Annotated in this window: 51 protein-coding genes and 3 pseudogenes (1 of these 54 running past the window's edge); 30 read left to right on the forward strand and 24 right to left on the reverse strand. The window is 57.1% G+C overall.

The window, feature by feature from the left end; genetic code table 11:
- The 5 genes and pseudogenes from B142_RS12585 to B142_RS0110360 all read right to left on the reverse strand — a co-directional run.
- Positions 1-177 (reverse strand): annotated as a pseudogene (locus B142_RS12585) (IS30 family transposase); the annotation flags it as partial.
- Between the two features lie 99 nt (positions 178-276).
- A complete protein-coding gene (locus B142_RS13770; RefSeq protein ID WP_161796699.1) occupies positions 277-468 on the reverse strand; it encodes a DDE-type integrase/transposase/recombinase in 192 nt (63 codons plus the stop codon).
- A gap of 164 nt (positions 469-632) precedes the next feature.
- Positions 633-875, reverse strand: a pseudogene (locus B142_RS14300) (IS3-like element IS3501 family transposase); the annotation flags it as partial.
- Positions 856-1,214: pseudogene (locus B142_RS14095) on the reverse strand (transposase). The pseudogenes B142_RS14095 and B142_RS14300, both read right to left, overlap by 20 nt.
- A gap of 301 nt (positions 1,215-1,515) precedes the next feature.
- Entirely contained in the window at positions 1,516-2,895 is a 1,380-nt protein-coding gene (locus B142_RS0110360; protein ID WP_018121479.1) for an MFS transporter, read from the reverse strand.
- Between the two features lie 111 nt (positions 2,896-3,006).
- Here B142_RS0110360 and glmM point away from each other — a divergent pair, with 111 nt between their 5' ends.
- The 4 genes from glmM to B142_RS12605 all read left to right on the forward strand — a co-directional run bounded on the left by glmM (position 3,007) and on the right by B142_RS12605 (position 6,858).
- Complete coding sequence (glmM, locus tag B142_RS0110365; protein ID WP_018121480.1) at positions 3,007-4,350, forward strand: phosphoglucosamine mutase; 1,344 nt, start codon at positions 3,007-3,009, stop codon at positions 4,348-4,350.
- Between the two features lie 203 nt (positions 4,351-4,553).
- Positions 4,554-4,865: a hypothetical protein gene (locus B142_RS12595; RefSeq protein WP_018121481.1), complete on the forward strand. Its 312-nt coding sequence runs from the start codon at positions 4,554-4,556 to the stop codon at positions 4,863-4,865.
- Positions 4,865-6,556 (forward strand): hypothetical protein, encoded by a 1,692-nt coding sequence (locus tag B142_RS13045; protein ID WP_018121482.1) that lies wholly within the window; start codon positions 4,865-4,867, stop codon positions 6,554-6,556. The genes B142_RS12595 and B142_RS13045 overlap by 1 nt, the downstream gene beginning before the upstream one ends.
- Positions 6,556-6,858, forward strand: coding sequence for a hypothetical protein (locus B142_RS12605; RefSeq protein ID WP_018121483.1), 303 nt, complete (start codon positions 6,556-6,558; stop codon positions 6,856-6,858). The genes B142_RS13045 and B142_RS12605 overlap by 1 nt, the downstream gene beginning before the upstream one ends.
- 47 nt (positions 6,859-6,905) lie before the next feature.
- Here B142_RS12605 and B142_RS0110385 read toward each other — a convergent pair whose 3' ends face one another.
- Positions 6,906-7,745 (reverse strand): dienelactone hydrolase family protein, encoded by an 840-nt coding sequence (locus B142_RS0110385; protein ID WP_039734291.1) that lies wholly within the window; start codon positions 7,743-7,745, stop codon positions 6,906-6,908.
- Between the two features lie 100 nt (positions 7,746-7,845).
- Here B142_RS0110385 and glmS point away from each other — a divergent pair, with 100 nt between their 5' ends.
- From glmS to B142_RS12610, 11 genes are all read left to right on the forward strand, one after another.
- On the forward strand, positions 7,846-9,717 hold the full coding sequence (gene glmS, locus B142_RS0110390) for a glutamine--fructose-6-phosphate transaminase (isomerizing) (RefSeq protein WP_026168070.1): 1,872 nt from the start codon (positions 7,846-7,848) through the stop codon (positions 9,715-9,717).
- Positions 9,718-9,810: 93 nt separating this feature from the next.
- Entirely contained in the window at positions 9,811-10,923 is a 1,113-nt protein-coding gene (alr, locus tag B142_RS0110395) for an alanine racemase (RefSeq protein WP_018121486.1), read from the forward strand.
- Positions 10,920-11,444, forward strand: coding sequence for a tRNA (adenosine(37)-N6)-threonylcarbamoyltransferase complex ATPase subunit type 1 TsaE (gene tsaE, locus B142_RS0110400; RefSeq protein WP_018121487.1), 525 nt, complete (start codon positions 10,920-10,922; stop codon positions 11,442-11,444). The genes alr and tsaE overlap by 4 nt, the downstream gene beginning before the upstream one ends.
- A 151-nt stretch (positions 11,445-11,595) precedes the next feature.
- On the forward strand, positions 11,596-12,066 hold the full coding sequence (locus B142_RS0110405) for a hypothetical protein (protein WP_018121488.1): 471 nt from the start codon (positions 11,596-11,598) through the stop codon (positions 12,064-12,066).
- A 2-nt stretch (positions 12,067-12,068) separates the two neighbouring features.
- Positions 12,069-12,881, forward strand: a complete 813-nt coding sequence (gene tsaB, locus B142_RS0110410) for a tRNA (adenosine(37)-N6)-threonylcarbamoyltransferase complex dimerization subunit type 1 TsaB (RefSeq protein ID WP_018121489.1) — start codon at positions 12,069-12,071, stop codon at positions 12,879-12,881.
- A gap of 35 nt (positions 12,882-12,916) precedes the next feature.
- On the forward strand, positions 12,917-13,408 hold the full coding sequence (gene rimI / locus B142_RS0110415) for a ribosomal protein S18-alanine N-acetyltransferase (protein WP_026168073.1): 492 nt from the start codon (positions 12,917-12,919) through the stop codon (positions 13,406-13,408).
- Positions 13,409-13,417: 9 nt separating this feature from the next.
- Entirely contained in the window at positions 13,418-14,518 is a 1,101-nt protein-coding gene (gene tsaD, locus B142_RS0110420) for a tRNA (adenosine(37)-N6)-threonylcarbamoyltransferase complex transferase subunit TsaD (protein ID WP_018121491.1), read from the forward strand.
- A 209-nt stretch (positions 14,519-14,727) separates the two neighbouring features.
- A complete protein-coding gene (gene groES / locus B142_RS0110425) occupies positions 14,728-15,027 on the forward strand; it encodes a co-chaperone GroES (RefSeq protein WP_126844147.1) in 300 nt (99 codons plus the stop codon).
- A 16-nt stretch (positions 15,028-15,043) separates the two neighbouring features.
- Entirely contained in the window at positions 15,044-16,666 is a 1,623-nt protein-coding gene (gene groL, locus B142_RS0110430; protein WP_018121493.1) for a chaperonin GroEL, read from the forward strand.
- Between the two features lie 374 nt (positions 16,667-17,040).
- Complete coding sequence (locus tag B142_RS0110435) at positions 17,041-17,619, forward strand: sigma-70 family RNA polymerase sigma factor (protein ID WP_018121494.1); 579 nt, start codon at positions 17,041-17,043, stop codon at positions 17,617-17,619.
- A 2-nt stretch (positions 17,620-17,621) separates the two neighbouring features.
- Complete coding sequence (locus tag B142_RS12610; RefSeq protein ID WP_126844041.1) at positions 17,622-18,629, forward strand: hypothetical protein; 1,008 nt, start codon at positions 17,622-17,624, stop codon at positions 18,627-18,629.
- Between the two features lie 115 nt (positions 18,630-18,744).
- Here B142_RS12610 and B142_RS0110450 read toward each other — a convergent pair whose 3' ends face one another.
- On the reverse strand, positions 18,745-19,155 hold the full coding sequence (locus B142_RS0110450) for a DUF5319 domain-containing protein (RefSeq protein ID WP_018121497.1): 411 nt from the start codon (positions 19,153-19,155) through the stop codon (positions 18,745-18,747).
- Between the two features lie 158 nt (positions 19,156-19,313).
- Here B142_RS0110450 and guaB point away from each other — a divergent pair, with 158 nt between their 5' ends.
- Together guaB and B142_RS0110460 are read left to right on the forward strand one after the other, a co-directional pair.
- Positions 19,314-20,831 carry an IMP dehydrogenase gene (guaB, locus tag B142_RS0110455; RefSeq protein WP_018121498.1) on the forward strand — a complete coding sequence of 506 codons (1,518 nt, stop codon included), beginning with the start codon at positions 19,314-19,316 and terminating at the stop codon, positions 20,829-20,831.
- A gap of 54 nt (positions 20,832-20,885) precedes the next feature.
- The gene (locus B142_RS0110460) at positions 20,886-22,046 is read left to right on the forward strand and encodes a GuaB3 family IMP dehydrogenase-related protein (RefSeq protein WP_018121499.1); all 1,161 of its coding nucleotides are present in this window, start codon (positions 20,886-20,888) and stop codon (positions 22,044-22,046) included.
- A 38-nt stretch (positions 22,047-22,084) separates the two neighbouring features.
- Here the strand turns inward: B142_RS0110460 and B142_RS0110465 are convergent, their stop codons facing one another.
- Entirely contained in the window at positions 22,085-23,014 is a 930-nt protein-coding gene (locus tag B142_RS0110465) for an EamA family transporter (RefSeq protein WP_018121500.1), read from the reverse strand.
- A 151-nt stretch (positions 23,015-23,165) separates the two neighbouring features.
- Here B142_RS0110465 and guaA point away from each other — a divergent pair, with 151 nt between their 5' ends.
- From guaA to B142_RS0110485, 3 genes are all read left to right on the forward strand, one after another.
- Complete coding sequence (gene guaA / locus B142_RS0110470) at positions 23,166-24,740, forward strand: glutamine-hydrolyzing GMP synthase (protein WP_018121501.1); 1,575 nt, start codon at positions 23,166-23,168, stop codon at positions 24,738-24,740.
- A gap of 682 nt (positions 24,741-25,422) precedes the next feature.
- Positions 25,423-26,250, forward strand: coding sequence for a hypothetical protein (locus B142_RS13690; protein ID WP_018121503.1), 828 nt, complete (start codon positions 25,423-25,425; stop codon positions 26,248-26,250).
- A complete protein-coding gene (locus tag B142_RS0110485) occupies positions 26,251-27,939 on the forward strand; it encodes a DNA polymerase Y family protein (RefSeq protein ID WP_018121504.1) in 1,689 nt (562 codons plus the stop codon). It abuts the gene before it with no gap.
- Between the two features lie 12 nt (positions 27,940-27,951).
- Here the strand turns inward: B142_RS0110485 and B142_RS13050 are convergent, their stop codons facing one another.
- A complete protein-coding gene (locus B142_RS13050; protein WP_126855231.1) occupies positions 27,952-28,827 on the reverse strand; it encodes an AMIN-like domain-containing (lipo)protein in 876 nt (291 codons plus the stop codon).
- Between the two features lie 254 nt (positions 28,828-29,081).
- Here B142_RS13050 and B142_RS0110495 point away from each other — a divergent pair, with 254 nt between their 5' ends.
- Positions 29,082-29,972, forward strand: coding sequence for a sucrase ferredoxin (locus tag B142_RS0110495; RefSeq protein WP_018121506.1), 891 nt, complete (start codon positions 29,082-29,084; stop codon positions 29,970-29,972).
- Positions 29,973-30,019: 47 nt separating this feature from the next.
- On the opposite strand, the gene B142_RS0110500 is transcribed toward B142_RS0110495, so the two are convergent.
- Positions 30,020-31,066 carry an ArsO family NAD(P)H-dependent flavin-containing monooxygenase gene (locus B142_RS0110500; protein WP_018121507.1) on the reverse strand — a complete coding sequence of 349 codons (1,047 nt, stop codon included), beginning with the start codon at positions 31,064-31,066 and terminating at the stop codon, positions 30,020-30,022.
- Positions 31,067-31,126: 60 nt separating this feature from the next.
- Positions 31,127-31,474: an ArsR/SmtB family transcription factor gene (locus B142_RS13350; protein ID WP_081604988.1), complete on the reverse strand. Its 348-nt coding sequence runs from the start codon at positions 31,472-31,474 to the stop codon at positions 31,127-31,129.
- A gap of 103 nt (positions 31,475-31,577) precedes the next feature.
- On the opposite strand from B142_RS13350, the gene arsB reads away from it, so the two are divergent.
- Positions 31,578-32,675, forward strand: a complete 1,098-nt coding sequence (gene arsB, locus B142_RS0110505; RefSeq protein ID WP_018121508.1) for an ACR3 family arsenite efflux transporter — start codon at positions 31,578-31,580, stop codon at positions 32,673-32,675.
- 150 nt (positions 32,676-32,825) lie between these two features.
- Here arsB and B142_RS0110510 read toward each other — a convergent pair whose 3' ends face one another.
- The 3 genes from B142_RS0110510 to B142_RS0110520 all read right to left on the reverse strand — a co-directional run bounded on the left by B142_RS0110510 (position 32,826) and on the right by B142_RS0110520 (position 35,635).
- Positions 32,826-33,500 (reverse strand): methionine ABC transporter permease, encoded by a 675-nt coding sequence (locus tag B142_RS0110510; RefSeq protein WP_018121509.1) that lies wholly within the window; start codon positions 33,498-33,500, stop codon positions 32,826-32,828.
- Complete coding sequence (locus B142_RS0110515; protein WP_018121510.1) at positions 33,497-34,573, reverse strand: methionine ABC transporter ATP-binding protein; 1,077 nt, start codon at positions 34,571-34,573, stop codon at positions 33,497-33,499. Before B142_RS0110515 ends, B142_RS0110510 begins: the two co-directional genes overlap by 4 nt.
- Positions 34,574-34,747: 174 nt before the next feature.
- Positions 34,748-35,635, reverse strand: coding sequence for a MetQ/NlpA family ABC transporter substrate-binding protein (locus B142_RS0110520; protein WP_018121511.1), 888 nt, complete (start codon positions 35,633-35,635; stop codon positions 34,748-34,750).
- A gap of 227 nt (positions 35,636-35,862) precedes the next feature.
- On the opposite strand from B142_RS0110520, the gene B142_RS0110525 reads away from it, so the two are divergent.
- Positions 35,863-39,033, forward strand: coding sequence for an error-prone DNA polymerase (locus tag B142_RS0110525; protein WP_018121512.1), 3,171 nt, complete (start codon positions 35,863-35,865; stop codon positions 39,031-39,033).
- 51 nt (positions 39,034-39,084) lie between these two features.
- Here the strand turns inward: B142_RS0110525 and B142_RS0110530 are convergent, their stop codons facing one another.
- From B142_RS0110530 to B142_RS0110555, 6 genes are all read right to left on the reverse strand, one after another.
- Positions 39,085-40,119, reverse strand: a complete 1,035-nt coding sequence (locus B142_RS0110530) for an ABC transporter substrate-binding protein (protein ID WP_018121513.1) — start codon at positions 40,117-40,119, stop codon at positions 39,085-39,087.
- A 43-nt stretch (positions 40,120-40,162) separates the two neighbouring features.
- Positions 40,163-41,599, reverse strand: coding sequence for an aldehyde dehydrogenase (gene aldA, locus B142_RS0110535; RefSeq protein ID WP_018121514.1), 1,437 nt, complete (start codon positions 41,597-41,599; stop codon positions 40,163-40,165).
- Between the two features lie 47 nt (positions 41,600-41,646).
- Positions 41,647-42,531, reverse strand: coding sequence for a dihydrodipicolinate synthase family protein (locus B142_RS13890; RefSeq protein ID WP_018121515.1), 885 nt, complete (start codon positions 42,529-42,531; stop codon positions 41,647-41,649).
- The gene (locus B142_RS13895) at positions 42,532-43,347 is read right to left on the reverse strand and encodes an amidohydrolase family protein (protein WP_018121516.1); all 816 of its coding nucleotides are present in this window, start codon (positions 43,345-43,347) and stop codon (positions 42,532-42,534) included.
- Positions 43,348-43,416: 69 nt separating this feature from the next.
- Positions 43,417-44,202, reverse strand: coding sequence for an SDR family oxidoreductase (locus tag B142_RS0110550; RefSeq protein ID WP_018121517.1), 786 nt, complete (start codon positions 44,200-44,202; stop codon positions 43,417-43,419).
- Between the two features lie 105 nt (positions 44,203-44,307).
- Entirely contained in the window at positions 44,308-45,081 is a 774-nt protein-coding gene (locus B142_RS0110555) for an IclR family transcriptional regulator (protein WP_018121518.1), read from the reverse strand.
- Between the two features lie 351 nt (positions 45,082-45,432).
- Between B142_RS0110555 and B142_RS0110560 the strand changes: the two genes are divergently transcribed.
- The 4 genes from B142_RS0110560 to B142_RS12630 are packed head-to-tail and all read left to right on the forward strand — an operon-like array spanning position 45,433 to position 49,222.
- The gene (locus B142_RS0110560) at positions 45,433-46,647 is read left to right on the forward strand and encodes an enolase C-terminal domain-like protein (protein WP_018121519.1); all 1,215 of its coding nucleotides are present in this window, start codon (positions 45,433-45,435) and stop codon (positions 46,645-46,647) included.
- Between the two features lie 56 nt (positions 46,648-46,703).
- Complete coding sequence (gene fucP, locus B142_RS0110565; protein ID WP_018121520.1) at positions 46,704-48,086, forward strand: L-fucose:H+ symporter permease; 1,383 nt, start codon at positions 46,704-46,706, stop codon at positions 48,084-48,086.
- A gap of 3 nt (positions 48,087-48,089) precedes the next feature.
- Positions 48,090-48,515 carry an RbsD/FucU family protein gene (locus B142_RS0110570; protein WP_018121521.1) on the forward strand — a complete coding sequence of 142 codons (426 nt, stop codon included), beginning with the start codon at positions 48,090-48,092 and terminating at the stop codon, positions 48,513-48,515.
- A gap of 23 nt (positions 48,516-48,538) precedes the next feature.
- The gene (locus tag B142_RS12630) at positions 48,539-49,222 is read left to right on the forward strand and encodes an SOS response-associated peptidase family protein (protein ID WP_147579221.1); all 684 of its coding nucleotides are present in this window, start codon (positions 48,539-48,541) and stop codon (positions 49,220-49,222) included.
- A 28-nt stretch (positions 49,223-49,250) separates the two neighbouring features.
- Here the strand turns inward: B142_RS12630 and B142_RS0110580 are convergent, their stop codons facing one another.
- The 4 genes from B142_RS0110580 to B142_RS0110595 form a co-directional block, all read right to left on the reverse strand.
- Entirely contained in the window at positions 49,251-50,516 is a 1,266-nt protein-coding gene (locus B142_RS0110580) for a M20 family metallo-hydrolase (RefSeq protein ID WP_018121523.1), read from the reverse strand.
- Entirely contained in the window at positions 50,516-51,556 is a 1,041-nt protein-coding gene (hisC, locus tag B142_RS0110585) for a histidinol-phosphate transaminase (RefSeq protein WP_018121524.1), read from the reverse strand. Before hisC ends, B142_RS0110580 begins: the two co-directional genes overlap by 1 nt.
- Positions 51,557-51,655: 99 nt before the next feature.
- Positions 51,656-52,975, reverse strand: a complete 1,320-nt coding sequence (locus tag B142_RS0110590; RefSeq protein ID WP_018121525.1) for an aromatic amino acid transport family protein — start codon at positions 52,973-52,975, stop codon at positions 51,656-51,658.
- A 79-nt stretch (positions 52,976-53,054) separates the two neighbouring features.
- On the reverse strand, positions 53,055-54,824 hold the full coding sequence (locus B142_RS0110595) for a thiamine pyrophosphate-dependent enzyme (RefSeq protein ID WP_018121526.1): 1,770 nt from the start codon (positions 54,822-54,824) through the stop codon (positions 53,055-53,057).
- A gap of 116 nt (positions 54,825-54,940) precedes the next feature.
- On the opposite strand from B142_RS0110595, the gene B142_RS12635 reads away from it, so the two are divergent.
- The 3 genes from B142_RS12635 to B142_RS12640 form a co-directional block, all read left to right on the forward strand.
- Positions 54,941-56,155 carry a glycerophosphodiester phosphodiesterase family protein gene (locus B142_RS12635; RefSeq protein WP_081604989.1) on the forward strand — a complete coding sequence of 405 codons (1,215 nt, stop codon included), beginning with the start codon at positions 54,941-54,943 and terminating at the stop codon, positions 56,153-56,155.
- Positions 56,156-56,242: 87 nt separating this feature from the next.
- Entirely contained in the window at positions 56,243-57,298 is a 1,056-nt protein-coding gene (locus B142_RS0110605) for a trimeric intracellular cation channel family protein (protein ID WP_018121528.1), read from the forward strand.
- A 157-nt stretch (positions 57,299-57,455) separates the two neighbouring features.
- Positions 57,456-57,671 carry the 5' portion of a VOC family protein gene (locus B142_RS12640; protein ID WP_018121529.1) on the forward strand. The gene runs 147 nt beyond the window's last position, so the window shows 216 of its 363 coding nt (coding positions 1-216); it begins with the start codon at positions 57,456-57,458; its stop codon lies beyond the right edge, outside the window.

The raw sequence follows: 57,671 nt of genomic DNA on the forward strand, positions 1-57,671 counted from the left end.
TCCCACCGGTACGGACACCCCCACCTGAAGGGCGGCCTGCGCAGTGGTGATTCCCGTCGCGATCAGACCCCAGAACTGGCGTTGCACTGCCCGTGACGGAACCGGCCTACCCGGGGAACGCATCGCAGGCCGCAACGCCCGATCCGCACGCCACTGACGCCGCACCCCCACCGGCATATCACTGGTCTTCTTACTCCAGTCCTTGGTAGCCACCTTCTCATACCTCCATGCTCAGGGTGTTGCGACAACCAATTGAATCCACCTTGTGAGCCGTGGTCACAATGGTGAATCAAGCCCGTTGTTTCCTTGGCGCACACGATTGCCTGGTTCAACGCCTGCAGCGGCAAGGCTTGAAGTGCGCATCGAATCCGACAGTGCCCATCCGGCGATCCTCCGGGAGAACACATCCGTGACGAAAGCGGTGTACACAAAGCCTTTCCGGGTTCGCACGTAGGTAATATCAGCCACCCACAGCCGATTAGGGCCAGGGCCTTAAACTCACGATTGACCAAGTCAGGGCGAAGATCCGGGCCCTTGGGTTTGCGCGTTGTGATTGGTGCCTCACCTTTGCCCTTGCCGGACAGACCTGCACTGCGCATCAGCCGGGCTGTTTGCTCGCGTCCAATGTCAATGCCCTGGTGTTGCAGCACGCGCCACTTCTTCCGCACCCCGTAGACGCTGTAGCTTTCGGAATGAACCTCGCGGAAATGCTCTACAAGGGCAGCGTCGCGAAGAGCGCGGGAGCTTAAGCCCCTGGCCTTGGATTGGCGGTATCCACGCGAGCTAAGAAAACCGCCTTCGCGATGCGTGTTTAACGTCTGGCAGATGAACTCGATTGAGAAACGATTCCGATGCTCATCGATGAAGCGGATCATAACCGAGGTTTTGGGTCGAGTTCGGATGCGAAAAAGCCGATGCAGCCTTGAGCAATTCGTTGGTGTCTCGTAGCTCCTGATTTTCACGGCGCAGCTTGGCAACTTCAGCGACTAAGTCTTCTGGCTGGTGTTCGCGAGTAAGACCATCACGGCGAGCCTGCTGCGTCCATTGCCTAGCTGTGTGCCACGAAACGCCCAGTTTGGGTGCCACGAACTTGCACGCTTCCTGCATCGAAATATTCTCCGCCAGGATGCGATCTTCTACCACGCGGACGACTCGGTCCTTCGCTTCCTGGTCAAATTTTTTGGGCATGTTCGAAGATTTTCCCATTTACCCAAACGGAACAAAACCTGGGACACTTCAGTTTGTCGCGCCGTAGCCAATTGTAAAAGTCACTAGTCCCGCGAAACCAAGGCCTATTGCGGGCGCCATATGTCCTTGGAGGAGGTAAAACGCTGAAATCAGGTAAAAAATCGTAGCTAGGCAAAATGAACATACGCCTATTTTTGATGGTCTTTTTACCGATGGGTGCTTCGGGTTGTGTCTCCCTGCAGAATACGCGGCACTACCAGACAGTATTGCTGCACTCGCTACGACTAACAGGGGGAACCACATTTTATCCAACATTCTTTAATTTAATCACCGCAGCTGCGTACCTTTTTGCTCCGGGAGCTGGAATGCAGCAACGGCAGCGATCGCGAAGCTCACCCCGAACACCGCGAATAATAAGCCTTGCCCGCCGAGATTCAAAACAACCGGCACCAACAACGGAGCTAGGATCGATGCCAGGCGGCCGAACCCAGCAGCGGCACCAGTTCCTGTACCGCGCAGCGCCGTCGGGTAGAGTTCCGGCCCAATCGCGTACAGCGCGCCCCAGGCACCCAAGTTAAAGAAACTGAGCAAGCATCCAGCGATAATGATCGTCGCTTCGGTAGAGCTGAAACCATACAACCCAGCTGCTGCTGCAGAACCCGCTAAAAACGTCGCCAAGGTTGCCCGTCGGCCCCAGCGCTCAATCAACCACGCCGCTACCGCATATCCGGGAAGTTGTGCCAGGGTGATAATCAGCGTGAATCCGAAAGATTTCACCAGGCTAAAGCCTTGCTCATGAAGCAGTGACGGAATCCAAATAAAGGCGCCGTAATACGACAAGTTGATGCAGAACCAGATGATCCATAGGTTACGGGTACGCGATCGCAAAGATGGCGACCAAATGGATTTTCCACCCCGCACCCCGGCTGTTTCTTGCACCTCGTCGGTACGCTTGGGCAAGCGTTTGGCTTGCCATTTCAGCCGTGGTGAATCTTCAAATTCCTGCACTACTTTTTCGGCCTCGCGTGTTTTCCCGCGGCTTTCCAAGTAGCGCACGGATTCTGGCAGCGCCATGCGGATTGCCAGACCATAGATGGCTGGGATGCATCCTAACGCCAGTGCCCAACGCCACCCGTTGTCGCCAGAAGCCACCACAAATGTGCCGATCACCGCGGCAAGAATCCAGCCCACGGCCCAGAAAGCTTCCAGGATCACCACCATGCGCCCGCGGATAGAACGCGGTGCGAATTCGGCCACGTATGTCGAGGCCACAGGCAGTTCCGCACCCAGACCGACTCCGACGATAAAACGCAAAACGATCAACACCGCCAGCGAACCAGCCAGGGCAGACGCGCCCGTCGCCAAGCCATAAATCAATAGCGTGGCGGCAAAGACTTGCCGTCGGCCAAATTTATCCGCCAGCAATCCGCCGAGCGTAGCGCCAATGGCCATCCCCACAAACCCGATGGAGCCTAACCACGATGCTTGCCCAGGCGATAGCCCCCACTGGGCGACGAGGGCGGCCATCACAAACGAGATCAGACCAACATCCATGGCATCGAGTGCCCAACCGATACCGGTGCCCCCGAGCAATTTTCCGTGCGCGCGCGTCAAAGGCAGTTGATCAAGCCGTTGGCTTCGGGTGAGCTGCTGTGTGCCTGCCGCGGCCTGGTCAGGTCTCCCGGCGGAGCTGGAGGAGGAATTCATGGCTTATAGGCTACTCCAGCAGTACGCCCGTACTGCACAGGGATCCTGGCTGGATGCGCGCATACTGAACAACTGAACAAACGCATTAGGGAAGGGTGCATAATTGAAGGCATGACTCGTCTATTTGGAACCGATGGTGTCCGTGGCCATGCCAATGAGGTGCTCACAGCTCCGCTGGCTCTTCGTTTGGGTGCAGCAGCTGCGGAAGTACTGACTTCACAACGCGACCGGCAAGGGCGCCGTCCGACCGCCATCATTGGCCGTGACCCCCGGGTTTCCGGAGAAATGCTCGCTGCGGCGATGGCGGCAGGCATGGCTTCCCGTGGTGTGGATGTGTTGCGCGTCGGCGTGCTGCCCACACCGGCAGTGGCGTTTCTTACCGACGACTACGGCGCGGATATGGGCGTGATGATTTCTGCTTCGCACAACCCGATGCCGGATAATGGCATCAAATTTTTCTCCTCTGGTGGGCGTAAGCTGCCGGATCACGTGGAAGACGAAATTGAAGCCCGCATGAATGTGCTGGAAGAATCAGGCCCAACCGGTTCTGCCATCGGGCGTGTGGTGGAAGAATCCCCAGATGCGCATGAACGCTACCTGAAGCATTTGCAGGAAGTCTGTTCGACGGATCTTACCGGCCTGCACGTCGTCGTCGACTGCGCGAATGGTGCTGCGTCGAAGATTGCCCCGGAAGCCTATGCGGCGGCAGGTGCTCGCGTTGATGCGATCTATAACGCTCCCAATGCCTACAACATCAACGATGACTGCGGATCCACACACATTGAGAAGGCACAAGCAGCCGTGCGGGAATACGGGGCGGACCTCGCTTTGTCGCACGACGGGGATGCCGACCGCTGCCTGGCCGTTGATGCAGAAGGCAACGTCGTCGACGGTGACCAGATCATGGCAATTTTGGCCGTCGGCATGAAAAACGATTCTGATCTGCGCCACAACACGCTGGTGGCTACGGTCATGTCGAACCTTGGCCTGAGCCTGGCTATGCAAGAACAAGACATTGAGATGATTCAAACCAAAGTAGGCGACCGTTACGTCGTGGAAGCGCTGCATGACGGCGGCTTCAGCTTGGGCGGAGAGCAATCCGGCCATATCGTGCTGCCAGAACACTGCACCACAGGTGATGGCACGCTGACTGGTTTATTGCTGATGTCGCAGATGGCGAAAACCGGCAAGTCTTTACAAGAACTTGCCGGGGTTATGACCGTGCTTCCACAGGTGTTGATCAGTGTTCCGGTCTCGGATAAATCCGTGATCATGGACAACGACGACGTGCGCGCGGCTATTGCCAAGGCTGAAGAGGATTTGGGCAATGGTGGGCGCGTGCTGTTGCGGCCTTCTGGCACCGAGGAATTATTCCGCGTGATGGTAGAAGCCGAACAAGAAGAAACTGCGCGGAAGGTCGCTGGTCAACTGGCCGCTGTGGTTTCTGCTGTCTAGATTCATTCTCGAACTTCTCTACAGATTCCCGGTACGGCGGATAATTTTCGCCTTAATTTTGTCTTATCGGGAACCGCACCCCTCGATCCATAGTCCAATACGGGCGAGAGAAAACGTGTGACGATTCTTCTCGTTTCCAGGAGCCGAAAACTCATGAAGATTGGCTCTGAATACGCAGTGGAGAAAAGGAGGTGCGGTTTTTCATGTCCGATGTCGATTTTGATTATGCGGCATTGCGCGAGGGATTCCGCCACGTAGTGCAAGCTGATGATGCGCACCAGCATGCGCATGCTGCCGACCGGCCGGTGTATCCAGCCCACGCTGCTGGGCAGGGGTTTAGCCATTACGGCGCGCGCATTGCCGCAGCACTAGAAGCAGTGCATTCCCAGGGCAGTGCACGGATCCAGCGACGTCAACAGACTGCACAATCGGGGATTACAGAATGCGATAATTTCTGCGTCCGTGATGATCACAATGCGGCGTCGTTCGGCGCGCAGCAGGTTGGGCGGGTTTGATGAGTATCGCAATCAACCGCTTATTAAATGATTTTCAGCAGTGCTTGGCCGAACTCGCTGTTGTCTCCGGTGGCAGTTACCTGCCGCCAGCGGGAGTCATCGAGACCATGCGGGAAGCCGCTGGCCGTGTGGACGGGTTGGATTCTGCGCAGCTTATTGCGCAATCTTCGGCGGCTTCTGGTGCGCGACGCGATAAGGGCGATGGCTTCGGCTTTGTCCTGGATATCTTGTCGTCTGGTCCTGGGATGCAGCTTGCCGGCGGTGGGATGGAAGCAGTGCTGCGCCGTTTCCAGCGTGATCATGAAGAAGATCAAGTGGCGGGCCAAGAATTTGCTGATGGTGCCCAAGCTTGCGGTCGTGCCGTGGATGATATTCGTGATAGCTCGGAGATTGGTCTCAGCGAGATTTTGGGTTCGGCGATCCCGATCGTGCAGTTGGTAACACGGTTGGTGCGTGTGCACCCGATTATGCGGTTTACTGGCATGGTGGGCACGCTGGCGAGCATGGTGATTGAACCGGCGGTGTCGAACTTCATGCGCACGGTTGGTGATCGTGACGACGCCATTTGTGGCTGTTATGAAGAATTTTTGCGTCGGTGCGAGCAACTCTGTGACAAAGAATTGGTGGATCCACCAGAGCACGTACCCGATGCTTCAGGCGATGGACAAGGTGGCGGGGACAAACCGGTTGAGTGTCCACCGGGTGTGGAAAAGCCGGTGGGTGGGCCGCTGCCTGCGAATGAGTCCGCTCACCCACAGCCACCGTCACAGCCTCAGTCTCAGCCACAGTCGCAAACACAAGCCAAGTTTGGAGAAGCTAGTTCGCAGACTACACCGGTGGCAGAAAAGCCAAATTTCACTAAGCCAGGGGCAGAAAAGCTGGTGGCGGAACCGTGTCCGCCAGGTGAAATAAACGAACCTGGGACACCACAAAAAGCTATGCCCGAACCACCATCGCCTGAAACGTCGTTGCCAGAACCAGAGCTTCCGGATATGACACCGCGAACGCAGATGGCGAGCTCGGTGCAGCTTGGTTGCGATGTAGCTAAATCGTGCGTGGGTCAAATCGCGCGGGCGGGCCTAGGCATGGCAATGGTGGGTGCGCAGTTGGTGCAGGAGACTGCAGCTGAGTGTTGGGAGCAGTTGAATTGTCAACCTCCACAACCTGAGCCAGTACCGCAGCCAGCACCGCAGCCTGCAGAGCCAGAATGTCCACCAGAGCAGCAACCGGCACCGGAACCGGAGCCAGATTGCCCACCAGAAGAAAAGTCGGTGCCAGAGCAGCAACCAGCACCGGAACCTGAACCAGATTGTCCACCGGAGGAAAAGACGGTCCCAGAGCCAGTGGAAAAACCGGCTCCCGAACCAGAACCTGAGCCAGCCCCGGAACCAGAGCCTGCACCAGTTCCAGAGGACGAGGTCATTGAAAAACCCATGCCGGAACATTCCGTGGATAAAAAGCAGTTCCACTCTGGCCCGGCACAGGTAGCACCGGAGCCGCAGCCAGAGTCTGCACCAGAACCGATGCAAGCAGCTCAGCCGGAAGCTCCGCAGCCGGAACCAGCACCTGCTCAGCCCGAGCAACCGGCTAGTCCTGAGCATGATGGTGGAGAAAACACGACTCATGAGGCCGAGACAGGGGCAGAGGCAGAGAAAGCTTCCGGAAATACACACAGGATGGGACAGTGGTAATGGAATTTGAAGAGTTCGCAGAAAAATTCCGGGAGCGCACAGCGAAGCGCCTGCTGGAATTCGAAAGCAAGTTAGAAAAAGCCCAGCAGGAATTAGAAAAACAAGCAGAGCAGCAAGCTCAAAAGCAGACAGGCCAGCGCGCTTCAGAATCAAGTCAGCAAGCCGCAGAACCACAGCAGCAGCGTGGTGCATCGGCGCGACCGGCTCATGCCCGGAGCGCCGGGGTGAGTCAATTACGAGATATTTCTCGGGCTAGTCGGCCGCGGCAAGTAAAGTCGGTGTTACGCCGTGGCCCAGATTAAAAGGCCCAGATTAAAAGCCCCGGATTAAAAGCGAGTGTGCAGTCGCCCTAGACGAATTTGCCCAGCAGGCCGGAGGGTTTTTGCTGTTCTTCCAATTCGTTGCCGGTCGCACTGCTAAAACCTTTACCCTCGGCTTCTGGATCAGAAAAATCAGCGTAGTGCTTGTCACCGTTGAGCTGGTGCAGCAAGAAACCAGTGACCAGGCCACGTGCAGTTTCAACAGCAGAAGCTTTACCCACGCCGATGCCAAGGAAGAACTTCCGCACAGTGTCTTCGCTAAACGTCGCTTGCTTCCCGTTATCAACTGCGCGGTAGCACACTGGCCCTTTCCAGTTCTGCGCCATCTGTGGTGGGTTACCGGCAGAGAAAATATCGGCATCCTCTGGGCCGATGATCAGGCCTGGTTTGTCTATATGTTTTGCCGCATCCTGCGAAGAAGGCGAAGTCTGTGCAGGGTAGAGTGCGGCGACGCACTGCACTTTTTCATTTTCCAAGGCGGCAAGCACGGCGGCACCACCACCCATGCCATGGCCGATGACACCCAATTTGTTTGGGCTGACGGTGATATTGCCTTGCCCCAGTTTCACGCCAGCGGCAATCTGCAACGAAGTCTCTAGGTCGGAAGCGAAGTCGCGGTGGTCTGGCCACAGCCCCATTTCGGTTTCAGGTGCGACCACCACGATGCCCCAGCTAGCCAAGTGCCGCAGGGTATGGCGGTAGTGCTTCAACGAAATTCGCCAGTCATGCCCAAAAGCAACGGCAGGCAGAGAGTTGCCTTCGGCCGGGGCATATACCTTGCCGGGCAAGCCGGCATAATCTAAATCACCGACCAGCACACGGTGCGGGCCGCGCTTGGACACGTTTGCTAGCTGCTTTTTAAGACTCACACAGAACAGCCTAATGTATAGCGTCCTGTATAGCGACGACGACTAAGACGACTAAGAGGCGCCCCATCACGATTTTTCTGCGTAATGTAGTATCCAGCTCATGTGTGGAATCGTTGGATATGTGGGACACCCCGGCGCTGACCGTGACTTTTATGCTCTAGACGTGGTGATGGAAGGCCTATCCCGCCTGGAATACCGCGGCTATGATTCTGCTGGTGTCGCGGTCTATGCTGATGACCAAATCGCGTGGCGCAAAAAAGCCGGCAAGGTTGCTTCGCTGAAGGAAGAATTGAACAAACGCCCACTGCCGGACTCTGTCCTGGGCATTGGCCACACCCGCTGGGCTACCCATGGTGGGCCGAGTGATGTCAACGCCCACCCGCACGTGGTCGGTAATGGCAAAGTCGCCGTCGTACACAACGGCATCGTGGAAAACTTTGCAGAGATCAAGCGCGAACTGAAAGATAAGGGCTACAACTTCGTTTCCGATACGGATACTGAGGTCGCAGGGACCCTGCTTGCCGACGTTTTCGCTACCGAATCGAACGGTGACTTGGCAGAGGCTATGCGCCGTACCGCCAGCCGTTTCGAGGGCGCTTTTACCCTGTTGGCAATCCATGCTGATCAGCCGGACCGCATCGTGGCTGCCCGTCGCGATTCGCCACTGTTGATCGGTCGTGGGGAAGGCGAGAATTTCCTGGGCTCGGATGTCTCCGGCTTCATTGATTACTCCAAAGATGCCGTGATCATTGACAATGACCAGGTCGTGACCGTCACCGCTGATGACATCGAGATCACTGATTATGACGGCAACGTCGTCGAGCCGCGCGAATTCAAGGTCGAATGGGATGCAGAATCCGCAGAAAAGGGCGGCTATGCCTCATTCATGGACAAAGAAATCCATGACCAGCCTGCCGCAGTCCGCGATACCCTGATGGGGCGTTTCGACGAAAATGGTCAGCTTAAGTTGGACGAGGTCCGGATTGATGAATCGATCCTGAAATCCGTCGACAAGATCATCGTCATTGCCTGCGGTACCGCCGCCTATGCAGGCCACGTTGCGCGTTATGCCATCGAGCACTGGTGCCGTATCCCTACCGAGGTGGAACTGGCCCATGAATTCCGCTACCGCGACCCGATTGTCAACGAAAAGACGCTGGTAGTGGCGTTGTCGCAGTCGGGAGAAACCATGGACACGCTCATGGCGGTGCGCCACGCGCGCCAACAGGGTGCCAAGGTCATCGCGATCTCGAATACCCGTGGTTCTTCGATCCCGCGGGAATCCGATGCCGCGCTCTACACCCACGCTGGCCCGGAAATCGCGGTGGCTTCCACCAAGGCCTTCCTGGCAAAGATCGCCGCGACCTACCTGTTTGGCCTGTACCTGGCGCAGCTGCGCGGCAATATGTTCTCCGACGAGGTGCACGCCGTGCTCAACGAGCTGCGTCAGATGCCGGAGAAGATTCAGCAGGTTATCGACAGCGAAGATGATGTCAAGGCCATTGCGAACAAGATGCACGACGCTCGCACCGTGCTGTTCTTGGGCCGTCACGTCGGATTCCCCGTGGCGCTCGAGGGCGCGCTGAAGCTGAAAGAGATCGCCTACTTGCACTCGGAAGGCTTTGCTGCCGGTGAGCTCAAGCATGGCCCGATCGCTTTGGTAGAAGAAGGCCAGCCGGTGTTTGTCATCGTGCCATCGCCACGCGGCCGCGACGTGCTGCACTCCAAGGTGGTCTCGAATATCCAGGAAATCCGTGCTCGTGGTGCGGTAACCATCGTGATCGCCGAAGAAGGCGATACTGCAGTTGAGGATTACGCCAACCACATCATCCGCATTCCGCAGTCGCCGACCCTGATGCAGCCGCTGCTGGCGACGGTACCGCTGCAGATTTTCGCCTGCGCGGTCGCCGAGGCCAAGGGCTACGATGTTGACCAGCCGCGGAACCTGGCAAAATCCGTCACCGTGGAGTAAATCTGGGCCGCAGTATTCTGGGCCGCATCACCCGGAGCTAAATTACCCGGAGCCAACTAACCCGCCGTCGTCGAAAAGAGCAAGGCAGAACGCATGAATATGCTGCGCACTCGCATCGATTTGGATGCCATTGCCCACAATGTCCGTGTGCTGAAGCGTGCGGCGGGGCAAGCGCAGCTGATGTGCGTCGTCAAGGCTGATGCTTATGGGCATGGTGTGGAGCGCGTGGTCCCGGTGATGGAAAAAGCTGGTGCCGATCTTTTTGGTGTGGCCACGATTGCTGAGGCCAGGCGGTTGCGCGAGCTCGGAACCGAATTGCCGATCATGGCGTGGTTGTGGGATGCAGCCAGCCCGGATGCAGCAGTCCAGGTGGCAGAAGCTCTTGCCGACGATATCCAGTTGGTGGCGTCGTCGTTGTCACATTTACGGTTGCTTGCCGACGCCAACATCCCGGCGACGATCACGCTGAAGGTAGAAACCGGGATGCACCGCAACGGCATTGAGCCAGTGGATTGGCACCAGGCTTTTGCGCTTGCAAAAACTGCGCCTCATTTGACGGTGCGCGGGTTGATGTCGCACCTGGCGTGCGCGGACGAGCCGGACAATCCCGCGAATGCCGCGCAGCTGGAGCAGTTCCGTGATGCGATTGCGCAGGCACGTGCGGCCGGGCTGGAGGTCCCGGTCAACCATATTGCTAATTCGGCGGCTACTTTGGAATTCCCTGACGCACATTGTCAGCAGGTGCGCCCGGGTATTGCCTGTTATGGTTTGGAGCCTGCCGACGGCTACGAGCATGATCTGCGCCCGGCGATGACGTGGGCAGCAAACGTGCTGAACGTGAAGCCGATCAGCATGGGGGAAGCAACGTCGTATGGGCTGACCTGGAGTGCAGAACAGGACAGCTACCTGGCGGTGGTGCCGTGCGGCTACGCTGATGGTTTGCCGCGTAGTGTGCAGGGGAACCTAGAGGTGGGAATTTCTGGCAAGCGTTACCGGCAGGTCGGCCGTGTGTGTATGGACCAGATTCTGGTAGATCTCGGCGAGAATCCATGGGGTGTGCAACCGGGCGACGAGGCCGTGTTGTTTGGCGAGCGCGGCATGTCTGCCACGGAGCTGGCGATTGCCACCGGCACTATTAATTATGAGATCGTGACTCGTCCGGGCGGGCGCACCGTGCGGGAGTATGAAGGGGGAGTGCAGTTGTGAGCGATTCCGCAACACCGGAATTTTCCCAGGCAGGCAACATATTCGAGCAGCCGGGCTCGATAGAACTCGCCACCGCCGATGCCACCCGTGAGTTTGGGGCGCAACTTGGTGCCACGCTTGCTGCCGGTGACGTGGTGATTTTGTCCGGCGGGCTCGGCGCTGGAAAAACCACGCTGACCCAAGGCATTGCGAAGGGGATGGATGTGCGCGGCCGGGTGACCAGCCCGACGTTTACGATCGCGCGTGTGCACCGGGCGCGCCGTGCCGATGCCCCCGATTTGGTGCATGTTGATGCTTATCGATTGCTCGGTGAGTCTGCAGCCGACCCTTGGGGTGAGCTGGATGCACTCGATCTTGATACTGATTTGGAGACCTCCGTCGTCGTCGCGGAATGGGGTGCAGGCTTGGTGGAAGCGCTGACGCGGCGTTATTTGTTGGTGGAGTTGGACCGGGAAACTCTCGCGGCACAGGATCCGGAATCGGAAACCCGCATTATCACCTGGCGCTGGGCTGAGCATTAACGACCGCCTGAACACTGACGACCGGCAGAACACTGCCGCTGGAACATAGCCGGAAAACCTCGTTCGTGAAGTGTGACGGCCACGCGCTATCCTTGAAGCAGACTGCACGCCAGACTCCCATGTCTGTCTTTTATTTTTTGAAGGAGCTTGTATGCCGAAAAACGGCGGAGCCATCATCGGTACCATCGTCGCGCTGTTTTGCCTAGTCTTGGCCACAATGGTCGGGGCAGCTGCGATTGCACAGGACGATTCCGCGCCGAAGGAGTCTTTTGCTGGCACGTTGCACAAGGTGGACCAGCAGGGCCTGTCGACGACTGGTATTTCGCCAGCTGATCTCTTCGGCGAGGAATGGGTTGCCGGTACTTTCGTGTGCCCAGGTGTCACGGAGCAGGAATTACTCGCTAGTGGCTTGAACCCAGCGGATTTCAACCTGGTCAATGAGGAGATCGACAAGCACGATAACTACCTGCTGTTGGCGAAAGAGACTGGCGAATACCACGTGGAGAAGATGTCCATCCACAACGTCAATCTCTGCACCATTCCGTTGCAGGGCCCATTCCAGACGCAAGCCATCATCCACTTGGAACAAGATGAAGAAGGCACCTGGAACTTCATTGGTTAATTATGTCTGCTAGTTTCCCCAGCCCGGTTCTCACTATTGATACCTCGACGCCCACGCTGGTGACGGGTGTAGTACACACGCTTGCCGACGGCACGGTTGCCGCTACCGAGAACACCGTGGAGAACACGCGTGCGCACAACGAGCTGCTCATGCCGACGGTCTTTGAGTTGCTGGAATCTACTGGTACCAAGCTCAGTGAGCTCGCCGCGGTGGTTGTCGGCTGCGGCCCGGGGCCGTTCAGCGGTTTGCGTGTGGGCATGGCTACGGCTTCTGGCCTGGGGCATGCTTTGGGTATTCCGGTCTATGGGGTGTGCTCGCATGACGCGATTGCTTGGCGTGCACTGCATTTCATGGACACGCTGGACACTACAGATGCGCTGAATTCCACGGACACGCTGGACACTACAGATGCGCTGAATTCCACGGACACGCTGGATGCCGCTGGTGCTACGACGGGAGAGCCTTCCGGCAACGTCTTGGTTGCTACTGACGCGCGTCGTCGGGAGACATATTGGGCCACCTACTCTGGCAACCGCCGTGTGGCAGGCCCGGATGTCGGCCCAGCGGAAACCTTGCAGCCGGATGTGGACCGGGTGGTTGCTCACCCGGCAATCGCCCAGCGTCTGCCGGAGAAATTGCAAAAGCTAGCAGCAGGCGAAGCCACTCCGGCGGTTCCCAGTGCACGTGGTCTCGTGGCAGTTGCGGATTTTGCGGCGGTACCACAACCACTCACTCCGCTGTATTTGCGCCGTCCGGATGCGAAAGAACCAGCCGCCAAGCCGGTGTCTGCGGCGTTGCGGTGGGCAGAAAACTGATGGCTTCTGTAACCAACCCGCTGGATATAGACCAGCTGCACTTGCGTGAACTTGGTGCTGCCGACGCGCATCGGTGTGCGCAATTAGAAACCGAGTTATTTGCGGATGAAGGACCGTGGTCCGAAGCAGAATTCCGCGCGGAATTTGCCGCTGCGCATACGTTTTATCTCGGGGTAGAAGCAGTGGGTAGCCCAGAGCCGGGCAAACCTGCAGCGCGCGTGTTGGTCGGTTACGCCGGGTTGGCGCAGCTAGGCCCGAAGAATGATCCGGAATTTGAAATTCATACCATTGGTGTCGATCCACGCGCGCAACGTCGTGGTGTGGCTCGGATGCTCATGGATAATTTTTGTTACGTTGCTGACCGCACCGGGGCGCCAATTTTTCTTGAAGTACGCACCGATAACGAACCTGCCATTGCGATGTATCGCGCCTATGGATTCGAGAATCTCGGGCTCCGGAAAAATTACTACCTGGGTGGCGGTGATGCCTATACGATGCGTCGGCCAGCCTTGGATACCACTCATTAAGGACGCACAATGATCATTGCTGGAATCGAATCTTCGTGTGATGAGACCGGAGTTGGCATCGTCCGCCTGCACACCGAGGAATTTGCTGCGGGTGCGGAGGCCAACAGTAACAGCGGTGCCGACGGGCAAACACACAACACCCAACCCCGGATCGAGGTGCTGGCCAATGTGGTGGCAAGTTCCATGGAGCAGCATGCGCGTTTCGGTGGCGTGGTGCCAGAGATCGCCTCGCGCGCGCACCTAGAGGCGCTGCCACAGGTGATGCAGCAAGCATTGGACGAGGCCGGAATCGACAAGCCCGATGCCGTCGCTGCCACGATAGGCCCTGGGCTGGCGGGCGCGTTGTTGGTTGGTGTCGCAGGTGCTAAAGCCTATGCCGCTGGCTGGGACGTGCCGTTTTATGGCGTGAACCACCTGGCTGGTCATGTTGCGGTAGCGAATCTAGAAGGCGAACCACTTCCGCACGCCGTGGCCTTGCTGGTATCTGGCGGTCATACCTCGTTGCTGGAGGTCGATGATGCGAACCAGCAGTACCGGGAATTGGGTGCGACGCTGGACGACGCCGCCGGTGAGGCGTATGACAAGGTTTCGCGGTTGCTTGGCTTGGGCTATCCCGGCGGGCCGTTGATCGACAAACTGGCTCGGAAAGGGAAGGTCACGGTCGATTTCCCCCGTGGGTTGTCCCGTGCAGAAGACTTGCGCGGCGAGCACCGCTATGACTTTTCGTTTTCCGGCGTTAAGACCTCCGTCGCGCGCTTTGTCGAAAAAGCAGAGCGTAACGGCGAATCGATTAATGCGGAAGATTTATGTGCCTCGTTTCAAGAAGCCGTCTGTGATGTGCTGACGAAAAAGGCGGTCATGGCGTGTAAAGACACCGGAGCTTCCACGTTGTTGCTGGGCGGCGGCGTGGTTGCAAATTCCCGGTTGCGCGAGTTGGCGCAACGGCGTTGTGATTCTGCGGGCATCACCCTGCGTATTCCGCGGTTTGAATATTGCACGGATAACGGTTTGATGATCGCTGCTGCGGCAGCCCAGCAGATTGCGCACGGTGCAAAGCCTGCAAGCTGGGATATAGCGACGGATCCGGCTCTGGAATTGGGTGCAGACTAGCCGTCGGCAAGCGAGCGGTAAGTTGCTAACGCTACGCTCAAGATAGTTGTCACTTAGCACCCGGGTAGGTAGAGTGCTAATAGGTTGTTTGACCCACAGTTGTTCACCCGCGACGACGGCTGTGCTGGACATCCACAACCGGCACATAACAGCTTCGCGTGCTGGTCACATAGATGATCGCACGCATTGGACCTGATTTCACGAAAGGAATCATCGTGGCAAACATCAAACCGCTCGAAGACAAAGTTCTGGTGCAGATCAAAGAAGCAGAAACCACCACGGCATCCGGCCTGGTTATTCCGGATTCTGCTAAGGAAAAGCCACAGGAAGCCACCGTCATCGCTGTTGGCCCAGGCCGCACCGACGACAAAGGTGAGCGCGTGAAGCCAGATGTCAACGAGGGTGACACCGTCATCTTCTCCAAGTTCGGCGGCACTGAGTTGAAGTACGACGGCCAGGAATACCTGCTGCTTTCGGCTCGTGACCTGCTGGCAGTCATCGAAAAGTAAGGGGGAGTAAGCCGCTATGGCAAAACTCATTGCTTTTGATCAACAGGCGCGTGAGCACCTGCAAGCAGGCGTCGACACGCTCGCCGATACCGTTAAGGTCACCCTCGGCCCGCGTGGCCGCAATGTCGTGCTGGATAAGGCTTTCGGCGGGCCACTGGTTACCAACGACGGTGTGACCATCGCCCGCGATATTGATCTGTCTGAGCCTTTCGAGAACCTCGGTGCGCAGCTGGTGAAATCCGTTGCGGTAAAAACCAACGACGTTGCAGGTGACGGCACCACCACCGCCACGCTGCTGGCACAGGCCCTGATCTTTGAGGGCCTGCGCAATGTGGCATCTGGTGCGAACCCAGTAGAGCTCAACCGCGGTATCGCTGCGGCTGCAGAAAAGACCGTGGAAGAGCTGAAGGCGCGCGCCACCCAGGTTAACTCCAGTGCTGAAATTGCCCAGGTTGCAACAGTGTCCTCGCGTGACAGCGAAGTTGGCGACATGGTCGCTGGTGCGATGGATAAGGTCGGCAAAGACGGCGTTGTCACCGTGGAAGAATCGCAGTCCATGGAATCGTCTGTTGAGGTCACCGAAGGTGTGGCGTTCGATAAGGGATTCTTGTCGCCGTATTTCGTGACGGATCAGGAAACTCAGCAGGCCGTCTTGGATGATCCATACGTGCTGCTGGTGCGCAACAAGATTTCTTCCTTGCCGGATTTCTTGCCGTTGCTGGAAAAGATCGCTGAGGCTGGCAAGCCGGTGCTGATCGTCGCCGAAGATGTCGAGGGCGAAGCCCTGCAGGCGCTGGTGGTCAACGCTATCCGCAAGACGCTGAAGGTCGCTGCCGTCAAGGCACCGTATTTTGGTGATCGTCGCAAAGCGTTCATGGATGACTTGGCAGTGGTCACCGATGCTACCGTGATTGACCCAGAAATCGGTGTTAACCTGCATGAGGCTGGCCTGGAAGTGCTGGGTTCGGCTCGTCGCGTCACCGTCGAGAAGGACGAGACCGTGCTTGTCGACGGCGCCGGTTCCGATGCTGCTTTGGAGGAGCGTCGCGAGAAGATCCGCCGTGAGATCGAATCCACCGATTCCACCTGGGACAAGGAAAAGGCCGAAGAGCGCCTGGCAAAACTGTCCGGTGGCGTGGCTGTCATCCGTATTGGCGCTGCTACCGAGACCGAGGTTAACGAGCGTAAGCTACGCGTCGAAGACGCAATCAACGCTGCCCGCGCTGCGGTTGAGGAAGGCGTGATCGCCGGCGGCGGTTCCGCGCTGGTGCAGATCGCCGAGACGTTGAAGTCTTATGCAGAACAGTTCGAGGGCGAAGCCCGCGTGGGTGTCGAATCGGTTGCGCGTGCTCTGACCAAGCCAGCGTTCTGGATTGCCCACAATGCTGGTGAGGATGGCGCCGTGGTTGTTTCCCGCATCGCGGAGATGGCCAATGGTGAAGGCTTCAATGCCGCCAACCTGGAATACGGCAACTTGATCGACAACGGTATTATCGACCCGGTCAAGGTCGCGCACTCCGCTGTGGTTAACGCCTCCTCGGTTGCCCGCATGGTGCTGACCACCGAGGCTTCGGTCGTCGACAAGCCTGCGGAATCTGACGATTCCGAGGGCGGCCACGGCCATCACCATCATCACTAAGGCGCCGCGAATCGGCCTGCTAATAACACAGCGTTCTGTGTGATGGCCGGGTAAAGGCCGGTCGTGCCGTGGCCCCTAAACAGTGCGAATGCTAAATAGCGTGAGCGCTGTTGGGTGCGTATGACGAGAAAGCCGCCGGGAGTACTAGAAAATTATCTGGTGCTTCCGGCGGTTATGTTATCTCCGCGCACTGGCCACGATTTTTTGGGGCGAACAAGTTAGCGAATTTTCCGGTCTGAATTCAACACGTGTGCTGGTGCGGTTATAAGATAGATCGGAAGAAAAACAGCAAGAAACGGCAAGAAATAGATCACGTCGACTACAGCCACTGCCGGTGTGGCGCGAATGTGACGTCAGCGTGATGCCAATGAAAGATGTGGGACGTGAGCGATTCTGATGAAGAACTCGCGCGGTTGGTTCCCCAGGCAATAGACGGGGATCGCCGCGCCATGCAGCATGTCATGCGGATTATCCACCCGCAGGTGCTGCGCTATTGTCGCGCCCGCATTGGCGGTGGGAAAACCCCAACTGCCGACGACGTTGCCCAAGAAGTCTGCCTTGCGGTGGCGAATTCGATGGACAAATTTGTCGACCGTGGTCGGCCGTTCATGGCTTTTGTCTACGGTATTGCTTTCAATAAAGTTGCCGACGCACACCGTTTTATGGGTAAGGACCGTTTACATCCGGCGGAGGAGATGCCGGAAGAGCCGGATCTGAATCCCAGCCCGGAAGATGCTGCATTAGAATCCGATGGTTGTAACACAGTTCGCGCGATGCTCGATACTTTAAATGACAAAGCTCGGGACATCATTATCATGCGTGTATTTGTGGGTATGACGGCCGAGGAAACAGCGCAAGCACTGGGAAGCACTCCTGGTGCGGTGCGGGTGGCGCAGCACCGTGCGCTTGCTCAACTTCGCAAGCGTGTGGATGAAGAGAATTCAAGGGAGTGAACGTGAACCGACGCGACTGGGAGAAGGACGATTTCTTCCTGGATCAGTTGTCGCAAGGGATTGATCCTTCGCAGGGGCAGGATCCCCTCGCGGCCGCATTATTAGGTTTGCGTACCGAAATTGAATCCGAGATTTCTGCGGCCCCTGAGCTTGCCGACGCCGACCACAACGTCGTGCCACTGCACTCTGGCGGCGGCCGTTCTCGGCATCGCCTATCGCGCGCTGATGCGCGTCGTTCGCGTCGTGCCTCCCGAACAAACGGCCACGGTTCCGGCGGTGGGCTGGGCAGTGGTTCCGGCGCTGGCCGACGATTCGGCTGGGGAAGTGCACTGGTGGGGGCGGCAGCAGCCACCGCGTTGTTTGCCGTCGGCAGTGTGAGCGTTTATCACGCCACTCCGAATTCGCCGCTGTGGGGCGTGCACCAATCGTTGTTTGATGATGAAGAAGCAGCCCGCGTGGAGCTCGCCAGCACTTTGGAGCAGCTGGAGGATAGCGCTCACCGGGGTGATGAGGATGCTACTCGTCAGTTGATTGCCGAGGCTCGCACGTTGCTGGATAATCTGCGTGAGCGCAAGGAAGCTAAGCAGAATAAAGGCGCTGCGGAGGGCGCAACCGGGAAAGACGGTTCCGCGAATACTGAGGGTAAAACCACCAAGCCGAAGGCTACGGTGACTCGTGTGCGCCCGCAGCCGGAGGGCGAGTCTGAACCGCACACGGTGACAGAAACCAAAGAAGTCACCGTGACAAAGACCGTTGAACCTTCGCAACAAAACCCGCAACCTGCACCGGGCGGGAACCAGGAGCCACGCCCACGGCCATCAGCTGGTGAACAAGCCCCGCAGGCGCCACAGCCACAGCCGCAATCCCCTGGGCAGCCGCAGCCGGAATCGCAGCAGTCACAGCAGCAGGGGCAAGGGGCACATAGCCAGGGCCCGAATGACCAAGGGCAGGGTGGGCAGGAATCGCGCCCTGGAAACGACAACACCGCCCCGGCTGGTCCAGAAAGCTAGACCAACGGTGGGGCGGCGGAAGCCGAATGCCCAGGCTGAAAGTCGAGACCGAAGAACTCAGGCTGCGTGATGCGTGCTGGCTCATGCGCAAAATAGCGCGCACCAGTCCAGCGCACTAGTTCAGGTGTTTGCGGTTCAAGCCGTCGTAAAAGCCAACCGCGTATTCCCACGGGGTGTAGCGGTCAGTATTTGGCTGCGCGGACGGCTCATGCACAGGCGCTAGTTCACCGTCGAGGGTGGAACGCATATTCGCGGCCATGATGTCCCAGTCATAGTAGTGCTGTTCTTCGCAGTCTTCGCAGATGAAAAATATGCCATCGATGCCGAATTGCGGCAGGATTTTTGCCATGCCGCGTACCATGCGTAGGTCCTGTTCCAGCATGATGCGTTCTTCGTCGGAAAGCTCCGGCATGGGCTCGTCAGCGTCGAGGAACGACGCCGGATCGTTCGGATCATCGGCGAAGGGGTCGCGGGGCATATTCGAGTCAAAGTCCACATAGCACAGACTATTGTCAAAACCACTCATATTCAATTCCCCCGGCTAGCCCTTTCGCTGATAAAGCAACTACGATGTGAATACAGAGATGTGACTACAGAGTTGACACTAGATAGCTGCATTCGACGGCTAGCTATGGCTGATTACCGGTCTGACGAGCTGGAAGCAGGAAAAGGAGAATTTTGGGAATGACTGACCAACGCGTACATACTGGCGGCGATGACCCAAATAAGGTCGCACTGTACGGCCTCACATTCGACGACGTGCTGCTGCTGCCTGCGGAATCCAACGTTATTCCCTCGGAAGTTGATGTTTCTTCGCGGTTTAGCCGCAACATCAACTTGGGGCTGCCGGTTGCCTCCGCCGCGATGGATACCGTCACCGAGGCCCGCATGGCTATCGCGATGGCGCGCCAGGGCGGCATTGGTGTGTTGCACCGTAACCTGTCGATCGACGAGCAGGCACAACAGGTTGAGATCGTGAAGCGCTCAGAATCCGGCATGGTGACAGACCCGGTGACCGCCCGCCCGGATATGACAATCACCGAGGTCGATGATCTGTGCGCTCGGTTCCGGATTTCTGGCCTGCCGGTCGTTGATGCTGATGGCCATTTGGTGGGTATTTGCACTAACCGCGATATGCGCTTTGAGGCAGACCCGCACCGGCTAGTGCGCGATGTCATGACGCCAACCCCGCTCGTGGTCGCCAAGGAAGGCGTCAGCAAGCAGGAAGCACTGAGCCTGCTCAGCGAAAACAAGGTGGAAAAGCTGCCGATCGTGAACGAGGACAACAAGCTTGTTGGTCTGATCACGGTCAAGGACTTTGTGAAAACCGAGCAGTTCCCGCACGCTTCCAAAGACAAGGAAGGCCGCCTGCTGGTTGCTGCCGGTATCGGTACTGGCGATGAGTCCTTCCAGCGCGCCGGTGCTTTGGTGCAAGCCGGCGTCGACGTGCTCGTGGTGGATTCCGCGCATGCGCACAACAACCGCGTGCTGCAGATGGTCTCTGATGTGAAAAAGGCTTTCCCGCACGTCGATGTTGTGGGCGGTAACTTGGCGACGCGCGAGGCGGCTCAGGCCATGATCGATGCGGGCGCCGACGGCATCAAGGTTGGTATCGGTCCGGGCTCTATTTGCACCACCCGCGTGGTTGCTGGTGTGGGTGCACCGCAGATCACCGCCATCTTGGAGGCCGCCTCTGTCGCTGGCCCAGCCGGTATTCCGGTTATCGCCGATGGCGGTATGCAGTACTCCGGTGATATTGCCAAGGCCCTGGCTGCTGGCGCGGACTGCGTCATGCTGGGTTCCATGCTGGCCGGTACGAAGGAATCCCCGGGCGATATCGTCGTTGTGGGCGGCAAGCAGTACAAGCGCTACCGCGGCATGGGCTCGATGGGCGCGATGCAGGGACGCGGCTTGACTGGCGAGAAGCGTTCGTATTCCAAGGACCGGTACTTCCAGGCCGATGTGCGCAGCGAGGACAAGCTGGTGCCAGAAGGCGTGGAAGGCAAGGTTCCTTACCGCGGCGAGATTGACGCGATTACCCACCAGATCATCGGTGGTCTGCGCGCGTCTATGGGATATACCGGTTCTGCGTCGATCCCGGAGTTGAAGACCAAGCGCTTCGTGCAGATCACCGCGGCAGGCTTGGCGGAATCTCACCCGCACCACTTGCAGCAGACCATGGAAGCTCCGAACTACCGCTAGAGCTACCTCGAGAAGCTCACGCATAACGTTTGTCGTTATAGGAAGGTTTATTCAGTGCGCGAATATGCAGAGATAGGGATCGGCCGTGAGGCGCGCCGTACCTACGGGCTTGAGGATATTTCCATCATCCCGACCCGTCGTACCCGCTCCTCGAAGGACGTCGATACTACCTGGAGCATCGACGCTTATAACTTCGATATCCCGGTCTGCTCGCATGCTTCTGATGCGTTGGCGAGCCCGGAGTTTATCATTGAGATGGGAAAGCAAGGTGGCCTGGGCATCATCAATGCGGAAGGGTTGTGGGGGCGTGTCGACGACCTCGCTGGCGCTGTCGAGGCCGTCACCAAGGCGGACAACCCTACCGAGCATCTGCAGAAGCTGCACGCGCTGCCACTCGATGTGGAGCTGCTGGCGCGTCGTATCGCTGAGGTCCGGGAATCCGGTGTGACCGTTGCGGTGCGCGTGTCGCCGCAGCGGGCACGGGAATTGGCGCCCAAGGTGATCGCAGCCGGCACTGAGATCCTGGTGATTCAGGGAACGCTGATTTCTGCTGAGCATGTTTCTGCCGACGGCGAACCGCTGAACTTGAAGGAGTTCATTGGTTCGTTGGAGGTCCCCGTCATTGCTGGTGGCGCGGTGGATTACACCACTGCGCTGCATTTGATGCGTACGGGCGCGGCGGGCGTGATCGTGGGCGGCGGCGTGAATACCAACGATATTTCGTTGGGCATCAATGTCCCGAAAGCCACCGCGATCGCCGATATTGCTGCCGCGCGCCGGGATTATTTGGATGAGACCGGTGGCCGTTACGTGCATATTCTTGCCGACGGCATGCTGGCGAATGCTGGCGATATTGTTAAGGCAATCGCGTGTGGTGCTGATGCTGTCGTCCTCGGCCCACTGTTGGCACAGGCCGAAGAGGCTGCCGCGGGCGGTTGGTTCTGGCCGTCGGTGGCTGGCCACCCAAGCTTCCCGCGCGGATATGTGGAAATCTATAGCGACATTGAACTAGGCGAGGGCGTTACTGGGGAAGATCAAGCTTTCGATCCCACGACGGTTGTTTCCAAAAATTCCCCGCTAGAAGTTGTGTTGCACGGTCCGTCGTCCGATCCGTTTGGGCGGCAGAACTTGGTCGGCGGTTTGCGTCGTGCGATGGCAAAGTGCGGGTACACCGATTTGAAGGCTTTCCAAAAAGTCGACTTGGCTGTGCATTAACGGCTAGCGGCTAGTGGCTGTGCACTAGTCGTTGGCCGCTACTGGCGACGTCGTGGCACAACTTTTCTGCCAACGTCCTGTAGCTTTTTCAGCTTCGACCGGGGCGCGCCATTCGCGCCAGAACCCCCGGTTCCGACAGTTTGTACTACGGACGCGGCGATCACCACGCCGATGGCTACTAGTTTCAGCGTGCTGATGTTTTGCGCGAGTAGTAGCCACCCGAAGAATGCGGCGAAGACGGGTTCGAGGGAAATCAGAATGGAAAAGACATTGGGCGCCAGCCCGCGCAGCGCGATCAATTCCAAGGAGTACGGCACCAGCGACCCCAAGATCCCGGTGCCAATGGCAAACCACAAGGTATCGGTGGAGCTCACCAGGTTCCATGCGCCGCCAGCGCCCATCGGTAGCATCGCGACGCCGCCAACGACGAATGCCACGGCCAACCCGCCCTGGCCGGGTACCAGCGCACCGGCGTTTTTATTCGCCAGGATATAAATGGCCCAGAACAAGGCTGCCCCTAGCAAGAATGCCACGCCCAGTGGGTTGAGTGGGTTGCCGTTGAAAGCATCCAGGCCCAGTAGTGCCATGCCGGTCATGGCGAGGACGACGCAGATGCCGTCGCGCACAGACCGTGATAAAAATGCTGCCAGCAGCAGTGGTCCTAAAAATTCGATGGTCACGGCGGGGCCGAGGGGTACTAGGTCAATTCCGGCGTAGAAAAATCCGTTCATCAGGCCCAGCGATAGTCCAAGTCCGAGTACCCCGGCCCATTGTTGCCGGTTCCATTCGCGTACCCGCGGACGCGTGATGGCCAGCAATACCACTGCCGCGACGAGTAGCCGCACCGCCGAGGTACCCCAGGTGCCGCCGTCGTCAAAAAGCTTCACTGCCAGCGCAGATCCCAGTTGCAGCGAGATGCACGAGCCGATGATGCATAGCACAGAGATGGGGTTTGCCGAAGATGCCATGGCAGTGATTATTCCGTCTGCATGATTCTTGAGTCCAATAGTCCAACCCACTAGTTCGCAGCGCGCATCATCTGGGGTGCGCATCGCCCGGGTTGTGCACTGTTTGGGTTATGCGCCGTCTGGGTTGTGGCCGTGAGTTAAACTATGGGGCGTGACTGATGCAGCAACTCCACGTCCTGTCCTTGTCGTCGACTTCGGTGCGCAATACGCGCAGCTGATCGCGCGTCGTGTGCGCGAGGCACAGATGTATTCCGAGGTCATCGCCCACGATGCGCCGATTGCGCAGTTCCGGGAGAAAAACCCGGTTGCGCTGGTGCTGACCGGCGGCCCGAGCTCCGTGTATGCCGATGGTGCGCCGTCGTTGCAGCCAGAATTGCTGGAGCTGGGGGTACCGGTTTTCGGTATTTGCTACGGCTTCCAGGCGATGACGCACGCGTTGGGCGGCACTGTCGCCCAGACCGGTAAGCGCGAGTACGGCCGTACGGATTTGACGCTTGCCGACGGTTGCGGTGTGCTGCACGAGGGCTTGGCGCAGACTCACAAGGTGTGGATGTCGCATGGTGATTCCGTCTCAAAGGCTCCGGAAGGATTCGAGGTCACTGCTACTTCGGATGGTGCGCCGGTGGCTGCGTTTGAGTGCTTGGAAAAGAAGATGGCTGGCGTGCAGTACCATCCTGAGGTGTTGCACAGCCCGCATGGTCAGCAAGTGCTGGAGCGTTTTTTGACGCAGGTCGCGGGCTTGCAGCCGACGTGGACTCCGGGTGCTATTGCGGAGTCTTTGGTGGCTGATGTCCGCGCCCAGATTGGCGAGGGCCGCGCTATTTGTGGCCTGTCCGGTGGCGTGGATTCCGCGGTGGCTGCAGCGCTGGTGCAGCGCGCGATTGGCGACCGGTTGACTTGTGTATTCGTCGACCATGGTTTGCTGCGTTCCGGTGAGCGCGAGCAGGTAGAGCAGGATTTCGTTGCCGCTACCGGCGCGCGCCTGGTCACCGTCGATGAGCGTGAGGCCTTTTTGCAGAAGTTGGCTGGCGTGACCGATCCGGAGGCCAAGCGCAAGGCGATCGGCGCGGAGTTCATCCGTTCCTTCGAACGCGCGGTTGCTGGTGTCTTGGATGATGCCCCAGAAGGTGCGTCGGTGGACTTCCTGGTGCAGGGCACGCTGTATCCAGACGTCGTGGAATCCGGTGGGGGATCGGGCACGGCGAATATTAAATCGCACCACAACGTCGGTGGTTTGCCGGATGACGTGGAATTCGAGCTGGTGGAGCCGCTGCGTTTGTTGTTTAAGGACGAGGTCCGCGCTGTGGGCCGCGAGCTGGGCTTGCCGGATGAGATTGTCTCGCGTCAGCCGTTCCCGGGCCCTGGCTTGGGTATTCGCATTATTGGTGAGGTCACCGCGGATCGTCTGGAAACCCTGCGTGCTGCCGATTTGATTGCCCGCGAGGAACTCACCGCTGCGGGTATGGATGCCGAGATTTGGCAGTGCCCGGTGGTGTTGCTTGCCGACGTGCGCTCTGTCGGTGTGCAGGGCGATGGCCGTACCTACGGTCATCCGATTGTGCTGCGCCCGGTGTCGTCGGAGGATGCGATGACTGCCGACTGGACTCGCGTGCCGTATGAGGTGCTGGAGACGATTTCTACGCGCATTACCAACGAGGTTGCAGAGGTTAACCGAGTGGTCGTCGACGTGACCTCGAAGCCACCGGGAACCATCGAGTGGGAATAAGGAGTAGTTGAAAATGCTGGGCCTGAAGCTAGCTTAGATCTCAGCTTTCTTCAGGCGCTTGGCGTTTGCGCTTTCGAGTCTCAACTCCGGAGATGAAAACGATCAGTCCTAGTGTCGCTATTGCCATCGTCGCTAATGTCGAAGCTATTTCGGTAATAGTCAATATGATAGCAATTAGCGCTAGTACTATGGATACAATGTTATGAATCCGCATTTTTTTTTAAAAGCAATTCTCACGAATTCCTGAAATTCCGGAAAGTTCTGCAGCAAGAGAAGCAAGCATGCCAGTTACGGCGTCTTCGTCGGCGCGTTCTTTTGCAATGTTATTAGATTTCTCATTTTTCCTCCTAGTCAGTGGGCTTGACAACCCTGTGCTTATGCAGAAACCCTCTTGAGTAAGATTATTTTATTAAACTTTGCCTAACCTTGCCAATAATTAAATTTTAGGTACGGGTGGGATGTATGGAAAATAATCTGATTTTCTGGGTCTACACATTGGAAATGTTAGACCTTGATGGTCTCAGGGCTACTTAACGTCTTATTTTGACTGATCGCTAAGGTGTAGCGCCCGTTGTCATGTAGACCCATCGGGCTAAGATAGCTTGTCCTTTTATCTAGGTGTGATACCTCCAGATGTTCGAACATGGTTGCGCGTTTAGAAAACCTGTGTCATACTGTCGCTATGACTCAAACAGGTATTCGTGCGCGAGAGGGGCGGGAGCAGCAAGAATCTGTAGCTGTTCTTGCCGACGTGCGTGCGGAGCGTGTGGCGTCATTGCGGAATAAAATTGCTGGTTTAGAGTCCGCAGCAAACTTAACTCCTGTTCAACAAAAACCGCGTCTGCTCAGTAATGATTCTGTTTCTGAAGGAAATGAATCTTCTGTAGATCCATACCGTGTAGTGGAATTGTCCGGTCAGCTCGCTGGTGCTATTCCCACCGGCGGGTTGCCGAAAAACTCTGTGTCTCATTGTAGTGATTGCCCTGCACTCGTCTCTGAACTTATCGCACAAATTAGCGCACAGGGAAAAACAGTCGCTATTGTGAACTGGTCAGATCTTTCCTTGGCGCAGGTCGCGGAAAGCGGGGATCTCTCAAAAATCATCACGGTTCCCAACCCGGGTGGGGAATGGATAACGGTGCTCGGTGTGCTGGCAGAAGGTGTAGATGTGTTGATTTATCGCAGCCCGCGTACTCATACTTTGAGCCCTACGCAAGCACGCCCGCTGCTGGCGAAAATCCGCAAGGGTAGGGCGGCTGTTCTTACTGTTGGTGCACAAGTGCCCTCACCGGCACTGACAATTAATGCTCAGGTCACTGGTTTTTCTGGTATCGGTTGCGGTACTGGGCGCATCCGAAATGCAGAAATTGCGGTCAGCTCCTACAGCAAAACCCACCGGAATAGGCCTGTCGTGCTCACGTGTGGTGTGCGCTCGAGTGCTGTAGCTAGCAGCTCAGTACCTAGCGCCGCAGTATCTGGTAGCCCCGAACCACTACAGGCGGTGCAGTAAATGACTGCCACGGTTCCGTCTCGCATTCAGCCGGAAACAGAGCGACGCATGCAGCCTGCAGTAGAGAGACATCAGCATTCCCGCAGGGTAGACAACCGCATTGCCGTGTTGTGGTTTCCAGACTGGCCAGTGCAAGCCGCATTACTGGAAGAAACCCGCCAGGCCATTAGCGCAGAAAGCCCGGTTATCGCATTGGCCAGCAACCATCGCATCACCGCGTGCTGCGATAAAGCCCGTGGTCAAGGGGTGCGCCGTGGCATGAAACTGCGCGCAGCCCAAGCATTGTGCCCATCCATGGTGGTGCGTGATACCGACCCGCAACGTGACGGCCGCCTGTTTAGCGCCATTGTCGAGGAATTGGAGGATGTCTCTGCGTCCCTCGAGGTGCTGCGCCCTGGGATGGTTGCGCTGAACCTGACCGCCGCCACGCGTTTCTACGGTAGTGAACAAGCCGCCTTAGAACATTTCATTGATGCTGCTGCACACGAGGGAATCGATGCCACCGCTGGTGCTGCCGACGAGTTACCCACTGCCATCATTGCCGCCCGACACCGCGTGCTTGGTACCGTTGTCCAGCCTGGTGAGTCCGCTGCATTCTTGCAGCAGCAACCATTGTCTGTGTTGCTCGCAGAACCCGCGCTGGGCTGTCAGAAAGATACCGTGGAAACCCTTGCCAGTTTGGGAATTTCCACCTTGGGGGAGCTTACTGAACTGCCTACCACTGCGATCAGCACTCGCTTCGGCAGCGCGGGCCTGCACTGCCACCGCATCGCAAGCGCGCAACAGCAACGCAAAGTCGCTCCCGATGCAGCAGAGCTAGATCTGTCGGCCACCATCGCACCGGAAGAGCCCATCACGCGTGTTGATGAAGCCGCTTTTATTGCGCGTATGCTCGCCGACCAGGTGCACCAGCAACTGGCCGCACAGGGACTGAATTGTGTGCGCATCAAAATTGCGGCAGAAACTGACGACGGAACGACGATTTCCAAAGTCTGGCGCACCACTACGGCTCTGACAGAACACGCCACTGCCGAACGGGTGCGATGGCAACTCGACGGATGGCTTTCCAGCGGTGGGGCCGGGGCGATCGTGGAATTATCCTTGATCCCACTGGAAACCCAAACTCCGACAACCACCGGCTCCATCATTGAGGCCGATACTGTCGTAGCAGAAGAAACCACTACTACCGTGGTTTCTCGGCTGCAGTCCATGCTTGGCTTTGATGCGGTGCAGCAACCACACGCTGCTGGTGGCCGGGGAGTTGCCGAGCGTGTGCGCTTTCTGCCCTACGGGCAAGCCCCAGAAAATAGTTCAGAACACGATAAACACACCACCAGCTGGATCGGTGCCATCCCTACGCCATTGCCGACACGGCTCGGCGGCGGGCTAGAGCACCCAGCTAGCCGGGTGCGTGTGGTCGATGAGCACGGCACCGAGGTGTTTGTCACTGCAGAAGCCGTGCTCAGCGCAGATCCCGTCGGTATGGCTTGGGGCAATAAGAGATTCCGTGTGCTTGGCTGGTCTGCGCCCTGGCCCGTGGATACCGGGTGGTGGGACGGTGAGGCGGAAGCAGACGAGCAGCGACTCGCGCGGATGCAGCTCGTCGGCAAGAACCCTGGTGATAAATACCCGAAAGCCTGGTTGCTGGTGTGGTGGCGCCGCAGTTGGCGCATCGAGGCTATGTACTAATGAGGCTATGTACTAATGCAAAATATCGATGACCAGCCTCGTCGGCCCGCGCAAAACTTGCACAGAAAACGGCTGTTTCATGTCCATCGCCAAGAAATATTGCGAACGGCCATCATGCATGCCACCGGGGATGAAATCCTTGATAACACCCAGCTCTTGCTCGGATTCACTAGCCGAATCGTTGGCCTTGTCGACGAGCTTGTCCAAATCCGGGCCGGAAAGCTTCTTGTCAATAGTCTCAGGCCGGACCGTGCCGTCGATATTGATATTCAGTGCAACGAGATGATCCATCTCTACCGGCCTGCCTGAGCCCTGGTGGAAAGGCTGCTCGGTATACGAGACATACCAGCCCGGCATCCCATTGCCCGCCATCTCAAACACGATGCGGTCGAAACCATCATGGCCAGCCATGCGAATATCGGTGATAGCAAGCTCAGCAGGGGCCTCTACACGTTCGGTTTTGGGCGCGCCGTCGGCATTACCCAAAGCCGTCAACCCTGCGGGTGCAGAATGCTCCGGCTGCGGCGACGCCGGAGTCTGCGGCGGCTGGGTCTGGTTGGCGGACCCGGTCCCAGAACCCGATCCCGAACGTGAACCTACACCATCCGTCCTGGAATTTTTTGGATCCTGCGCGCCCGCCATGTGGGTGGATGGATTGCGCAGGCTCAAAGCAGCAGAGTGAGAAGAATTCGGGTTCTCTGCGGCAGAACCTGCGCCGGAAGCAGCAGAATCCGCGGCCTCTCCTGGGGCGTCAGCCTGGTAACCAGCCTTGTTTTCTCCGGCGGCAGTATTGCCAGCACCAGTCTCGGTGTTCGTGCACGCACCCAGCGCAAGGCAGGCCACCACAGCTATGGCAAGGCTAGGCACGCGTCGCTTCCGGAAAACCATATCCATTACCGTAGCCGCCCGATCCGGGTGGGCCAAAGAAAAACCAGTAAAAAGCACAAAGCGATAGGAAGACTCAACCAAATCGTTGCACAATTGTGTTCTAGGCTTAAGACATGAGCCAGCCCGAACCCCACCAGCAACCCCAGCAACCCAAACAAACTCAGCCAGAATCCCAGTTGCAGTCCACGCGGTCCACACAGCCAAGCGCACATCCAGATCACGCCCCACGTTGTTCCGATGTACAGGTAGAACCTATGCCGGGTACCGCGAAACGTGACCGCATGTATGTGGTTTTCGAATGGCCCGCAGGCTGGAGCCGGGATGTACTCGACGGCGACACTTTCGGCGTGGACCTTTCCGCCCAAATCAAAGCGCACTTGGGTGCTGGGGTCGGTTTTCAACTTATCCGTAAACCCGGCCGCGCCGGGCATCAGATGCCGCAACGCCACCGTGCATACCTGGTGTATCCGGAACAAGCCTATGCAGAACTGCTCTATCTCGACGGGCCGGAAGATATTCTGCAGTTGGACCTGACAGGACCCGGAAACAATAAGCATCTCGACGCTCGCCCAAGCCGCGAGCCTCTGGTGCTGGTCTGCACCCATGCCAAGCGGGATGTCTGTTGCGCGGTGAAAGGCCGCCCACTGGCTGCATACATGGACACCCACGCGCCTAACGATGACATGGTCTGGGAAACCTCACACACCAAAGGCCACCGCTTCGCCCCGGCAATGTTGCTGATGCCCTGGGGCTATAGTTTTGGCCGTGTGAATGAACACGCAGGCGAGCGACTGGTGCATGCTGCGCTAGAGGGCAAATATTTTTATCCTGGAAACCGCGGTCGGGGTATTTATGATGAGCCGAGCCAGGCTGCAGAAGTAGCGGTGGCTGGACAGTTGCTGGAAGCCGGTGAGCAGCTGTATTACCAGGATCTGGTTTTCGCTCAGCGGCTGGAGTCTAGCGATGCCAACGCCGACACTGATACCGAAACTTGTGCGGTGGAGGTCGGCCACCGCGATGGCCGTGTGTGGCAGGTGAGGTTGGAGAACAAGCTTTTCGACGGCGTCGTGGCTTCCTGCGGGAAAAACCCTGCGACGAAGCCAGGCTGGGTGGTTACCGGTATGACTATGTCATCTTCAGCGTGATCGTCATGATTTTTACGGGCACAGGTTCCACGGTTATTTCCTGCCGGTTATTTTACTTCTTTTCCGAATGTGGTTGCGATTTTCCGTGCGGTTTCTTTGGCGAAGGGGCCGACTCCGGTGATCGTTGCTGACCCGGGGCCAGTCCAGTCACCGTAACCGACTAAGTGTAGATCGGCATATTTTGGAGTCGTGCCATTGAGCAGATGCCTAATCGGGTTCAGCGCGGGTCGGAAACCGGTGCACCAGATCAGATGTTCGGCGCTGACTTCATCGAGAGAGTCAAACATCGGAGTTGCCTGCAACCGCCCGGAATCACGAGCCTCGCGCACTTTCGGCAGGGCGACGATGTCGCCCAGGTTGCTATCAGCCCCAGGGTCTTCGTCGCCACGTTGCAGGGCTAGGGTTCGTTTTCTATTGCGGCGAAATAACACGCGGCCATCGACATCATCAGGCATCCACCGTGGTTCATGCCGGGTGTACCAGGTGACATCGGCATGGTCGGCGAGTTCGGCGGTTATTTGTGCCGCAGAGTTTCCGGCACCTGCTACAGCGACAGAAGAATCGCCGAAGGGGTCCGGCCCGGGATAATTCGCGGAATGCCATTGGGTGCCGTCAAACGTGCCTGGGTAATGCGGAACAAAAGGGCTAGACCAGGTTCCAGTGGCAGCGACGATGTGTGTTGCGGTCCAGGACTGCTCGCCAGCAAAAACCTGGTAGCCGTCGTCATTCCGTTCTACTTGGTCAACGTATACGGGTCGGTCAACGGGAATCTGGTAGCGCTGCTCATATTCGTCCAAATAAGCAACGACGTGGTCAGCCGGAGGGAAGCCGTCGTATTCTGGCATGGGTTTGCCCGGAAGATTGGAAAAACTCGCGGTGGAAAACAACGTCATGGACGGCCATACGTGACGCCATGCCCCACCAGGGGCGTCTTGATCATCCAGAATGAGGGTGTCGACCCCAGCGCGCAGTAGATAGTAGGCGGTGGCCAGGCCTGATTGGCCGCCTCCAATAATGATGGCTTCGTGGTGGTCAATGTTGGGGTGGTCAAAGTTGGGGTTGCGTTCGTGAGCGCGTGTGCCGGTCGTATTCATAGATTTTGTCCCTTGCGCTGTCTTGCCTTCCATCGTGTCGCCGTTGCTGTTTGCTTAGTTCTATCCGATCTGCAGGACGGTACGTAGTTCTGCGAAAAGCTGTGGACGCACGCGGTGGGTGACCGTACGGCCGACTCGTACCTTGTTTAATAAGCCGACCTCGGTTAAGCGTGCTAAATGATGGGATACGGTAGGTTGGCTCAACCCTGATAATTCTGTTAACTCTGCGACGCTAACTGGTTCGCATCCCTCCGCAGCTAGCCGCGAGAGTAATCGTAGGCGGGTGGGATCGGACAGCGCTGTGAACAGAATGGAATAGCGTTCAGCTTCGCTTTTGGTCAAAAGGCCAGATCCCAGGGAACAACAGGAGGCAGGATCAGTCAGCGGGGAAGTCTCTGGGGAGGTCATAACAACTATGTTATATTGACGGCTATCGATATAATATATTGATAGCTATCGATATAAGTTTAGGATTCTGGCTTGATGCTCAGAATTGTTTTTAAGGAGTTTTATGACCGTTGCCCAACGTCCGCGTATGTCCTGGTTGAATCGATTTTTACCGGTATGGATCCTCGTCGCGATGGGTGTTGGACTACTCCTGGGGCGCACGATGCCGGGAATCGGAGAAACGCTGGCGCGGCTAGAAGTAGGCGGTATTTCTTTGCCGATTACACTCGGTTTGCTGGTGATGATGTACCCGCCTTTAGCGAAAGTTCGTTACGATAAAACCCGCAAGATCGTTGCAGATAAGCGGTTGATGACAGTATCAATCGTGCTTAATTGGCTGGTGGGGCCAGCTTTTATGTTTGCATTGGCGTGGTTTTTCTTACCTGATCAGCCGGAACTTCGTACTGGATTAATCATCGTTGGCTTGGCCAGGTGCATTGCAATGGTGCTGGTGTGGTCTGATCTATCCTGTGGTGACCGGGAAGCTACAGCTGTTTTGGTGGCTATTAACTCTGTATTTCAGGTACTTATGTTCGGGCTGCTTGGCTGGTTTTATCTGCAAGTATTACCCCAATGGTTGGGGCTGGGTGCCAGCGAAGTGGAGTTTTCCTTCTGGACCATCGTGAGTTCTGTGTTGGTGTTCCTCGGAGTGCCTCTGGTTGCTGGTGCTTTGTCCCGGGTTGTGGGAGAAAATATCAAAGGGCGGCAGTGGTATGAAACGAAATTTTTGCCAGCTATTTCACCATTGGCGCTGCTTGGGCTGTTGTACACCATCGTTTTATTGTTTTCCCTGCAGGGTGAACACATTGCAGCGCAACCGACGGCAGTAGTTCGTGTAGCCGTCCCGTTGCTGCTTTATTTTGTTGGGATGTTTGCTGTGTCGTTGGTTGTTTCAAAACTGGTGGGGATGAATTATGCGCAGTCTTCGTCGGTGTCGTTTACAGCTGCCGGAAATAATTTCGAATTGGCTATTGCCGTATCCATCGGTACTTTCGGAGCGCATTCCGCACAAGCGTTAGCTGGAACAATAGGTCCGATGGTCGAGATTCCTGTGCTTGTCGGGTTGGTTTACGTCATGTTGTGGTTGGGGCCGAAGCTTTTCCCTGGCGATGCAACTGTGCCAGCTGCGAATAGAGAAGCAAGGGTTGTGCGCAACGCCTGAACTCGCACACTGTCAGAGCTTCGCACACTGTTAAATCTTGACATACTGCCTAATCAGGGCGCGGATATATGGAAAGCCCGGCGGCAGAACTAGCGTCTGCAGCCGGGCCGGGAAACAACAGGGTACTGTGCTGGCTAGCCAGCCAGTGAGTTAGCGGCGCATGATCTTCTTGGACAGCCAGTTACCGAAGAACTGCGCGGCTTGGACGATGATGATGATTGCGGCGGTAGCAATCAGTGTGACCTTGTAGTCGAAGGCGCGGTGTCCGTAAACGATGGCGAAATCGCCCAAACCGCCGCCGCCGATGTATCCGGCCATCGCGGACATATCGACGATTGCGATGAAGATGAAGGTGTATCCCAGCACCAGCGGCCCCAGCGCTTCGGGGAGGATCACGCGGGTGATGATCCGCCACGGTCCTGCCCCCATTGCCCGGGCGGCTTCAATAATGCCTGGGTCGATCGAGACCAAGTTCTGCTCGACGATGCGTGCGACCGCGAAGGTGGCGGCGATGCCCATCACGAATGCGGCTGGTTCACGCCCGATCGACGAGCCGAGCACGCCGATGGTGATCGGCTGCATCAGGGCCAGCAAAATGATGAACGGGATCGGGCGGACGAAGTTCACCAGAATGTTCAGGATCGTGTAGACGACTTTGTTCTGCAGGATCCCGCTCTCGCGGGTGGTGAACAGGAATACGCCGACCACGAGGCCAAGGACACCACCAACGACCATGGCGAAAGCCACCATGACCAAAGTGTCGACGACGGCATCGGAAAACATGGGGCCCAGGCGGTCCCAGTTGGTATCAGCTGCGGAAATCATCGCTTAATCTCCTCAATGTGGGTGCGCTGGGACAGGGTGCGGTAAAACTCGTCGATGGCGGAATCATCACCGTTGAGACGCACGGTCATTTTGCCGAAGGATTGCTGCTGCAAGGTGGTCACGCCACCGTGCACGATGTTGATGGAACCACCGGAAGAGCGCAGTGTGGCAGCGGCTTCGAAGAACCCAGAGTTTTCGGTCAACTCGATGGTAAACAGCCGCCCCTCGTGAGCCAGCAAGTCATCGGCTTCGATGGCATCGGGTTCATTGCGCAGGGCAGTGGCGACGAAGCGCTTGGCGACGTCGGTTTTCGGTGCCGAAAACACGTCGTAGATCTCGCCATATTCCACGATGGAGCCGTTTTCCATCACCGCGACTTTATCGGCGATCGAGCGCACAACTTCCATTTCGTGGGTGATCACGACGATCGTGATGCCAAACTCCTGGTTGACTTTTCGCAGCACATCCAGGATTTCTTGCGTGGTCTCTGGGTCGAGTGCGGAGGTGGCTTCGTCGGCAAGCAACAGCGACGGGTTGGTCGCCAATGCGCGGGCGATGCCGACGCGCTGCTTCTGGCCACCGGAAAGCTGCTCGGGGTAGGAGTTGCCGCGCTCGCCCAGGCCGACGAATTCGAGGAGTTCGTTGACGCGCTTGGTGCGCTCGGCTTTTGGCACCCCGGCCAGTTTCAGCGGGAATTCGATATTTGCCGCTGCGGTGCGGGAATTAAACAGGTTGAACTGTTGGAAGATCATCCCGATATTGCGACGCAGCCCGCGCATTTTTGCTTCGGACATGCCGACGATCTCTGTGCCGTCGAGTTTCAGCGAACCCGAGGTTGGGTTATCCAGACCGTTAATCAGGCGTACCAGGGTGGATTTGCCCGCGCCGGAATAACCGATGATGCCGATGACCTCGCCTGATTCGACGGTCAGGGTGACATCGTCGACGGCGGTGACCTGTGCGGCGCCTTTCTTTTTGGCGTCGAAGACCTTGTTGACGTTGGTGAATTCGATGCGGGTGCCGCGGCGTTCGCCACTTCCGCTAGCTGGGCTTGTACCCGAGTGTGTTACCACGAAAAACCATCATTTCTTCTTAGACGGAAAACGCTTAGTCGCAGCTATGTTAGCCGGGACTAAGCGTGTGTCGTTACTAGCCTGCTCGGAAAGTCCGGAGGAATACCGGAAGCGTTCCGAATGAGCTGTGCTGCAGTAGCGCCAGCAGCGACAGTAGCGCCAGCAGCTCCAGGGCTAGCCTTGCAGTTCTGCTTCCAGATCGTCGAGGATCTTCTGCAGTTCTTCACGCGGGCGCTGGACCTGCACTGTGGTTCCGCCGGATTCTTCGAATACCGCCTTGGCAACGCGCTCGTCGTGCCACAGCTCGGCCAGCTCGTTCAAGACTTCGTCGTCGACGGCGTCGGCACGAACAACCCACAGGTTGATGTATGGCTCGGCGCTTTCTGCGTTCGGATCGTCGTCGAAGATAGCTTCTTCTGGGTCAATATTGGCCTGGTCCAGGAAGTTATTGTTGATCACAGCTGGCTGGCCCAGGCGGTACTGCCGCGCGGTTTCGGAAGCATCGACCGTGGTGACAGTGACCTTGGAGGCTTCTTTATCGATGTCAGCCACGCTTGGGGTGTACTTGACGTCGCCAACCAACTCCACCAACCCGGCCTCACGCAACAGCAACAGTGCGCGACCCTGGTTGACGGTGTCGTTCGGGATGACAACTTCTTCGCCCTCGATCTTGTCGACGTCGAGCTCGTCGGCACCTTCCCAGAACAGTCCCATCTTGTAGATTTCCGTGGATACCAGTGGTGCCAGGTCATCGCCGGAATCAACGTTGTACTGTGCCAAGAACATCAGGTGCTGGAATTTGTTGATGTCGTTTTCGCCCTGGCTCAGAGCAGGGTTGGGCTGGGAGTATTCCGCGAAGTTTTCAATCTCGATGTTGAAGCCATGTTCTTCAGCGACTTCTTCGAATACTGACCATGATTCCAGCGAAGCATCGGTGGTGCCGATGGTGATGGTGTCGTCTTTGGAATATGGGGTATAAGCGGCGTTGTCGCCGGAACAGGCAACCAGAGTGGCTGCAGTCAGTGCAGCAGTGCTACCGGCAATAATGCGGCGGATGTTCATAAGGGGTGTCCTTTCATGGGGTGTGCGTCGACGGGCTTGTGCATGGTGGGCCTCCAGCATGCGTCAGTGGGCCCGGTACGCATGTCGCGCAATGACGTGGAATCTAGCAGAGTCTGTACAGCTTTGTCTATATTTTCGTTCAACCATCGCCACGTCGGGCCGTATGAAAAATACTTTGTTCGAAAATATATACGCATGTGTGAGAGTTTCTGTGTAGGGTTACTCTCATGAATTTCAACGGTGGTGCGGGCCTGTCGTGGTCGCGTTTGGAGCGGATTTTATCTGGGTGCCCGGTGCCTCATCCGGTAGCGCTGCCACCAGGGGCTGATATTGCTGCGGCGACGGAGGAAAATACAGGGTATAAGCGTGCCGACGGTCCAGCCTTCGCAGAATTGGCTGCGGTGAGTTCATATAGCTTTTTGGCTGGGGCCTCGGACCCAGAAGCGCTGGTAGAACGCGCTTGTGAATTGGGTCTAACTGCGTTGGGGATCTGCGATCATGACGGTTTTTATGGATCCATTGTGTTCGCAGAAGCCGCAGCCAAAGCTGGCTTGCCGACGGTTTTTGGCGCCCGTTTGAGTCTGGATCATGGCAGTCTTACCGTCTTGGCGTGCACCCCGGAAGGCTACCGGTTGCTGTCCCGGGTGATGGCGGCGGCGCATATGGCGAGCACAGACCGCCGCCCGCGGTATCCAAGCTTGGAATCATTTGCGGAGCAATTAGCCGGGCAATGCTATATCCTCGTGGATTATTCCTGGCTTGATATGCTCGATACCTTGATCGAATCTTTTGGAATAGACAGCTTGGTTCTGCACTATGAATCTAACTTGTTGCCGGAAGATGCCGACCGCTTTGCGGCACTGGATGCAGCTGCCGCGCAACTAATGAGTCGGCACTCTGGTCTGCGCGCGATCATCAGCGCCAGCCCGCACGCTGCTACCCGTAGCCAGACCCGACTGGCCAGTGCGAAAGCCGCGTTGGCCCAGCGGGAATCGCTGGCAGCTGCCAGCTGGCATACCCACCCGATGGGCGCGCAGTGGCTGCGAGATGGTCGCAGCATGCTGCGGCTGGCCCCAGGGCGGGAAAAGCTCCTGGAAACTACCGTGAAGATTGCCGAAGAGTGCGCGTTTAGCTGGGATATCGTGGCACCGCGTCTGCCACATTTTGCAGTACCTGATGGCGAAACCGAGATGAGTTGGCTTCGGCAGCTGACCTATCGTCGGGCCCGAAAGCGTTATCAGGCCTACCCAGAACAGACTTATCGGCGGGCACGCACCCAGATTGAACATGAACTCGGGGTTATCGAGCAGCTGGGGTTTCCCGGCTATTTCTTGATCGTGATGGATATCGTCGATTTCTGTGCTCGGCAGAATATTTTGGCCCAGGGCCGGGGATCGGCAGCGAATTCTGTGGTGTGCTTCAGCCTGGGCATTACCAACGCGGAACCGATCAGTGCGCAGCTGTTATTTGAGCGGTTTTTATCGGCGGATCGTGATGGACCGCCGGATATTGATTTAGATATTGAATCCACTCGCAGGGAAGAAGTTATCCAATACGTGTATGCCACCTACGGGCGTGACCGTGCCGCGCAAGTGGCTAACGTGATTACCTACCGTCGGAAAGGTGCGGTACGCGATGCTGCCCGTGCCCTGGGCTTTCCGCAAGGTGCCGCGGATAGTTGGGCACAAGGAAAAACTGAACCACCAGATAATGTGCTGGCATTATCGGATCAATTCCTCGGCCAGCCGCGGCATTTGGGTATTCACTCCGGTGGCATGGTGTTGTGCGATCGTCCTGTGACGGATGTGGTGCCGACGCAATGGGCGGCGATGGAAGGCCGCAGTGTCGTGCAATGGGATAAAGACAGCTGCGCGGGTGCCGGGTTAGTGAAATTCGATCTACTGGGGCTGGGCATGTTGGAAGCACTGCACCACATGATTGACCTGGTGCAACAGCAACACGGATACACCGTGAACCTCTGGGAGATCGACCTGGCAGACTCCAACGTCTACGACATGCTCTGCAACGCCGATGCCGTCGGGGTATTCCAGGTGGAATCGCGCGCGCAGCTGAACACGCTGCCGCGGCTGAAGCCACGCTGCTTTTTTGACCTGGTAGTAGAAGTCGCGCTGATCCGCCCGGGCCCGATCCAGGGTGGTTCCGTGCACCCGTACCTGCGCCGACGGGACGGGCTAGAAGAGGTGACGTATGACCACCCGGTACTGGAGAAAGCACTGGCAAAAACTTTGGGCATCCCGTTGTTCCAGGAGCAGTTGATGCATATCGCGGTTGATGCCGCAGGTTTTACTGGTGCAGAAGCTGATGATCTGCGCCGGGCGATGGGCTCGAAGCGTTCGCCAGAACGGATGGCTGCGCTTCAGGAACGTTTCTTGCGCGGTTGTTGGGAAACCAATCAGATCGAGGCAGAAACCGCCTATAAGCTGTGGTCGAAGATCGTGGCTTTCGCTGCCTATGGGTTCCCAGAATCGCATTCGCAGTCTTTTGCCTCACTGGTGTTTTTCTCGGCATGGTTTAAGCGCTACTACCCGGCGGAATTCTGCGTCGGGCTGTTGCGGGCGCAACCGATGGGGTTTTATTCTCCACAGTCGCTGATCCAGGATGCCCGCCGCCACGGGGTGCAGATCCTGCCGGTCTCGGTGTTGGATTCGCAGGTAGAAGCCAGCGTGAGCGGTGGGGCCATCCGCTTGGGGCTGGGTTCTGTGAAAGGCTTGTCGACGTCTACAGCTGAGGCCATCGTTGCTGCACAAAATGCGTTGAGCCGGGAGTCTTCGGTGGCGGATGTGGTACGCCGCACCGGGGCTTCGGTGCGGGAAGTCGAAGCGCTCGCACGCGCCGGGGCGTTGGAGGTGCTGGGGCTGGATCGCAGGCAAGCACAATGGGTCGCTGGTGTGGCAGCCACTGAACAACCTGGCATGCTGCCGGGGCTTTCGGCGATTGCTGCGCCGGCGCTGCCCGGCATGAGTGGTTTTGAGATGCTGGCGGCAGATCTGGCTTCGACGGGAGTGACCCCAGAGACCCAGCCGATGGAGTTATTGCGTCATGCACTAGCTGCTAACAACGTGGTGCGTGCCGAAGAGTTGTTGCAGGTGCCCGATGGCAGTCGCATTCGGGTGGCTGGCATGATCACCCACCGGCAACGGCCGAATACCGCAAGTGGGGCGACGTTTTTTGGGATGGAGGATGAAACCGGGCTGATTAACGTTATTGTGTCGCCGGGGTTGTGGAAGCGGCAGAAAAGACTAGCGCGCACCGCCAAAGCTTTGGTGGTGCGCGGGATAGTGCAAAACGCGAGTGGGGCAGCCACGGTGGTGGCCGACCGGCTGGAGCCGCTGGAGGTCAGCGAATTACTCGCGGTGCGCTCGCGGGATTTTCAATAGCTGAGCTCATGCAGCCGGGCCGATCGCATCAGCCGAGTGCAGCAGTTGGGTTTATTTGTTCTCTGTGTCCAGCATCTCGAGCAGCTCTTCGATGATATCTACCGCGTGCATCGCGGAGTAGTAGGCGCCCTCGTGGGTTTGCTCGTCGGAGCGCACCACGGTCTCGTTCTGCACCGCCGGGATTTTCCCGAACTGCGCATTAGACTGCAGAGACTGCCACGTTGATTTCTCATTGACCAGGGCTACCAAGCCGTCGACGTCGTCAAGAGTCTTGGCGATCTCATCGATGTCATACTTACCGGTCACACCCTCTAAAGCCTCATTGAAAGCCGCGGAAGGTTCCGCGCCGAGATCCTGCAGCACCTGCGAAAGCAAACGCGTGCCATTGATGACGAATTCTTCGCCGTCATAGCTGACTGGGGCGAACTTGTGATCGGCCAGTGCATCGGCGTACTTGTCCGACAACTTGCCGACGCGTTTCTCATAATCGGCAATCAGGCTGCCACCCTTTTCTTCGGTGCCGGTGGCAGATGCAACCAGCATCAAATCATCTTCCCAGGTAGCAGTGGAAAAATCACCGATTGGCAGTACCGGGGCGATGTTTTTGAGTTCGTCGTGGATGGGGGTGACATCCTGGACTGCACCGATGATCAAGTCCGGATCAGCCTTTTTAATAGCGTCGATGTCTACTTCTTCATCACCGGCGGTATACAGCGTCTCCGCACCGTCATCCTTGGCCTGTTTAATTTCCTCGGCAAGCGGCGAATCCAGGTCAAACGCATCGGGTGCCTTCGGGTAACCGGTGACCGGCAGCTCCAACGAGAGCGCAATATCGAGGTCCCGGCTTCCGGTGAGTACCACTACAGATTTCACGTCGGCAGGCACTTCCACCTCGCCGAGCTCAGTGTCAACGACGCGGGAGTCGCCATCCTTGTTGGTGGTTTTCTCATCACCCGAAGCCACAGAGGATGCGGTGCTCGATGCTTCCGAAGCCGCGTCTTTGACAGAATCAGCGGCCTCGTCAGCAGAAGAACACGCGCTCAAGGTCAGGGCAGCAGCAATGCACAGCGGAATAATCTTTTTCATAATTATTACGTTAGCAAAAATTCTGCTGCCAAAACCCTAGGAATTACATCTTGGATTCGATGTAGGTTACGTGCGTTTCAACGTATTCCATGATGCCGTGCTTGCCGTCGGCACCGCCGATGCCGGAGTTGCGTCGGCCAGCGTGGAAGCCTTGCATCGCTTCGAAGTTTTCGCGGTTGATATACGTCTCGCCGTAAAGCAGCTCGCGGGCAGCCTTGTGGGCTTTGTGCACGTTTTCGGTGTACACGGACGAGGTCAGGCCGTATTCCGAGCTGTTGGCAAACTCAATGGCCTCATCCAAATCCTTGACCGTCACCACAGGCAGAACTGGGCCGAAGACCTCTTCGCGGGTAATCGGCGCGCCCTTTTCGACGCCGTCCAGCAGCGTTGGCTGGTAGAAGAAGCCTCTGCCTTTATCCTCGGCAGCGGCACCACCGCATACCACCTGCGCACCAGCGTCGACGGCGGCTTGCACCATGTCGCCGACGTTCGTCAGGCCAGCCTGGTTGATCAGTGGCCCCATATCCAGATCGTCGATATCCGAGGTGTCGCCGTAGCGGGTGGACTCGAATTTCTCCTTCAGCTTGGCGACGAGCTCGTCATGCACGGCTTCTTCCACGAGCACGACTTCTGCGCAGTTGCAGACCTGGCCGGTGTTGATCACGCGGGAATTCCAGATGGCGGTGGCTGCCAGATCCAGGTCGGCGTCGGCAAGCACGATCGCTGGTGCCTTACCGCCCAGTTCCAGGTTGACGCGGGTGAGGTTCTCCGCGGCTGCAGCCATGATCTTTTTACCGGTAGCCACCGAACCCGTCATCGAGATCATGTCGACATCCTTGTGGCGGGTTAGCGCATCGCCAACCACGGAGCCGCGGCCGCCGACCATGTTGAACACGCCCTTGGGCAGGCCGATGCCGTCGACCAGTTTGGCGAACTCGAAAGCGTTGATCGGGGTTTCGTCCGAAGGCTTGATGACGATGGTGTTGCCGGTGAGCAGGGCCGGAGCCATTTTGCGCACGATGAGGAAGAACGGGAAGTTCCACGGCAGGATGCCACCGACAACACCAATGGGTTGGTAGGTCAGGAAAATGGATTCGTTTGGGCGATCGGAGGGGATCACTTCGCCTTCGATGCGGCGGGCGAAACCAGCCATGTAATCCAGGTAGTCGGCGGTGAAGTTGACCTCGACTGTGGCCAAGCCGCGGGCTTTACCTTGTTCGCGCACCAGGTAGTCTGCGAAGCGGTCGACGTGGTTGCGCAGTTCGGCTGCGATTTTGGTCAGGTATCCTGCACGTTCGACGGCGGGAAGCTTCGCCCAGTCCGCCTGGGCGGCTTTGGCTGCCTGGACTGCGTCATCGACTGCGGCAGCATCGGATGCTGGGGCTTGCGCGATGACCTGGCCGGTTGACGGGTTGAGCACGTCGTGGAATTCGGCTGGCTCGACGAATTCGTTGTTGATGTAGTTCTGGTAGTTGGACATGAAAACTCCTTGGTTGGGGTAACTACTGGGTTAGTTGCACTACTGCGTTAGCTGCGAGCAGCGTCAATGAGTCGAGCTATTTCTTCCTGCTGTGCTGTTGTTAGCTCGATGTAGGGCTCATGCGTGGCGGTGCTGAGATCAGCTCCGCTGGCATAGCGCACAGCATGCTTAATGGTGTGAATGAAGTGATCACCTACCTCGTAGACAGACATCAAAGCAGCGATTTTGCCTGCGTATTGCGCTGCAGCCGTAACATCGCCGGACTCGTATGCACGGTGCATGGCACCGAAAATCTCGGGGACGACATTGGTGAGCCCACACAGAACACCCTGACCACCAGCGATACGGTTTGGCAAATAGTATTCATCGAAACCAGAAAGCACAGAAAAATCATCTGGGGCATCTCTGATTACGCGTCTGGTGTGGGCGGCGGAATCCACGGTGTCTTTCACCCCGACGATATTCGGGTGTGCAGCAGCAATCGTGCTGATCAGCTCTGGCGATAAATCATTACCGGTGCGGTCCGGGAAGTTATAGAGCATGATGGGCAGCTCGGAAGCCTCGGCCAACTCGGTAAAATACTTCGTCGCCAATGCATCGCTGGGGCCGAAATAATATGGGCTGACGACAACCGCTGCATCCGCTCCATGCTCGTGGCCGTAGGCGTTGAGCTCTTTTGCTTCCGCAATTTTGGTGCTGCCCGAACCAATGAGGAATTGCATGCGTCCTTTGACAACCCGACCGACAAATTCGATTGCCTGTTTCTTCTGTTCCATGCTCAACGCATAAAATTCACCGATGCTGCCGAAGATCAACACACCGGAAATACCGCCAGAAATAAGGCGTTCGAGATGCGCCTCCCAGGCGGGAAAATCGATGCTGCCGTCGCTCTGCAGCGGGGTAATCGACGGGCAGTACACTCCTGTAAACATTTAGTTTCCTTCCAAGTTATAGACGTCACGGGCGGTATCGGAAAACACGCGGGGGTCGTCGCCGAATACTTCTCGTAGCGCCGAGATGTGTGTATACAGATCGCTATAGAGGCCGATGACAGGCCAGTTCGACGCAAACATCAGCCTTTGCGGCCCAAAAATCTTTCCGAGAAATTCCAACAGCTGGTAGGCATCTGTTGGGGAGTCGTAACTGAGCCCTGAGAGTTTGCAGTACACGTTGGGGTATTCAGCTAGAGCTCTCATGTTGGCGGCAAACGCGTCGTCGAGTCTTTGGGCATTGCCGCAGTGGTCTATGACTACGCGGAGATTCGCACAGTCTTCATATGTGGCATGAAAATCTGTTAATTCCGGGGTGCGTATGCAGAGGTCAAAGACTTTTGCTTGGCTGGATAAATTCCTACATCCTGCGGTGAAACTGCTTTCTAAGCAGCGCCCGCGGGCGATGTCGTCGTTATGCAATACTTCCCGCACTCCGACAGCACCTGGGGTAACATGCATGTTTTTCTGCAGGTGGGAGTGCGTAACGAACCCTTGTATTAACGGTTCGTGCGAGAGTAAGGCTTTGATGCGGGCATCCTCGTCGGCAGGGTCAGCGACATCTGCTTCGATGTGCACCGCGCCTGCTAGTTCTACGTCTGCCAGCCCATTCTTGCCCACATCGGCATAGGCGTGTTTGAGATCAGCGAAGCTGAAAGACCTGTGCAATACGGAATCCACGCTGCGTAGCCAGTCGAGCCGTTGGGCTTCGAGGTCCCATACGTGAATATGGGAATCGAAAATTTTCAGGTTAGTCATCTACCGTGCCGTTTCTTGCGAATTCGCTGTTTCACTAGGCTGTGTTTTTACAGTGTTTTACAGCGTTTTTTACAGCGCCCGGTCCAAGTGCACATAGCCGCCGTCTGGGTGGATCCACTGCCCGGTGGTGTGCGAAGAACGATCCGACAGCAAAAACACCGCGGTATCAGCAATCTCTTCGACCGTGGTCATGCGGTTGTGTAATGGGATTTCATCGGTAATGAGTTGCAGACGTTTTTGTTGAGCTTCCTCGTCGCCAAAGGTTTTAATCCATTTCTCGTACAAGGGAGTCCAGGCTTCTGCGACGACGAGTGCGTTCACGCGTACCCCATGGGGCGCCAATGCCGCTGCCCATTCACGGGTAAGCCCCAGGATGGCTCCCTTGGCGGCCGCATAGGCTGAGGTTTTCCCTTGGCCAGTCAGCGCGGTTTTCGAACCGATGTTGAGGATCGTTCCAGCAGAATCGTGCAAGTACTTTTGGGCTGCGTGGACGGTCTCGTAATAGTGGGTGAGGTTGCTGTGTAGCGATTGTTCAAATTCGCGCCAGGAAGTCTCTTCTAACGATTTGTTGTCATTGGCGCCTGCATTATTCACGATTCCATCGATATGTCCATAGCGCTGGTACGCAGCATCGATGATCTCGGCGATATCATCAGTGTCATTCAGATCGATTTCGTAGGCAGCGTAGTTTGCTGTCAATTTCTCGATTTCCGTCTTGTATTCCGCGCTCAGGGGAGTGCGGTCAAGGATTACTGGAATTGCACCCTCGCGTGCGAGTGCAAACACGATTGCCTTGCCAATGCCGCCCATGCCGCCAGTGACGACGAATACTTTTTCGTCGAGGTGAAGGTCCATTGCGCACCATCCTTCGGTTCTATGGTGTGAAACCCTGTTTCATTGTTTGTCTCATACTACCGCAAGAAAATGTGAGATGGAACCCGTAATTCGAATTTATGTGATCTAGCTTGAGTATTTCGTGGTGTGCGCACCTAGATTGTGTGAGATTTCAGCAGCGGCTTCTGTCACCAAAGGGGCAAAGCGTTCTATCTGTTTTAACGTGTTTTCCATGGCTAGTGAAGTCAGAGAGATGCCATATGTGGCTTTCCCGGAATGGTCGAAGATTGGTGCGCCGATGCAGCGGATGCCCGGAACGTTTTCTTCATCGTCGAAGCTGTAACCGCGGGTGCGCACCACGGCAATCTCTTGATCGAGATCTTCCGGGGTGGTGATGGTGTTTGGGGTTAGCGGAGCTAGGCCCGCTTGCTTGACGACGCTTGCTAGTTGGGATGTATCCATGTCTGCAAGCAGGCATTTTCCGATTGCGGTGGAGTGTAGCGGAAGCCGTTTGCCGATTGTGGATGGAATCTCATATGGGGTGGGCCCTTGGCGTTTGGCAACGTAAATTGCTTCATTGACGTTGAGTGCGCCGACATGCACGGTGTAGCCCGTTTCCTCGGCAAGCTGTGTCAGAACTGGGTTGGCAACTTCAGAAATGTCGATGGAATTAAATGCTCGGCTGGCGAGTCGAAGTGAAGTGACGCCAGGCGCGTAGGTTCCGTCGCTAGCGAGGTAGACGAATTCGTAATCAAGCAAGGTTTGCAAGATTCGGTGCACCGTCGCTTTCGCGAAGCCGGTAGCGGTGACAATGTCTGAAAAACGCTCATGCTCAATGGCGGCCTGCAGCACAATTAAGGTTTTGTCGGCGGCTGTGAGACGAGCATTTGACGTAGTCATTATCGGGGTGCTCCTTGCGGATCGGGGATGGCATGGGGGAGGTCTTTGGGTGAAAAGTCTTGGGGAGTCTTTACCTGACTGGCTGGTTGGTACCTATTGTCGCACGGCTGTGTGCCTGGATTGTTGTGCGTAGTGCTTAACGTAATTTGCACAACCCCTTGCGTATGTTCGTGACTTGAACTACATTCCTAACTAAACAACTTAGGAACTCGGTTCTGCCATATGAAACTCCATGATTTATGGGTACGGCAGAACCATCCGGCAAGGAGGGCGCAATTGTCCAGAATCACGCACATAAAAACCTATGATTTTAGGTTTCCGACATCACAGTCACTTTCCGGCTCTGATGCGATGAACCCGGACCCGGATTATTCCTCGGCGTATGTAGAAATTTCTACGGATGCTGACGACGGGCATACCGGTATCGGTTTTGTTTTCACTATCGGGCGCGGCAATGATGTTGCCTGTAAAGCGATCGAATCCCTCAGCCAACGATTCATCGGCCAAGAAATCGAACCCTACCTCGACAACATGAAACGCGCGTGGGATGAGCTGGTGCATGATTCCCAATTGCGGTGGCTTGGCCCAGAAAAAGGCGTCGAACACATGGCCATTGGTGCGGTACTCAACGCATTCTGGGATCTCAAGGCTAAACGCGCAGGCGTTCCACTCTGGAGGCTGTTGGCAGAAATGGAGCCAGAGGACCTGGTGGCGACACTGGATTTCCGGTATCTCACGGATGCCTTGGCCCCAGAAGAAGCTATTGACTTCCTGAAAGATGGAAAACGTGGCCAACAAGCGCGCATCGATAATCTACTCGCGCACGGGTACCCGGGCTATTCAACGGCCGCGGGATGGTTGGGTTATTCCGACGACAAGATGGTTCGTTTGGCCAAGTCAGAAAGCCAAGATAAGGGTTTCCAGCTGATCAAACTCAAGGTTGGGCAAAATCTTGACGACGATTTGCGTCGCCTTCGGCTTGCCAGGGAAGCAATTGGTCCCGATGTGCGCTTGGCGGTCGATGCGAACCAAGTCTGGGATGTCCCACAAGCGATTGAGTGGATTAAGCAATTCCATGAGTTTGATCTGGCGTTTGTGGAAGAACCTACCAGCCCCGATGACGTGCTTGGGCACGCAGCAATTGCACGGGCAGTCGATCCAATACCGATTGCGACCGGCGAACAAATGCAGTCGCGGATCCTGTATAAGCAATTCTTGCAGGCGAATGCTTTTGGAATCATGCAGGTCGATGCCACTCGGGTCGCCGGACCGCAAGAACTCATCATTGAATACTTGCTGGCACATAAGTTCAATAAACCCGTTATTCCCCACGCCGGTGGCGTCGGATTGTGCGAAGCTGTGCAACATTTTGCGATGTTCGATTACTTGTCGGTGTCATGCACTTTGGACAACCGGTTGATCGAATACGTCGATAACCAGCATGAACATTTTGTCGACCCGGTCGTGATCAAAAACGGAAATTACATGCCGCCTCTGATGCCGGGAAACAGCTGCGAAATGACCCTGTCCAGCACAGAAAAATACCTGTACCACCCAGATGCTTAAGTGCATTTTCTCTCACACTAAGAGCAGCACTGCCTGCACATTTCTAAGGAAGCGATATGAATGAGAAAGCAAATCTGAACCCAACAGAAAACGCGGGGACGGAATCTAGCAGAGCACCAAAAACAACAGCAGGAAAGAAAGCAGAATCCAGTGGGTTCATTTACCCCGGCCTGCTGCTGCCATTCATTTTGATCGTTGCCTGTTTTGCGGCGTGGGGAATTTCAACTGACCTCACAGCGCCGATGGTCAACGTTTTCAGCTCAGTTTTTGACATGAATGCGTTCCAGTCTGCGCTGGTACAGTTTGCCTACTTCGGAGCATATTTCTTGCTCGCAATTCCGGCAGCCATCATCAACACCAAGCTCGGTTTCAAAGGTGGCGTCGTCTTGGGCATGAGCATGGCTGCACTCGGTGCCTTCATGTTCTTCCCGGCATCGCAGATCATGACTTATGGCGTTTTCCTCGCAGCGCTGTTCATCCTCGCTGGTGGTTTGTCAATCGTGGAAACTTCCGCGAACCCCTACGTCATGTCGCTCGGCCCCGAGAAAAACGCAACCCGTCGTTTGAACTTTGCACAGGCATTCAACCCGATCGGCGCCAATATCGGTGTGTTGATGGCAACGCTGCTGGTAGCACCGCATATTAATGATACCGTCGACAAAACGGGGCTGTCCGAAGACCAGCTGCTGGAGCAAACCTCCCATGAACTAGAAAAGGTGATGATTCCGTACATCATCTTGGGAGTGCTCTATGTTGCACTGGCGCTGTCCATCTTCTTCGTCAAAGTTCCCAAGAACAAAGCGATGGAAGAAACGGACTTTAAAGATGTCCCGAAGGGCGTCGTGGGCCGCTTGTGGAACAACGGAACGTATCGTTTCGGTGTTGTGGCACAGTTTTTCAACGTCGCAGCACAGACTTGTATCTGGACGTTCATTCCGTTCTATATTCAATACACTTTGGATGCGGACTTAGAAACAGCCGGCTGGTGGCTGCAGATTTCGCTGCTGTTCTTCCTGGTAGCCCGCTTCGTCATGGTCTGGCTGATGGGTAAAATTGAAGGACGTTACCTGTTGACCATCATGTGTGGTTTGGGTGTTGTCTTCACCATTATCGGTATCCTGTCCGGCAATGTTCTCGGCGCACTGTGCATCGTCGCTCTGTCTGCGTGTATCTCTCTGCTGTTCCCAACCATCTACGGAATCTCGCTGACCGGTGTTGGCCGCGATACCAAGTTCGCTTCTTCTGGTCTGGTCATGGCGATTATCGGTGGTGCAATCGCTCCAATGATCCAGGGAGCAATCCAGGATGCCACCAACCCACAGATTGGTTTCAGCTTCGTTCTGTTGTGCTTCATCGTCATCGGCGCCTTCGGTCTTTATGCCATCAAACACCAGAAATCGGATGATGTCGACGAAGTTCCAGCGATGGGAAAGAAGTAAAAGATGTTGCGCGGAATCTCGCCTCTGCTGACTCCAGAACTGCTGGCAGCATTATCCGCAATGGGGCACGGTGACGAAATTACGCTTGCCGACGCCCACTATCCGCGATTCGGTGATGGAGCACGCACCATTCGGATGGATGGCATCGGTATCCCTGCTCTGCTTGCAGCAATCATGCCACTGTTCAAACTCGACCAATACGAGGATAAACAATATTCGCTGATGGCACCGGTAGCGGGTGATTCTGATGCCCCGGTGTGGGATACCTACGACAGGCTCATCCGTGAACATGATCCACACGCGAGACCAGAATTCTTGGAGCGGTTTAGCTTTTATCAGCGCGCACAAGATTCTTATTTGACAGTCGTGACTGGCGAAACTGCCCAATACGGCAACATCATCCTCCGTAAGGGCGTGATTCTCGACTAGCCGCCCCCGGTAGGCTGGCAGCCATGTGCGCAACGTACGGGCTAGAGCCAACCATGGAACTGCCGAATTATGAGCCGCTGTTCCAACCAGAAAGCCAGCAGCTGCTGGAGCAATGGATGGACCAGCGCAGCAGCACCGCGAAAATCACCGGCCGCAAAGCCCGCAACCTGAACCCTTTGATCACCGCCCCGGAAGGCAAGCGCCAGCTTGATCTTGCGTGGTGGTGGTTGCATGTGGGCGATGAGCCAGCCCAGTTCAGCGCTTTTAATGCCCGCGACGATAAACTTCTGCACTCACGCGTGTGGAAGAAACCATTTGCCCAGCAACGTGGCTTGGCCCCGGCGCATTGGTACATAGAAAAAGGCCAGCGCTTTGAGCTGCCTGATACTCAGGGTTTTGCCATCGCCACCATCGTGGCCACCTCGCACCAGCCCGACGGCGATCTTCTCAGCTACGCGCTGGTCACCCGCGATGCGGTTGCCGAAGCCGCCACTGTGCACCCGCGCATGCCGTTACTGCTGCCGGAAGAACTGCACGACGACTGGCTGGACCCCAATGTGGACGGCGACGACGAGCTGCTGGCAGAAGCACTTGCAGCCTCGGAAAGTTTGAGCCAGCAGGTGCGCATCGCGGATGAACTGCGCACACAGCAGAAACCCCGGGCGAATTCCGCGAAAGCGCAGCCCGGGGAAGCCACACTGTTTTAACTAACAACTAGTAACTAGCAACTAGCAACTAGTGCAGTGCACCGGCAACCAAACGAGCGACCACACCGGTAAACACGTCCAGACCAGCCAGGCAGTCGTCGGCAAGAGTCAGCTCGGCCTCGTTGTGCGAGATGCCGTCGACGCTCGGCACGAACAGCATCACCGTGGGCACTTCATCTTTCATGTTCGTGGAATCGTGCCCGGCCACGGTCATCACCTCGCGGTGGGAATAGCCCAGCTCTTCGGCGACCTCGCGGGCCAGCGCGCAGCCAGCCGGTGAATAATCGTTCTGGTTCCAGCTGTGCGTGAGCGTGCGGTCGATCTCCACGCGGGCCTCGTCGGCGGCCTCGGCGATGACCGTCTCCAGGTGCTGCTCGGCCTGGTCCAAGACCTCGGCGTGCGGGCACCGAATATCGACGTTGAAGATGACCTCGCGCGCGATGGTCACTGGAGAATTCGGCTTGACCTCCATCTGTGAAACGGAGATCTGCAGCGGCTGGCCCGGGAACTTGTCGACGATGCGCCGGGCTTGCGCGATCACGATCGAGGCGCCAAACAGTGCGTCGTGGCGATCTTCCATCAGTGTGGAACCAGTATGGCCCTGCTCGCCGCGGACGACCACGCGGAACTTGCGCGCGCCCCAGGTCGCAGTCACCAACCCGATCTGCGCACCGGCCTGCTCCAAGTTCTTGCCTTGCTCGTTGTGGATCTCCGCGTAGGAGGCAATCTCCGGCAGGGAAGAAGTGCCAGGGTAACCGGTCTCGGTGAAAGCCTCGCGCACCGTGGTGCCGTAAAAATCGGTGGACTCCAGCGCTTCATCCAAGCCCAGCTTGTTGATCGCCACCGAGCTACCCATCATGCTGGGTGCAAAGCGTGAGCCTTCCTCGTTGAACCAGTTCACTACCGCCAGGTTGAATTTCGGGGTGATGTCACCGGCTTCTGCCGCCGCGCGCACCCGGGCGGCAGCATACGCGCCTGCGAGCACGCCGTAGGCACCGTCGAAACGCCCAGCCATCGGCTGCGAATCCAGGTGCGAGCCCAACAACACGTAGGGCGCGCCGGGGACAAACTCGATGGTGGAAAACTGGTTCGCGATGGCATCGAACTGGGCCGGGTTACCCGTGGCACGCGCAAACACGTGTGACATCCACTGCCGGTTTTCTTTATCGGCCGGGGTGCAGGCCTCGCGGTCGACACCTCCGGCTTTGGTGGCCCCGTGCGAGGACATGGTGGCGAAATCCTGCAGGAAGGCTTCATCAGAAAAGGCTCCGCCAGAAAAACCCGAATTCGTCATCACTGGCTGTCCTTGCTAATACCTGCGCGTTCCCACGCACTCAGGAACGCATCGGCTTCCTTCTCACTGGTCACGGAAACGCGCACGCCTTCGTCGCCGTAGCGGCGGATGATTACGCCTTCGTCAAAGATGCGCTTTTCCACATCCTCGGCGTCCGCGCGCGGTAGCCACACAAAGTTGCCTTGCGACGGTGCGGCACCGACGGCCTGTGCGATGCGATCGCGCTGGCGCTTGGATTCCTCCACCCGCGGGGTAAACGCTTCGCGGTTGGCCAAAGCGGCAATTGCCGCCTGTTCTGCCATTCCCGTCACCGTCAGCGGCAGTGCCACCAGGTTCAGTGCTTTCGCCAATTCTGGCTGGGCAAACCCGTAGCCGACGCGCATACCGGCCAAACCGAAAGCCTTGGAGAAGGTGCGTGCGCCAATCAGGTTCGGGTAGTCCTGGATTTCCTGCACCGCATCCGGGCGGTCGGGATCATCGTTGAATTCCCAATAGGCTTCGTCGATCAGAACCACGAGATCATCCGGAACCATATCCATGAATTCGCGGAATTCCGCGCGGCTAAACGTCGTACCGGTCGGGTTGTTTGGGTTGCACAGGATCATCAGTTTGGTCTTGTCCGTGATGGCCTCGGCGCAGGCGCGCAGATCGATGCTGTAGTCGTCGGCAAGCGGAACTGTCACCGGAACGGCACCCGCCATGCGCACATATAACGGGTAGGCCTCGAAGCTGCGCCACGGGAAAACCACCTCGTCGCCGGTGTTGCAGGTAATGCGCACCGCACGCTGCACGATGGAGGAGGCACCAGGGCCGACGCAGAGATTATCCTCCCCAACCCCTAGGTAGTCCGCGAGCGCCGCGGTAAGCTCCGGGCAGCCGAATTCGCCATAGCGGTTGCCATACTGCACGGCCGCGTGGATGGCATCTTGCACGAATGATGGCGGGGCGTAGTCGGCCTCATTGGATGAGAGCTTGACCATACCCTCGGCGCTTTTGCCGGGGCGGTAATAAGGGAATTCGCTAAGATCTTTGCGCAGCATGAATCTGACCTCCTGAGAATGCGGGTTGGGGTTAGCAGGGCCCGGGTTGATGGGGGTGATGCGGGATTGAGGTTACAGGTGCAACCTGAACGTCAAGTATTAGAACAGATCCCAGATGGTGATGGCCATGATGATCAGGCCCAGGATCAATACGAAGTAGTTGGCTTTGTCTTTGCGTACGTGCTTGTACACGTCCAGGTTGCGGAACATGTAGACCGGCAGCAGGTAGACCAAAAAGACCACGAAAACACCAGCGACCAGCGACGCCAAGGTCACGATCGACGGGTTGAACACGGCGACCAGGGTGGTGGCGGCGAACGCGAAGACGTAGATGCCGATCAGCAGGTTGCGGCGCGGGATACGCTCGGCGGTTTTGGGTGCGACGGTTTTGAACAGGTACTCGGTGCCTTCTTCACTACCCAGCAGGTGGCCGAAGTACGACGAGACGATCGCGCACACCACCACCATCGGCGCGATTGCGGCCATGATCGGGGTGCCGGTGACGTTTGCGAAGTAGGACAGCACCGGAATGTTTTGCTCGTGCGCCTCGCGCATACCGTCGGCGCCGAGTGCCAGCACGCACGACCACACGAAGACCATGGTGAATACGACCAGCAGGATCGCGGTGTAGAACTCAATCTTGGACACGCGCTTTTCCGTGTTCTTGCCATGCGCCGGCTGCATGTCGACGGATAGCTGCGAAAGCGCTGCCATGTGCGAGAACGAGAACACCATCACCGGCAGGATCAGCAAAACACCCTTGACGACGGAGAGGAAGCCGCCGCCGTCATAGTCGAATTCCAGAAAGCTGGAGATATCCCAGCGCGGAATCAGGTAGATCGAGGTAATCGCCAGGAACAGGATCAGTGGGTAGACCAGGATCTGCGCCAGCCACAGCATTGGTTTGCGGCCGAAGGCGAACCCGGCTGTCATCAAACCAACACACAGCGTCGCCAAGATCCAGCGGTTGATTGAAGGCCCACCCAGCTGGTTGACGATGAAACTATCGACGGCGTTGGTGATCGAGACACCGTAAATGAGCACGGTGGAAAACACGGCGATCCAGTACAAGATCGCGATGATGACACCGCCGCCGCGGCCCAGGTACTGCGTGCACAGTTCCAGGACGTCTTTGCCGTGGTCTTTTTCCGGTGCTGCAGAAACGATGCGCGCGTAGGTGCGGTGGGAATAGTAGACCAGCGGGAACGCGATGATGGTGGCGAACAGCAGCGGGATGAAGCCGAAGGATCCGGCGTTAATCGGCAAAAACAGGATGCCTGCGCCGACGGCGGTACCGAACAGCGTGATCACCCATGATGAGGTGGATCCGGCTGGCTCGGCGTTTTTCTTCGCCTGTTGTTTTGTGGTGCTCGTTGCTGGGCTGGCGCCACTGGTGGCGCTGTGGTTGTTTGTGCTCATAGCGGTTGCTTTCTTGTGTGAGCTGGGTGCTGGCCGCCGGGGGCGGCCAGCCGTTGGTGCCGGGGCGGTGTGCCCGGCGTTATTCGTCGGTGTTTTGGCGAACGGTCGGGATGGACAGTGCTTGGTCGGTAATAACGTTAATCACTGCCGGTTTGCCTTCACGCACCGCAGCCAGGGCGCGTTCGACAGCCCCGGCGGCGTCCTGGTCAGAGGTGACGGTTTCGCCGTGCGCACCGTAGGCAATGGCGGCGGCAGCGAAGTCCGGGTTGGTCAGTTGCGTGCCGGAGACCCGCTTGGGGTAGTGGTTGAGCTGGTGGGTGCGGATGGTGCCGAATTCCGCGTTGCTCATCACCACGGCCATAAACGCCGCGCCTGCCTGCACTGCGGTGGCAAGCTCTTGGCCGTTCATCAGGTATTCTCCGTCGCCAGCGATGGTGATGACGGTGCGCTCCGGGAACTGCAGCGAGGCCGCGACGGCAGACGGAATGGAATAGCCCATCGAGCCATTACGTACGCTGAGCTGCGAAGGATACGTTTCCGTGTGCAGGTAGCGCTGCGCCCACAGGCAGTGGTTGCCTGCGCCGAAGGTATACAGCGCATCTTTCGGGGCTTGTTGTTGGATCGCGGCCATGATCGATTCCATGTGCGCGGTGCCTGCGGCTGTCTGTGGCCAGTTTTCTGGCTTGCCGACGTCCGCAAAGGCCAGGTGATTGCGGTGCGCGGTGGTGAACCACTCGTGTTGGGTGGCAGAGATACCAGTACCAGCCTCAGTGCCTGCGTCGGTGCCCGTGCTGGTACTGGAGCTGGTGCCCGTGCTGGCTTCACTGTCAGCGGCGACCCGTTCTGCGGAGCCGATGCGCTTGGTCAGTTCCTCGGTAATCTCCGCGAAGACCTGCGGGCTGGCCAGGATGTGGCGGGTGATGGCCGCGGAGTTCCCCAGCAGGGTGGTATCGGTGTTGATCAGGATATTTTTCGCATCCAGGCTTTGGCGCAGCGTGTAGCCGTCGGTAGGCACATCTGTGAGTACCGCGCCGATCTCAACGACGAGGTCGGCCTCGGTGAGCAGCTGGGTGGCGGCGTCGTTGCGGCCGTAGCCGAGCCAACCGGCATTCGCTGGCGAGGAAAACGCGATGCGGTCGCTGGCACGCCAGTCGTGAACCACGGGAATCTGCTGCTTTTCGGCAAATTTTTGGATTGCCGCGCAGGTATCAGGGTTCCAGTGTGCGCCGCCTGCGAAGATCAGTGGCTTTTCTGCTGCGCGCAGTTCATCGGCCAGGAAGTCCAGGTCAGCGTTGCTGAATGCGCCGTGGCTGGCAGGAAGTGGCTGGCAGAGATCGCCGGTAAATTCTTGGTGCAGTACGTCTTCCGGCAGGCCGATGACGACGGGGCCAGGACGGCCCTGGGTGGCCAGGTGGAAGGCTTCGGCGACCACGCGGCTGGCACGGGAGGCGTCGTCAAGCACATAGACGCGTTTAGCCTGGGTGCCGAACCACGCTTTGATGTCGAATTCCTGGAAAGACTCGCGGTCCCGGTCGCTGGTGGGGACCAGGCCGACGAACAGCACCAGGGGAGTAGCATCTTGCCAGGCGGTGTGGATGCCGACGAATGCATTAGCAGCGCCCGGACCGCGGGTAACCATGGCGACACCCGGCCTGCCGGTGGCTTTGCCGTGGGCTTCGGCCATGTAGCAGGCACCGCCTTCTTGGCGGCACACGATGGTGTCGATGGATGATTCGTACAGACCGTCGAGTACCGGAAGGAAGCTTTCACCTGGCACTTCGAAGATTCGTGGGACGTCGTGGAGTTCAAGACTGCGGGCGATTGCTGTGCCCACATGGCCTACGCTCATGCTGTTACCTCGCGATGTAGCAGGGATACTGTTCAACGATCTTGCTGGTGATCTGAATCATACTAACATTGTGGGCGAAAAACTATGGATCTGTTAACTATTTACAGGAGGAATTCATGATAGATAGCGCACGTATTTTTGGTCCACGCAGGTCGCGCAACTCGCACGCAAGTAGGTGGCGTGGGGCGAGTGGAGTGAAGGTAATCGCAGCACTCGGGGCTAGTGCTCTTGCCCTGGCAGGATGTTCGCAGGCTGATGACGCGGCTGATGCAGCACACAACGCGGCCGATAGCGCCAGCGAGGCAGCAGAAAGTGCCACCGAATCCACCTCGGCTGGTCAGGAAGAAAAGCTGACATTCGACAAACAGCAGGTCGCCGAGCTGGATGTGCAGGCCAACCCGGTTCCAGCAGCGGCGGCGAAATTACCAGACGGGTTTGATCTGCAATCGCACCGTTTTGGTCGGGGTGAATGGATCGAATCTTCCCGTGAGGGCTTGGAAAAGTCCCTAGAAATGGGAGTGACCACCCTGGAATTCGACATCGAGCTGTCTGCCGACGGCGTCCCCGTGGTCTGGCACGATACAGAGATCGATGCCGAGAAATGCCAGGACACCAAGCCTGTCACCGAGGATGATCCGCAGTTCCCGTACGTCGGCAAGCTGCTCCACGATCTGACTTTCGAGCAGATTTCCACGCTGAACTGCAATAAGAACCTGGATGATTTCCCCGATGCGGCCCCGCAGGACGACAACCGGTTGCTGCAGCTTTCTGAGGTTTTCGAGATCGCCGCGGATTACCCGGATGTGCACTTCAATATCGAGACCAAGCTGGAGCCGGAACACCGTGAGCAAACGGCATCGCCACAGGAATTCGTTGATGCGATCATGGATGAGGTAGAGGACGCTGATGTTGCTGATCGCACCATGATTCAGTCCTTCGATTGGGCATCGTTGCCGCTGGTGCGCGAACGTGATGCGGAAATGCCGCTGGTCTTGTTGTGGGACGAAACTACATGGAAATCGAGCTCGGCCTGGATTGGCGATGTTGATTATGATGCCGTCGATGGTGACATCGTGGAAGCCGCAAAACAGCTAGGCGTGCAGGTGCTTTCGCCGGGACATGCGGTTCCTTATGGGCAAACCCCGCGTGACGACGATTACCACCCGGTCGCTACACCAGAGTTAATTTCACAGGCGCACAAGGCGGGCATGGCAGTGGTGCCGTGGACCGTCAATGATGAAGACACCATGCGTGAGCAGATTGCTGCAGGTGTGGACGGCTTCATCACCGATTACCCAAGCATGGGGCAAGCGGTAGTCCGGGAGAAATAAAGTAGTAGTGCTCATAGGGTCGCTACTTCGGCGCATTTGGGTGGACTAATTTCGCGGTCTGCTTAGCTGTGGAGTTCAATATTGCTTATGCCCGAAGTAGATCCGCTCATTGAATCTCTCTACCGCTGGTCCGATGTCAGCGGCGTGTTACTGATGGGAATTATCGGTGGCACCATCGCGCGAAAAAGCGGTTACGACATCATCGGGTTTTTCTTCATCGCGATGTTCTCCTCGTTGGGCGGCGGTATGGTGCGCGATGTGCTCATCAACCAGGGCACTGTCGCGGCGATGAGCGAACCGGAGTACTTGTACCTGGCTTTTACCGGCGCGCTTATTGCGCGTTTCGTGTATTTCAAGGGCAAAACCTGGGATTATATTCAAGCGCATGGCGATGCCGTCGTCTCGGGTCTGTGGGCTGGGACCGGTGCCGTGAAAGCCATTACTTATGGCTTGCCGCTGATTCCGTGCATCATGATGGGCGTGTTTACCGCAACCGGCGGTTCCATGATCCGCGATATTTCTATGGGGCGTGAGCCGGCCGTTTTTGGCAATAATCAGCCGACGGTCATCCCGGCGATTGCGTGCGCCAGCATTGTGCTTATCGGCAATCATTTTGGCATGCTGGCCGTCGGCATGGTCGTCGGCCCGTTAGTGTCCATTTTCTTAGCGCTGTTAGGGATTTGGGCTGGGTGGCGTGTGCCTGCGCACCAAGATTGGGCGCCGATTAACGACACCGCAGCGCAGGTGAAGGTGCTGGCGAAAAAGGCAGAGAACAAAAGTCGCGCGGTGGGGCGCAAATTGGAGCCGCACCGTGTGCGGTCGTGGCGGCACCGGCAGATGGAGGCTGCGCTGCAGCGGCGGATTGAAAAAGAGGCGCGCTCTGGCAAGCGAAGGAAGATGACGGCGGAAGAAGTCAGTGACTTCATGGATTCTTTTGATTCCGATGTCGATCAGCTCAGCGCGGTACCGGAGAACAGCGATGATACGGACTTTGGTGTGGATTTCACTGGCGATTCTTACGACGCCGAAGAGCCGGTTTCTACGGAGGAATCGCAGCGCCTTCTCGACACCATTTTGGCAGATGACAAGCTTAGCGATGAGCTTATTGAGCGCTTGATGGAGCGCTATAACGCGCGGAATTGAGACGGTTTCAAAGCGTATTAAGTTGTTTCTATGTGAAGCTGAGACTTCAGCTACTCTGACTAGAGCAGCATAGCTAACCCTTTGATGCCAATGGCGAGATTATATGTTTCCTAGACGCCATTACTTTGGGAGATCAAATTGAAAGGAATTTGCAATAATGCATTTTGACCACCTCACTATCTTGACAACTAATGTCAAAGAGTCATGGGACTTTTATCGAAATCTTCCGGAAGCCAAAGTGAGTTCACCAAATAGTGAGGGGTATTTTGAAGTTTCTTTCCATGAAAGTGTAATCGGAGTATTTCACTTGGGAAAGTTCGCCGAAACCACTAAAACTAGTCCCACCAAATCTGGTGGTGCAATTATTCAGTTT

The sequence above is a fragment of the Corynebacterium propinquum DSM 44285 genome, assembly GCF_000375525.1.
GTDB classification, from domain to species: Bacteria; Actinomycetota; Actinomycetes; order Mycobacteriales; family Mycobacteriaceae; genus Corynebacterium; species Corynebacterium propinquum.

What these genes read in the sequence shown, in the direction of transcription:
- B142_RS0110360 (WP_018121479.1), bottom strand. Translation starts at nt 2,895, where the DNA reads ATGAATTCCTCCTCCAGCTCCGCCGGGAGACCTGACCAGGCCGCGGCA.
- glmM (WP_018121480.1), top strand. Translation starts at nt 3,007, where the DNA reads ATGACTCGTCTATTTGGAACCGATGGTGTCCGTGGCCATGCCAATGAG.
- B142_RS12595 (WP_018121481.1), top strand. Translation starts at nt 4,554, where the DNA reads ATGTCCGATGTCGATTTTGATTATGCGGCATTGCGCGAGGGATTCCGC.
- B142_RS13045 (WP_018121482.1), top strand. Translation starts at nt 4,865, where the DNA reads ATGAGTATCGCAATCAACCGCTTATTAAATGATTTTCAGCAGTGCTTG.
- B142_RS12605 (WP_018121483.1), top strand. Translation starts at nt 6,556, where the DNA reads ATGGAATTTGAAGAGTTCGCAGAAAAATTCCGGGAGCGCACAGCGAAG.
- glmS (WP_026168070.1), top strand. Translation starts at nt 7,846, where the DNA reads ATGTGTGGAATCGTTGGATATGTGGGACACCCCGGCGCTGACCGTGAC.
- alr (WP_018121486.1), top strand. Translation starts at nt 9,811, where the DNA reads ATGAATATGCTGCGCACTCGCATCGATTTGGATGCCATTGCCCACAAT.
- B142_RS0110405 (WP_018121488.1), top strand. Translation starts at nt 11,596, where the DNA reads ATGCCGAAAAACGGCGGAGCCATCATCGGTACCATCGTCGCGCTGTTT.
- tsaB (WP_018121489.1), top strand. Translation starts at nt 12,069, where the DNA reads ATGTCTGCTAGTTTCCCCAGCCCGGTTCTCACTATTGATACCTCGACG.
- tsaD (WP_018121491.1), top strand. Translation starts at nt 13,418, where the DNA reads ATGATCATTGCTGGAATCGAATCTTCGTGTGATGAGACCGGAGTTGGC.
- groL (WP_018121493.1), top strand. Translation starts at nt 15,044, where the DNA reads ATGGCAAAACTCATTGCTTTTGATCAACAGGCGCGTGAGCACCTGCAA.
- B142_RS0110435 (WP_018121494.1), top strand. Translation starts at nt 17,041, where the DNA reads ATGTGGGACGTGAGCGATTCTGATGAAGAACTCGCGCGGTTGGTTCCC.
- B142_RS0110450 (WP_018121497.1), bottom strand. Translation starts at nt 19,155, where the DNA reads ATGAGTGGTTTTGACAATAGTCTGTGCTATGTGGACTTTGACTCGAAT.
- guaB (WP_018121498.1), top strand. Translation starts at nt 19,314, where the DNA reads ATGACTGACCAACGCGTACATACTGGCGGCGATGACCCAAATAAGGTC.
- B142_RS0110465 (WP_018121500.1), bottom strand. Translation starts at nt 23,014, where the DNA reads ATGGCATCTTCGGCAAACCCCATCTCTGTGCTATGCATCATCGGCTCG.
- B142_RS13690 (WP_018121503.1), top strand. Translation starts at nt 25,423, where the DNA reads ATGACTCAAACAGGTATTCGTGCGCGAGAGGGGCGGGAGCAGCAAGAA.
- B142_RS0110485 (WP_018121504.1), top strand. Translation starts at nt 26,251, where the DNA reads ATGACTGCCACGGTTCCGTCTCGCATTCAGCCGGAAACAGAGCGACGC.
- B142_RS13050 (WP_126855231.1), bottom strand. Translation starts at nt 28,827, where the DNA reads ATGGTTTTCCGGAAGCGACGCGTGCCTAGCCTTGCCATAGCTGTGGTG.
- B142_RS0110495 (WP_018121506.1), top strand. Translation starts at nt 29,082, where the DNA reads ATGCCGGGTACCGCGAAACGTGACCGCATGTATGTGGTTTTCGAATGG.
- B142_RS0110500 (WP_018121507.1), bottom strand. Translation starts at nt 31,066, where the DNA reads ATGAATACGACCGGCACACGCGCTCACGAACGCAACCCCAACTTTGAC.
- B142_RS13350 (WP_081604988.1), bottom strand. Translation starts at nt 31,474, where the DNA reads ATGACCTCCCCAGAGACTTCCCCGCTGACTGATCCTGCCTCCTGTTGT.
- arsB (WP_018121508.1), top strand. Translation starts at nt 31,578, where the DNA reads ATGACCGTTGCCCAACGTCCGCGTATGTCCTGGTTGAATCGATTTTTA.
- B142_RS0110510 (WP_018121509.1), bottom strand. Translation starts at nt 33,500, where the DNA reads ATGATTTCCGCAGCTGATACCAACTGGGACCGCCTGGGCCCCATGTTT.
- B142_RS0110520 (WP_018121511.1), bottom strand. Translation starts at nt 35,635, where the DNA reads ATGAACATCCGCCGCATTATTGCCGGTAGCACTGCTGCACTGACTGCA.
- B142_RS0110525 (WP_018121512.1), top strand. Translation starts at nt 35,863, where the DNA reads ATGAATTTCAACGGTGGTGCGGGCCTGTCGTGGTCGCGTTTGGAGCGG.
- B142_RS0110530 (WP_018121513.1), bottom strand. Translation starts at nt 40,119, where the DNA reads ATGAAAAAGATTATTCCGCTGTGCATTGCTGCTGCCCTGACCTTGAGC.
- aldA (WP_018121514.1), bottom strand. Translation starts at nt 41,599, where the DNA reads ATGTCCAACTACCAGAACTACATCAACAACGAATTCGTCGAGCCAGCC.
- B142_RS13890 (WP_018121515.1), bottom strand. Translation starts at nt 42,531, where the DNA reads ATGTTTACAGGAGTGTACTGCCCGTCGATTACCCCGCTGCAGAGCGAC.
- B142_RS13895 (WP_018121516.1), bottom strand. Translation starts at nt 43,347, where the DNA reads ATGACTAACCTGAAAATTTTCGATTCCCATATTCACGTATGGGACCTC.
- B142_RS0110550 (WP_018121517.1), bottom strand. Translation starts at nt 44,202, where the DNA reads ATGGACCTTCACCTCGACGAAAAAGTATTCGTCGTCACTGGCGGCATG.
- B142_RS0110555 (WP_018121518.1), bottom strand. Translation starts at nt 45,081, where the DNA reads ATGACTACGTCAAATGCTCGTCTCACAGCCGCCGACAAAACCTTAATT.
- B142_RS0110560 (WP_018121519.1), top strand. Translation starts at nt 45,433, where the DNA reads ATGAACCCGGACCCGGATTATTCCTCGGCGTATGTAGAAATTTCTACG.
- fucP (WP_018121520.1), top strand. Translation starts at nt 46,704, where the DNA reads ATGAATGAGAAAGCAAATCTGAACCCAACAGAAAACGCGGGGACGGAA.
- B142_RS0110570 (WP_018121521.1), top strand. Translation starts at nt 48,090, where the DNA reads ATGTTGCGCGGAATCTCGCCTCTGCTGACTCCAGAACTGCTGGCAGCA.
- B142_RS12630 (WP_147579221.1), top strand. Translation starts at nt 48,539, where the DNA reads ATGTGCGCAACGTACGGGCTAGAGCCAACCATGGAACTGCCGAATTAT.
- B142_RS0110580 (WP_018121523.1), bottom strand. Translation starts at nt 50,516, where the DNA reads ATGACGAATTCGGGTTTTTCTGGCGGAGCCTTTTCTGATGAAGCCTTC.
- hisC (WP_018121524.1), bottom strand. Translation starts at nt 51,556, where the DNA reads ATGCTGCGCAAAGATCTTAGCGAATTCCCTTATTACCGCCCCGGCAAA.
- B142_RS0110590 (WP_018121525.1), bottom strand. Translation starts at nt 52,975, where the DNA reads ATGAGCACAAACAACCACAGCGCCACCAGTGGCGCCAGCCCAGCAACG.
- B142_RS0110595 (WP_018121526.1), bottom strand. Translation starts at nt 54,824, where the DNA reads ATGAGCGTAGGCCATGTGGGCACAGCAATCGCCCGCAGTCTTGAACTC.
- B142_RS12635 (WP_081604989.1), top strand. Translation starts at nt 54,941, where the DNA reads ATGATAGATAGCGCACGTATTTTTGGTCCACGCAGGTCGCGCAACTCG.
- B142_RS0110605 (WP_018121528.1), top strand. Translation starts at nt 56,243, where the DNA reads ATGCCCGAAGTAGATCCGCTCATTGAATCTCTCTACCGCTGGTCCGAT.